Source organism: Micromonospora sp. LOL_014, from assembly GCF_048060245.1.
Taxonomy (GTDB): domain Bacteria; phylum Actinomycetota; class Actinomycetes; order Mycobacteriales; family Micromonosporaceae; genus Micromonospora_E.
In genome coordinates this window covers 1-55,852 of the sequence record NZ_JBHMIP010000022.1, presented here as the reverse complement: position 1 = coordinate 55,852, position 55,852 = coordinate 1, and the positions used below count along the sequence as shown (strand labels likewise).

Here is a 55,852-nt window from a genome sequence, read left to right as displayed (position 1 = left end):
GGAAGATCGGCTGGTACCAGCGGCGGACCTGCACCCCGCCGGCCGGATCTGGCGCCGGACCGCCGGTCGTCGGGTCCAGCGCCGGGGGCGACCAGGTCAGACACTCCCCGGAGCCGATCCGGCTGATCCCGGAGTGCAGGGTGCGCGGCTCCGGCACGTACTGCAGGGTCAGGTAGTGCGACAGATTCGCGGTGTCCACCCCGGCGTCGCCGGCGCCCGCGGCGGCGGAGAACGGCAGCAGCGCCTTCTTCTCCGAGGCCAGGTAGATGCCGTCCGGGGTCTGCAGGTAGTGCAGCGGCTTGATGCCGAAGTAGTCCCGGGCACCGAACGCCCGACGCCGCTGCCGGTCCCAGATCACGAAGGCGAACATGCCGCGCAGCTTGTGCAGCACCTTCTCGCCCCAGTAGTGGTACCCGGCGACGATCACTTCACCGTCACCGGCGGTGACGAACTGCGCGCCGAACTCCCGGACCAGTTGGTCCCGCAGCTCGATGTAGTTGTAGATCTCGCCGTTGAAGGTGAGCAGGTAGCGGCCGTCGGCGTAGGCGAGCGGCTCCTGGCTGGACGCCACGTCGATGATGGCCAGCCGCTTGTGCGCGAACACCGCGTCCGCCCACCGGCCGGTCGGGTCGCCGATCACCTCCACGCCGGTCTCGTCCGGGCCACGGTGGTGCAGGCATTCCAACGCGTGGGCGATCGCGTCGCGGTGTGCGCCGGCGTCGCCGCGGGCGCTGAAAAAGGCCAGGAGTCCGCACATGGCAGACATCTTTTCACGTGCCGGTCACGCGGTACCGTCGAGTACGCCCAACCGTGGGGAGGACGCAATGACACAAGATCAGACCGAGGGCACGGCACCGGACCGGGCCGGAGCCACCGGCACCGAGACGACCGCCGAAGGCACCGGGACGACCGCCGAGGTCGTCGCCGAGCAGCCGCGCACCGAGTCGCACGACCCGGACTTCCCGGAGAAGCTCCTGGAGTTCATGCGCACCGGCTGGCGCGACGACACGTTGCCGCTCGCCCCGCGTACCGAGGCGCCGAACCACGCCCGCCGCCGCGCCGCCCTCGCCGACGCCTTCCCCAGCGAGACCCTGGTGGTGCCCACCGGCACCGAGAAGACCCGGGCCAACGACACCGACTACCCGTTCCGGCCGGGCAGCGACTTCGTCTACCTGACCGGTGACCACGATCCGGACAGCGTGCTGGTGCTGCACCCGACCGGGGACGGGCACGACGCGGTGCTCTACACCCGGCAGCGGTCGTCGCGGGACAACGACGAGTTCTTCCGCAGCCGCGACGGCGAGTTGTGGGTGGGCCGGCGGCGCACCCTGGCGGAGAAGTCGACCGAGCTGGGTCTGCGCACGGCACCGCTGAGTGAGCTGCCGCAGGCGTTGGCCGGGTGCGCGCCGGCCCGGACCCGGGTGCTGCGCGGCTTCGACCCCCGGGTGGACGCGGCGGTGCTGCCGTACGACAGCGGCGACGACGCCGGGGCCCGCGACCGTGAGCTGGCCACGGCGATCGCCGAGGCGAAGCTGGTCAAGGACGAGTGGGAGGTCGCCCAGCTGCAGGCGGCGATCGACGCGACGGTCCGCGGCTTCGAGGACGTGGCCCGGGTGCTGCCGGCCGACCGGCCGGTCGCCGAACGGCTGCTGGAGGGGATCTTCGCGCTGCGGGCCCGGCACGACGGCAACGACGTCGGTTACGGTTCGATCGTCGGCGCGGGCGCGCACGCGACGATCCTGCACTGGGTCCGCAACGACGGCGTCACCCGTCCGGGTGAACTGCTGCTGATGGACATGGGCGTGGAGGGGCACCATCTCTACACCGCCGACGTGACCCGGACCCTGCCGGTGTCCGGCCGGTTCACCGCCCTGCAGCGGCAGGTCTACGACATCGTGTACGCCGCGCAGCAGGCCGGCATGGACTACATCAAGCCGGGGGTGAAGTTCAGCGACGTGCACCAGACCTGCATGCGGGTGCTCGCCGAAGGCCTGGCCGAGCTGGGCGTGCTGCCGGTCAGCGTGGACGAGGCGCTGGAGAAGGAGTCGACCGTCTACCGTCGATGGACGCTGCACGGCTTCGGCCACATGCTCGGCATCGACGTGCACGACTGCTCGTACGCCCGTAAGAAACGCTACCGCGACGGCGAGCTCGGCGAGGGGTACGTGCTGACCGTCGAGCCCGGCCTGTACTTCCAGCCGGAGGACGAGCTGGTGCCCGAGGAGCTGCGCGGCGTCGGCATCCGGATCGAGGACGACGTGCTGGTCACCGCCGCCGGGGCGGTGAACCTGTCGGCCGGGCTGCCCCGGCAGGCCGACGAGGTCGAGGCATGGCTGGCGGCGCAGCGCGACGCCGGCCCCCGGCTGCCCTGACGACGCTCGACTGCACTGACGCTCGGCTGCCCCGTCCGTCGTCGGCCTGATCCGGTGCCGATCCCTGCACCGGTCGGTTGACGAAGACCGGGGCGAGCCAGATGGCGGTGGTGCCCAGGCCCTGGATGCAGTTCAGGTCGTCGATCACACCCGGTAGGTCGCCGCCCTGGTAGAAACCTTGTCGGTGGGGTCGTGACCGGTGACGAGCCGGTCGCCGGTCAGCCCGTGCCCGGCTCGCCGTTGGCGAACCGGTCGGGCAGCCGGCGCCGGGACGCCGGCCAAGGTGGCGGCGAGAGCGTACGGCGCCAGGCGGGACGCACGGGTGCGGCTTCCGTCGACAGCCTTGCGTTGACGATGAGCGCACGCTAACCCTTGCTGCAAGATTCTGCAGTATCTTGCAGGCGTGGCGACGGGCGGACCGCACCGGCCCGTCGACGGACGGCAGTTCAGGTGGCGCGGCGGTGGATCAGCGGCGGGTCGGCATTGCGGCGCGGTCAGTCCAGGTCGCAGGGCGCGCCGTTGGTTAGGCACCGCTGCGGGGTGGCGCCGCGGCCGTGGCGTTCGAAGTGGAACCGCAGCGGCACGGACGACCGGGCCCCGACCGGTACCGAGCTGGTGAAGACGTACTCCCGGCCGGACCGGCGCATGGTCGCCTGCGGCGCGCCTTCGACCCAGGCCGTGTGCAGCTGGCCGACGTTGTCCGGAAACCGGATGGTGACGGTCCAGTCACGATCGCGTCCCGAGGTGTTCACCACCAGCACCTCGGCGATGAAGCCGTCGCCGAACTGCTGTAGCACGCTGTAGCGGCCGACCACGTCGGGATCGACGGGCGGCGCCGGGGTGCGGGGCGGGGCGGATGTGGTGGCGTGCGACGGCTCGTGGATCGGGCCGGACGGCGACGGCGGCATGGCGGCCGGAGTGGATGGCGCCGGCGAGGAGGGAGCTGACGAGGAGGGTGCGGGTCGCAGGACCGCCTCGCCGGACGGCGGCGGGGCGGCGGCGACAAGCTGGCCGCCGGTGTTCACCGCCGGCGGGCTCGCGGCGACCCGCGGTTCAGGCTCGGGGACCACGGTCGGCGGTGGCTCACCGATCGCCCGGGTCTGCATGGGTACGCAACCGGCGGCCACCAGCAAGATGACCACCATGACAGCGAGTCCACTCAGGACAACTACCCACGGCGCCAGGGCGATCACGGTGGAGGGGGTCCAGGCGATGCGCGCGGCGTGCCTGCCGTCCACGTTGGCCCCCTTTTCGCACCGGTGTCCCGCGGAAGAGTAGCGATTCCGACCCGCAGTGCAAAAGGCCCAGTTACTGACTAGTTAGTCGAGTGGGGTAACAGTACAGATACGCACCGCGTTGCGACCAAGCCACAACAGATAGTGGAATCGCTGACCGGGCACCGACCGACCGTCGGCGTCGAGGTACTCCCACTCCACCTCGACCGCCACCAACGTCATGCTCACCTGCTGGATCTGGTGGAAGCGGGCGTGCGACGCGACGATCCGCCGTTGGGCGTAGTCGGGCGCGGCGCCGACGAAGGACAGTGCCACTGCCGCTGGCGAGGAGAACGCGAAGCTGTAGGCATCGGCGACGACCATCGCCGGCGACGCGAAGCAGTCCGCGATACCGGGCACGTCGCCGGCGGTGATCGCCGCGCCGTACCGGTCGAAGAAGCCGGCGAGCGTGTCGAGGTCAGTCGAGGTGTCCACGAGACCGCAGTGCCCGGTGGGCCCGGTCGACAAACCGTCCCGGGAGCTGACACCGGGTTGCGACAATAGCAAGACGGACGTACGGTTTTGTTGCGAGCCGCGCTCCGGGTAAGTGTTACCTCACCCCAACGCCGCGGTAATCCGTACGAAAGACTGCCAGGACGACCAGGGACACAGCGGTAAGGAGTCCGACGTGGCGAGCCTCGACACCTTCGGTGCGAAGAGCCAGCTGCGCGTCGCCGACGCGAGCTACGAGATTTTCAAGATCAACACAGTGGCGGGTCACGAACGCCTGCCGTACAGCCTGAAGATCCTGCTGGAGAACCTGCTCCGCACCGAGGACGGGGCCAACGTCACCGCCGAGCAGATCCGGGCACTCGGCTCCTGGGACCCGACCGCCGAGCCGAGCGTCGAGATTCAGTTCACCCCGGCCCGGGTCCTCATGCAGGACTTCACCGGTGTGCCGTGCGTGGTCGACCTGGCCACCATGCGGGAGGCCGTCCGCGAACTCGGCGGCGACCCGACCAAGGTCAACCCGCTCGCGCCGGCCGAACTGGTCATCGACCACTCGGTCATCGCCGACCTGTTCGGCCGCGAGGACGCCTTCGCCCGCAACGTCGAGCTGGAGTACGGCCGCAACAAGGAGCGCTACCAGTTCCTGCGCTGGGGGCAGACCGCGTTCAACGAGTTCAAGGTCGTCCCGCCCGGCACCGGCATTGTGCACCAGGTCAACATCGAGTACCTGGCCCGGACGATCATGGAACGCAACGGGCAGGCCTACCCGGACACCGTCGTCGGCACCGACTCGCACACCACGATGGTCAACGGGCTGGGCGTCGTGGGCTGGGGCGTCGGCGGCATCGAGGCGGAAGCCGCCATGCTCGGCCAACCGGTCAGCATGCTGATCCCCCGGGTCGTCGGGTTCAAGCTGTCCGGCGAGGCACCCGCCGGCACCACCGCCACCGACCTGGTGCTCACCATCACCGAGATGCTGCGCCAGCACGGCGTGGTCGGTAAGTTCGTCGAGTTCTACGGACCTGGTGTCAGCGCCGTACCGTTGGCCAACCGGGCCACCATCGGCAACATGTCGCCCGAGTACGGCTCCACCGTCGCGATCTTCCCGATCGACGCGGAGACCATCAACTACCTGCGGCTCACCGGTCGCGACGACGCCCAGGTCGCGCTGGTCGAGGCGTACGCCAAGGAACAGGGCCTGTGGCACGACCCGGCCGCCGAACCGCACTACTCGGAGCGGCTCGAGCTCGACCTGTCGACCATCGAGCCGTCGCTGGCCGGGCCGAAGCGCCCGCAGGACCGGGTGCCGCTGGGCAGCGCCAAGACCATGTTCCGCTCGGCGCTGACCGACTACGTCGCCGACGACCACACTCCGTCCGTGGCCGGCCCGGCCGACGAGGCCAGCGTCGAGTCCTTCCCGGCCAGCGACCCGCCGGCCAGCGACGGCGCCGACGACCCGGCCGACAAGCCGCACGAGCTGCTCAGCGCCTCGGTCGGTGCCGGTGGGCGGGCCAGCAAGCCGGTTCAGGTGACCGGCGCTGACGGCGCCCGGTTCGAACTGGACCACGGGGCCGTGGTGATCGCGGCGATCACCTCCTGCACCAACACCTCCAACCCTCAGGTGATGCTCGGTGCCGCGCTGCTGGCCCGCAACGCCGTCGACCGAGGCCTGACCCGCAAGCCGTGGGTGAAGACCACCCTGGCACCGGGCTCCAAGGTCGTCATGGACTACTACGAGCGGGCCGGCCTCACACCGTACCTGGAGAAGCTCGGCTTCCACCTGGTCGGCTACGGCTGCACCACCTGCATCGGCAACTCCGGCCCGCTGCCCGAGGAGATCTCCGCCGCTGTCAACGAACACGACCTGACCGTGGTGTCGGTGCTGTCCGGCAACCGCAACTTCGAGGGCCGGATCAACCCGGACGTCAAGATGAACTACCTGGCCTCACCGCCGCTGGTGGTCGCGTACGCCCTCGCCGGCACGATGGACATCGACCTGGCCAACGAGCCGCTGGGCACCGGGTCCGACGGCCAGCCGGTGTTCCTGCGCGACATCTGGCCCAGCAACGCCGAGATCGAACAGGTACGGGCCAGTGCGATCGGTGCCGCCGGCTTCGGTGCGGCGTACGCCGACGTGTTCGCTGGCGACGAGCGGTGGCAGTCACTGCCCACCCCGACCGGCGACACGTTCACCTGGGCAGACGAGTCGACCTACGTCCGTAAGCCCCCGTACTTCGAGGGCATGGCGCCGACGCCGCGGCCGGTGACCGACATCGCCGGCGCCCGGGTGCTGGCCAAGCTCGGCGACTCGGTGACCACCGACCACATCTCGCCGGCCGGGGCGATCAAGCCGGACTCCCCCGCCGGGCGCTATCTCAGCGGACACGGCGTCCCCCGGCACGAGTTCAACTCGTACGGGTCCCGGCGCGGCAACCACGAGGTGATGATCCGTGGCACCTTCGCCAACATCCGGCTGCGCAACCAGTTGGTGCCGGGCGTCGAGGGCGGGTTCACCGTGAACCATCTGACCGGTGAGCAGACCAGCATCTACGACGCTTCGGTGGGGTATGCGCAGGCCGGCGTACCGCTGGTGGTGCTGGCCGGCAAGGAGTACGGCTCCGGTTCGTCGCGGGACTGGGCGGCCAAGGGCACCATGCTGCTCGGCGTACGGGCCGTCATCGCCGAGTCCTACGAGCGGATCCACCGCTCCAACCTGATCGGCATGGGGGTGCTGCCGTTGCAGTACCCGGCCGGGCAGGACGCCGCCTCCCTCGGGCTCACCGGCACCGAGACGATCGACATCGTCGGGGTGACCGCGCTCAACGACGGCACCACTCCGCGTACGGTGACCGTGCGCACCGACACCGGTGTCGAGTTCGAGGCCGTGGTCCGGATCGACACCCCGGGCGAGGCCGACTACTACCGGCACGGCGGCATCCTGCAGTTCGTGCTACGCAAGATGCTGGCCGGCTGACCCGGTCACGGATGAACGGCGGCGGTGGGTGGTGACCGGTCCGGTCACCGCCCACCGCCGTGTTGTGCCAAGCTCGGAGCCATGGACGACAGGACCTTGCTGGCCCGAATTCAGGAACTGGTCGACGAGGAGCACGAGCTGCGTGGCAGGTTCGCCGCCGGGCAGCTCTCCGCGGACGAGGAGCACGCCCGACTGGGTGCGCTGGAAGAGGCGCTCGACCAGTGCTGGGACCTGCTGCGTCGCCGCCGGGCTGCCCGGGACGTCGGCGGCGATCCAGACGCCGTCCAGCCACGGCCCACCGGCGAGGTGGAGGGCTACCTGCAGTAGTGGCGGGATCCTCGGTCAGCCGGCCAGCACCGCAGCCACGGCCGGGATCACGCCGGACGCCTCCCGGGTCGGCGCGTACCGATCGTCCAGCCAGTTGCGGCCCCGGTGCAGCCAGACGCTGGGCAGGCCGGTCGCGGCGGCCCCGCCGATGTCGGCCTCCGGGCTGTCACCCACCATCCAGGCGCCGCGTAGCCGCATCCGGACGCTCTGCGCAGCGAGTGCGAAGATCCTCGGGTTGGGTTTGCTGACCCCGGCGGCCTCCGATATCACCCAGTCGGCCACGTACCGGTCCAGGCCGGTCCGGCGGATCTTCGCCTCCTGCTGGCGGGCCGCCCCGTTGGTGACTATCACCGGCACCCAGCCGGCGTCCCGGGCGATCGCCAACGAACAGGCGACCAGCGGATCCAGCCGGGTGTGCCGCACGACGCCGTCATGCAACTCCTCGACCAGGTCGACCGACGACGACCGGAGTCGATACCGTTCCCGGAGCGCGTCGGCCAGATCCCACCGGTCGGTCAGCCCGTCGGCATCGACGGAGACCAACCAGTCGATGTCGTCCCGTGGGGCACCGACCGAGTCCAGGAATTCCTGACCCCACACGCGAAACGCCCCGGCCCGGTCGAGCAGGGTGTTGTCCAGATCCAGGAGCAGGAGTGGCACGGGCGCACCTTACGCGACACCGTATGGCGGGGAACAGTCCCAGAATGTAAACGAGCACCGGTAGCAAGCCGTACGTACGGCTTGCTACCGGTCTGCCCACCTGACACGATCACATCATGCCCCGGGTGAGCCAGATCCAGCTCGACGCACGCCGCCAGGAGATTCTCGCCGCCGCCCGGGTCTGCTTCGCCCGGCATGGGTACGAAGGTGCCACCGTCCGCCGGCTGGAGGAGGCCACCGGGCTGTCCCGAGGAGCGATTTTCCACCACTTCCGGGACAAGGACTCACTGTTCCTGGCGGTCGCCGAGGACGACGCGGCCGCGATGGTCGAGACGGTGGCCCGCAACGGCCTGGTCCAGGTGATGCGCGACCTGCTCACCCGGACCGACTCCCCGGACACCGCCGGCTGGCTGGGCAGCCAGCTCGAAGTGTCCCGGCGGCTGCGCACCGACCCGGACTTCGCCCGGCGCTGGGCCGCCCGGTCGGCGGCGATCGCCGAGGCGACCCGGGAGCGGCTCGGCCGCCAACGCGACGCCGGCGTGCTGCGCGACGACGTACCGATTGACGTCCTGGCGCGGTTCCTGGAGCTGGCCTACGACGGGCTGGTGCTGCAGCTCGCGATGGGACGGCCGGGCAGCGACCTCGGCGCCGTGCTCGACATCGTAGAGGAGGCGGTACGACGCCCGACGCCGCGCTGACGGGTGGCACGCCCGTCCCACAATAGGGACCACCGTCAGCGCGGGAGCGTCGGCGACCCGACGCCCGCCCGGCAAGCCAGGAGACCTTATGACGCCCGGTGAAACCTGGGGTATCCCCGGACCCACCTTCCTCGCCGTCTTCGGACTGACCGCACTGGTGCTCCTCCTCGCCAACCTCGGCTACCGGCGGATCGCGCTCGCCGGGCAGGACGGCCGCACCGGATCGCTCGGCGGCACCGAGGTCGCGTATCTCAACGGCGGGGGCCGGTTGGCTGTGTACGCCAGCCTGGCGGCGTTGCGCTCGGCGGGCAGCGTCGACGTCGGCGCCCGAGGCACGTTGCGGGCCGCCGGTCCGCTGCCGACCGGGACCGGGCAACTCGACCAAGCGGTGCACCACGCCGCGCAGCGCCAGGGACGCGTCCGCGACCTGCAGACCGACCAGTGGGTCGTCGACGCGCTGCACCGGATGCGCGACGGGCTAGTCGCCGCCGGGCTGGCAATCAGCGACGGCCAACGCCGTACCGCCCGGCTGCTCGCCGGCACGGTCGGGATCCTCGCCGCCGTCGGTGTGCTGCGGGTGTTCGCCGGCACCGCGAACAACCGGCCGGTCGGCTACCTGGTGCTGATGCTCGCGGTCACCGTACCGGTGGCGATGGTGCTGTTCTTCTCGGTGCCGCGCCGCACCCGGGCCGCGAACCGCCTCCTCACCAGACTGCGCAGCCAGTACCGTCACCTCTCGCCGACTCTGCGGCCGGCCCCCGCGACGTACGGTGTCGCCGGCGCGGCGATGGGGGTCGGCGTTTTCGGGGCGGCGTCGTTGTGGGCCATGGACCCGGCGTTCGCGGGGACCGCGGAGATCCACCGAGTGAGCGCCAGCACCGGGTCCTCCAGCTGGGGCGGTGACAGCGGCGGGGGTGGCGGTGACGGAGGAGGCGGCGGCTGCGGTGGTGGCGGCTGCGGCGGATGAGGCCGATGTCCGTCACCGCCTGGCCGCCCAGCCCCGACACCGGGCTCGGGGTCGGCATCGGCTGGCGCCCGGAGATCTCCGGCTTCCTCGATGAACTGCCCGGCATGCGCTTCTGCGAGGTGATCGCCGAGTCCGTCGACCCCGGCCGGCCGCTGGACGACGAGCTACTCCGGCTCCGTGAGCGGGGGGTGACCGTCGTGCCGCACGGCGTACGGCTGTCCCTCGGCGGCGCCGAGCCGGTCGAACAGCACCGAGTCGACCGGCTCGCGGGCGTCGCCGAGCTGCTCGGCGCGCCCCTGGTCAGCGAGCACATCGCCTTCGTCCGGGCCGGCGGGGTCGAGGCCGGGCATCTACTGCCGTTGCCCCGCACCTGGGCGGCGGTCGACACGGTCGTCGGCAACGTCCGGCGGGTGGCCGCCGAGCTGCCGGTGCCGGTCGCGCTCGAACCGATCGCCGCGGTGTTCGACTGGCCCGACGACCAACTCGACGAGGCCGACTTCGTCAGCGAGATCGTCGAGCGCTCAGACGCGCTGCTGCTGTTGGACGTCGCAAACGTCTATGCCAACGCCCGCAACCGGGGCGACGACCCGGTCGCTCTGCTCGACCGGCTGCCGCTGGAACGCATCGCGTACGTGCACGTCGCCGGCGGTGCCGCCGACCGGGACGGGATCTACCACGACACGCACACCGACCCGGTCCCGGCCGAGGTGCTGCGCCTGCTCGGCGAGTTGTGTGCCCGGCGACGGGGGCCAGCGGTGCTGCTGGAGCGGGACGGGCACTATCCGCCGGGCGAGGTGCTGCGCGCCGAGCTGGACGTAATCGCGGCGACCGCCGGGCTGGGCCGGATCACGTGACCGCCCGGGTGGCACCCGGCGACGGTTCCGACCCCCGTGCCGGACTCGCCGCCGCCCAGCGTGCGCTGGTCGCGTCCCTCGTCGAGGGTGCCGATCCGCCACCCGGCTTCGACCCGCACCGGCTGTCGGTCGCCCGTGCCGCGTTGGCCCGCAAGCGGGCCGGCGAGGCGGCCCGGCACTGGCCGCAGGTGGCCGCCTCACTCGGTGCTGCCTGGCCGGCCGCGTTCGTCCGCTGGGCAACGGGCCGACGGCCGGCGGGCGGGCTGCGCGACGGCTGGGACTTCGCCCGGGCGCTGGCCGCCGATGACCGTCTGCCGGATCTGGCCGTGGCGGAGCTGGCTGGCTGGGAGGTCGGCTGGTGCTACGACGGGTCGTCGGTTCCCCGCCGACGCCGTCTCCCGGCGGTACGACGGCTGCCCGGCGGGTGGACGGTCCAGGTCGCCGGTCGGGTGCGGACGTACGGCGGGCGCCGCCGGTAGCTGGTGGGGGTCATCACCGGCGACCCCACGGCATGCGGCAGGATCGGGGGCATGGACCTCGGCCTCGAAAACCGGGTGTACGTGCTCACCGGCGCGTCCCGTGGACTCGGCTACGCCACCGCTGCCTGTCTGGTCGCCGACGGGGCGCGGGTGGTGCTCGCCGCCCGGGACACCGCCGGTCTGACGGCGGCGGCGCACCGCCTCGGCGGCCCGCAGCACGCGATCGCGGTCAGCGCCGACCTGGGCGAGCCGGACTGCGCGGCACGCCTGGTCGCGACGGCCAAGGAGCACTTCGGCCGGCTCGACGGGGCGTTGATCTCGGTCGGCGGGCCGAAACCCGGTCCCAGCCACGCGGTCAGCGACGAACAGTGGCGGGCGGCGTTCGACACCGTCTTCGTCGGCGCGGTTCGGGCGGTGCGGACCGTCGCCGACGCGCTACCCGCCGGCGGGGCGGTCGCCGTGGTGCTGTCGACGTCGGCCCGGATGCCGCTGCCCGGGCTGGGCATCTCCAACGGCCTGCGGCCCGGGCTCGCGGCGGTCGCCAAGGAGCTCGCCGACGGCTACGCCGGCCGGGGCGTCCGAGTGGTCAGTCTGCTGCCCGGCCGGATCATGACCGACCGCAACGTGGAACTCTTCGCCGCGACCGACGATCCGCAGCAGGCCCGGGCCGAGGCCGAGGCCGACATCCCGCTCGGCCGGCTGGGCGAGCCGGCGGAGTTCGGCCGAGTGGCGGCGTTCGTCCTGTCCCCGGCGGCAAGCTATCTGACCGGCATCACGCTGCCCGTCGACGGCGGCGCGCTGCCCTGCCCCTGACCGGCTTCCCGGCGTGCACACCGACCGGGTCACGATGGCGCAGCTGCTGGCCGGCGCTGTCGGCCGTACCCTGCCCGACATCGTCGGACCCGACCTCGACGTACTGTTCTGTGGGATCAACCCGAGCCGGTACTCCGCTGCCGCCGGCCACCACTTCGCCCGGCCGGGCAACCGGTTCTGGCCGACACTGCACCGGTCCGGCTTCACGCCCCGGCGGCTCGACCCCAGCGAGGACCATCTGCTGCCCGGGTTCGGGCTGGGCGTAACGAACCTGGTCGCCAGGGCGACGGCGCGGGCCGACGAACTCACGCCGCCGGAGCTGGTCGCCGGAGGCGCGCGGCTCGTCCGGTTGGCCGCCGCGTGCCGACCCCGGTGGATCGCCGTGGTCGGGGTGACCGCGTACCGGCTGGCGTTCGACCAGCGACGGGCGCTCGTCGGACCCCGACCCGAGAGCCTCGGTGGTGCGAGGCTCTGGGTGCTGCCCAACCCGAGCGGGGCTCAATGCCCACTACCAGCTCGACCGGCTCGTCGCCGAGTTCGACCGGCTGCGGCAGGCGGTGGCGGCCGAACCGCCACGGTAGGCGACTACTGGTGGCGGGCCATCCGCTCGCGGATCAGCTGACCGAACAGGCCGGCCGGTTGTCCGCAGTCGAGACACTGAAGGCCTTCGTCGAGACGTGGCCCTCCGCACTGGGCGCACCGGCCCCGGTCGCGGGGATCGTGGTACGACCGCAGGGCGGCGCAGAGCGCCGCAGCCACCGACTCGGTCAGTACGACAGGGTCGGCGTCGCCGACGCGAACCGCCACGCCAGCCGACCGGACCGGTGCCGGATCGAGCGGGGCCAGCCGCTGCGCGAACTCGTGCAGTGCCGCCGCGACCTCAACCTCCAGCTCCACCGGCCCAGCATAGTGGACGGCGGACCGCTATCCGGCGGCACCGCCCGGCGGCGGGGGCAGGTCCTGGTCGGTCGGGAAGGCGCGACCCGACCCGGCCGTCACCGGATCCAACCCGGTGTCGTCGAGGTACGGAGTCGGTGAGTCGGCCACCGCGAACTGGGTGCGGTACAGCTCGGCGTACAGCCCGCCGGCGGCGATCAGCTCGGCGTGCCGGCCGCGCTCGACAATCCGGCCCTCGTCGAGGACGAGGATCTGGTCCGCGTCGCGCACCGTCGACAGCCGGTGCGCGATGACCAGGGCGGTACGGCCGGTCAGCGCGACCGACAGGGCGCGCTGCACCGCCGCCTCGGACTCCGAGTCGAGGTGGGCGGTGGCCTCGTCGAGGATGACGATCGACGGCGCCTTGAGCAGCAGCCGGGCGATGGCAATCCGCTGTTTCTCACCACCGGAGAAGCGGTAGCCGCGCTCCCCGACCACCGTGTCCAGCCCGTCCGGCAGGGCCCGGACCAGCTCCTCGACCTGCGCGCCGCGCAGCGCCGCCCACAGCTCGTCGTCGGTGGCGTCCGGCCGGGCGTACCGCAGGTTCTCCGCGATCGTCTCGTGGAACAGGTGGGAGTCCTGGGTGACCACCCCGATGGTGTCGCGCAGCGAGTCGAGTGTCGCGTCGCGCACGTCCACCCCGCCGACCCGGATCTCGCCGTCGGTCACGTCGTACACCCGGGAGACCAGCATTGCGGTGGTGCTCTTGCCGGCGCCGGACGGGCCGACCAGGGCGACCAGCTGCCCCGGCTCGACGCTGAACGACACCCCGCGCAGCACCGGCTCGGAGACGGTCCGGTCGAGCGTCGCGACATCCTCCAGCGAGGCCAGCGAGATCTCGGCGGCGCTGGGGTACCGAAACCGGACGTCGCGGAACTCCAGCCGGCTGGATCCGGGCGGCACGACGACGGCGTCCGGACGCTCGGCGATCGACGGGGCGAGGTCGAGCACCTCGAACACCCGGTCGAAGGAGACCAACGCGCTCATCACGTCGACCCGCACGTTGCTCAACGCGGTCAGCGGCCCGTAGAGGCGGGTGAGCAGCAGAGCCAGGGTCACCACGGTGCCGGCGCTGACCGCGCCGGTGACCGCCAGCCAACCGCCGAGTCCGTAGGTGAGCGCCTGGGCGAGCGAGGCGACCAGCAGCATCGCCACGAAGAAGGTACGCGAGTACATCGCCGACTGGATGCCGATCTCCCGGACCCGGTCGGCCCGCTCGGCGAACCGGCGTGCCTCGACCTCGGGCTGGCCGAAGAGCTTGACCAGTAGCGCGCCGGCGACCCCGAACCGCTCGGTCATCGTGGCGTTCATCTTGGCGTCGAGATCGTACGATTCCCGGGTGATCTCCGCGAGCCGCTTGCCGACCCGGCGGGCCGGCACGATGAAGATCGGCAGCAGCACCAGGGACAGCGCGGTGATCTGCCAGGACAGGGTGAACATCACCGCGGCGGTGAGCACCAGTTGGATGACGTTGCTGACCACACCGGACAACGTCGAGGTGAAGGCACGCTGGGCGCCGATCACGTCGTTGTTGAGCCGGCTGACCAGCGCGCCGGTCTGGGTCCGGGTGAAGAACTGCAACGGCATCCGCTGCACATGGTCGAAGACCCGGGTCCGCAGGTCCAGGATGATGCCCTCACCGATCCGGGCGGCGTACCAGCGTTGGGCCAGGGAGAGCAGGGCGTCCACCACGGCGAGCGCGGCGATCAGCAGGGCCAGCCGGACCACGGTCGCGCCGGCGTCGGCGCGACCGGCGGTGATCGTGTTCACCACGTCGCCGGCGAGGACCGGGGTGGCGACCCCGATGCCGGCCGCCAGCACGACGGTGACCAGGAAGACGGTGATGTCCCGCCGGTACGGGCGGGCGAAGGCGACGATCCGCCGGGTGGTTCCCCTGCTGACCCGGTGGGAACGCAGCTGGTCGCCGTCGCGCATCGAGCGCAGCATGCCCCAGCCGGCCCCCATGCCACCCATCCCACCGGATCCAGCCATCGGCACCCGCCACCTTCGTCTCGCCACCGTCGCGGGTACCAGTGTCCCGGACACCTACGACAACAGTTCAGGTAACTGGCGTCTTCCCGTTGGAGCCTTACTGTCCGACCCGGCGGCTACCGGAAGGCGGGTTAGTGCTCCGGCCTGCAGGCCGGGGGTGAAGGACCGCGCCGGGAGGGCCGCCATGGCCCGAGCAGTGCCCTAACCCGGCCGGTTCTGCCGCTGGCTCCACCACTCGTAGGGCACCAGCACGGCGCGCGGCTCCCCGGACTTGGTGATGATCGTGTGCTGGCCTACGTAGTGGGCGGCGTCGACCAGTTTCCCTAGTTCGGGCCGGGCGGCGCGGGCACCGATGGTCTGCGGCCCTCCCCGACCACGCGATGGTCGCGGCGGTCACGACAGCGAGGCCGCCACCTGAACGACCTGCCAGTTCCCCACCCATAAGCGGTGGGAAGAGCGCCGACAAGGCCGTTTCCAGCAGGGTCAGGCCACAAAGGCCGACAACGTGGTCGCTCTCCCCAACAGCAAACCAGCTTGCCGCATCCCGGCCACAAGCGGCAAGCCCATCACCATGCCCGTCAACCACGTGTCCCGGCTCCGCCGGGACGCTGCCGCACACGTGGTCAAGGTCCGAGTTTCGTCTCAGCGGTGTACGTCGAGGACCTCGCTGTTGCTGGATCGGGTCGTACAAGGCTGGCCAAGTCGGTGCACGACGCCGGCTGGGCGCAGTTCACGACCGGGACGTCAACGCCGCACGCAACATCAAGGCCGCCGGACGGCGGACTTCAACGACCGTGGAGCGCAGGTAAGACCGGCACCCGTGCCGGCACCGCGCCGAGAAGCGGTAACCCACCGGAGTTCACCCCTTCGGGGTGTAGCAGACCGGAATCCCTCTTTCTTCAGGAAGAGGAGGACGTCAATCGCCGGCTCCGGTCAGGTCCCGGATCCGTCGGGTCTGTGCCTCCCGCTCGGCGCGTAGCTGGGCGGCGGGGGTGCGGTCGGTGGCTCCGGCGAGCAGGGCCTTGATCTCGACGACCGCGTCGCGGGGCCCGGCCAGCACGGCCGCGACCAGGTCGGCGACTGCCGGGGCCAGTTCCGTCGCGGGCACCACCAGGTTGGCCAGCCCGAGCCGATCGGCCTCGGCCGCGTCGAGCCAGCGACCGGTGACACAGATCTCCAGGGCGCGGGCGTAGCCGACCAGGTCGACGAGTCGCCGGGTGCCGCCGAGGTCCGGCACCAGGCCGAGGGTCACCTCTGCCATCCGCAACCGGGCGTCGTCGGCCAGGACGCGCAGGTCGCAGCCGAGGGCAAGCTGGAATCCGGCGCCGACGGCCGGCCCCTGCACGGCGGCGACGCTGATCACGTCGGGGCGTGCCAGCCAGGTGAAGGCCTCCTGGTACTCGGCGATCCGGGCAGCGCACTCGTCCGGCGGCAGGGCAGCCAACGGCGGCGGGGCCGGATCGTCACCGGGCGGACGGTCGCCAGGCGAGTCGGCTCGCGAATGGTCGGTCGCGGCGAGATCCGCATCGGTGCTACCCGCAACGCTGGGATCGAGCAGTGCCTGGATCGCGCCCCGGTCGAGGCCGGCGGAGAAGGCCCGACCGGCGCCGCGGACCACCACGACGCGAACGTCGCCACGCAACTCCCGGCCGATGCCGCGCAGCGCCCGCCACATCTGTGGGGTTTGAGCGTTGAGCACGTCGGGCCGGTCCAACGTCACCGTCGCGACCGGCCCGTCGTAGTCGAGTCGTACGCCACCGGACACGGTCAACGAGGGCCCTTACCGTGACAGCGGGGTACGGGTCGCAACTGGATCGTCACCCCTTCTTGCGACGCCGAGCGCCGCCACGCTGGCGTAGTTGCACGCCGGACTCGGTGAGCACCCGGTGGACGAACCCGTACGAGCGGCCGGTGGAGGCCGCAAGGGCGCGGATGCTCTCGCCGGATGTATACCGCTTGACCAGGTCCTTGGCCAGGGTCTGACGCTCGGCTCCGACGATCCGGCGACCCTTCTCGGTGGTGGCGGCTGTGCCGGTGGCTGCCATGTTGATTCCTCACGTCCCAGACTGTGCGGTTCGATGCGGTCCCACCTATTAGACCGCCTCCAACGATCATGCGCCAGATATCAACTGTTCGCCAACCGACACGCACGACCCTGTCAGTTACCCGATACGGTGCCGCCGAGCAATCCCACCGGCATGCTGGCAGCCCTTCGCCGACCCTCACCCGGCGCACCTGTTCATACAATTCACGCTATCCGATAATGACGTTCACCGATGCGGCATCGCCCGGGCCGGGCTGCCGGACGGACCGCGCCCTCATGCAAGTTCCACGAGTTCGAGCAGGTCGTCGCTCCACGCATCCTCGTCTCCGTCGGGCAGGAGAATCGCCCGGTCCGGTTTGAGAGCCAGCACCGCACCCGGATCATGGGTCACCAGGACGATGGCTCCGGGATACCGGGCGATGGCATCGAGAACCTGTTCACGGCTGACCGGATCCAGGTTGTTGGTCGGCTCGTCGAGCAGCAATACGTTCGCCCCCGAACAGACCAGCGTGGCCAACGCGAGCCGGGTTTTCTCCCCGCCCGAGAGCACCCCGGCCGGTTTGTTCACGTCCTCACCGCTGAACAGGAACGCACCGAGAATCTTTCGCAGGTCGGTGTCCGCCTGGTCGATCGCCGCACTGCGCATGTGGTCGAGCACCGAACGCTCCACGTCCAAGGTCTCATGCTCCTGCGCGTAGTAGCCGATCCGCAGCCCGTGCCCGGGCCGCACCGCCCCGGAATCCGGCTCGACCAGACCACCGAGAATCCGCAGCAACGTCGTCTTACCGGCACCGTTCAGCCCGAGGATCGCCACCCGGGAGCCACGGTCGACCGCCACGTCGACCCCGGAGAAGATCTCCAACGATCCGTACGACTTCGACAGCCCCGCCGCCGTCAACGGCGTCTTGCCGCACGGGGCCGGGCTGGGCAACCGGACCTTGGCCACCTTGTCAGCGACCCGCTCGTCCTCCAGACCGGCGAGCAGTTTCTCCGCCCGCCGGGCCATGTTCTGCGCGGCCACCGTCTTGGTGGCCTTGGCCCGCATCTTGTCGGCCTGGGCGAGTAGCGCCCCGGCCTTTTTCTCCGCGTTCGCCCGTTCCCGGCGGCGGCGCCGCTCGTCGGTCTCCCGCTGCTGCTGGTACGCCGCCCAGCCGACGTTGTAGACGTCCACAACCGAGCGGGTGGCGTCGAGAAACCAGACCTTGTTGACCACCGCGCCCAGCAGGTCCACATCGTGACTGATCACCACCAGCCCGCCCTTGTGCCCGGCTAGGAAGCCACGCAGCCAGGTGATCGAGTCGGCGTCCAGGTGGTTGGTCGGCTCGTCGAGCAGCAGGATGCCGCCGCCGTTCTCGGCCGCGTCCCGGAACAGGATCCTGGCCAGCTCGATACGGCGACGCTGACCGCCGGAGAGCGTCCCGATCGGCTGGCTCAGCACCCGGTCCGGCAGACCCAGGTTGGCGCAGATCCGGGCCGCCTCCGCCTCCGCGGCGTACCCGCCGAGGGAGGCGAACTGGTCCTCCAGGGTGCCGTAGCGGCGAACCAGACGCTCGTCGGTGCCGCCCTGTGCCAACTGCTGCTCGAGTTCGTTCATTTGCGACATCAGCCGGTCCAGGCCGCGGGCCGACAGCACCCGGTCGCGGGCGGTCACATTCAGGTCGCCGGTTCGCGGGTCCTGCGGGAGATAACCGACCGCGCTGCGCCGGTCGAGCTGTCCCGCGTACGGTAGGCCCTCGCCGGCCAGCACCTTCAGCGTGGTGGTCTTGCCGGCACCGTTGCGGCCGACCAGACCGATCCGGTCGCCGGGCTGCACCCGTAGGGTGGTGTCGGACAGCAGGATCCGCGAGCCCGCGCGCAGTTCCAGGCCGGTAGCGGTGATCATTGATAGCTCACTCCTGAGATCGGAAGCTGACTCGCGGACACGACAAGACGCCGACCGGACCTTCTGTCCGTCGGCGTGGGGCGGTTCAGCCTTCGCAGAGCAGCACGGCCCTATCCTACCGGCGGTCAGTACCGGCACCCCAGTCGGTTTCGCAGCGAGATCATCGACGGCGACGTGGATCGAAGGCATCCGGCGATCCATCCCCGACGGTCTCGCGGAACATCAGCTGACCAAGCGGTACGCGGCGCACCGCCAGCCTGGTGGACCGGCCTGACCGAATCGGGGAACTTGTCCGCCAACGGGGTGATGCACCACGCCGACAGGGATGTTAGGCACATCAGGCGCGCGTAACGATCATTTGACTCCCTGGAGACGACACTCATGCTGCCCGGTGGGATGATGCCCATAACCCAGCTGATCGCGATGATCCGCAGCACTCCGCCGCGACAGGCCGTCGGGTTGCTGGCAGCCATGCCGGCCGACCGGATCCCGGTGGCAGTCGCCGAGCTGACGACCTCTGACCTGGTCCGGCTGCTCCCAGCTGCCAGCGACGACCTACAGTCGCGGTTGATGGGTCTGCTCAGCACCGATCAGCTGGCCGACCTGGCCCGAGCCATGCCGATCCCCGACGCGGTGGCGATGCTCAATCAGCTTCCGGCCGAGCAGGTGCACACGGTGGCCGACCGACTGCCGCAGCCCACCGTCGCTGCCCTGCTCACCGCGATGCCCGCGGACCGACAAACCGATATGCTGTCGGTGATGCGTCCGCAACAGGCGCAGGCGGCCTGGGCCGGCACCTACCAACGGGAGGTGGCCCAGGCGCTCGCCCGGGCCAACGCCGAGGTGAGCATCCCGGCGAACGCCCCGCCGGGAATCGTGCTGGTTCAGATCTTCGGCTGGCAGATCACCGTGGCCGCCCGCCGCGACGACGACGGGCGGGTGGCGGTACGCGACGCCGAGGACGCGGCGTACCGCATGCGCGCCAACGCGGCGCTCGCGGTGACCGACTACCAGCCGGCCGCCGACGTACTTAATTACTGCGACGAGGCCCGCCGGCAGGGGCGCCCGATCAGCGCGGTCAGCTGGGTCGACGACCGGCACGACGGTTTCCTCAAACGGGCCCTGGTCAGCCTGGTGCACTGACGGGCCGCGCCGCCGCCGGCCGAACGTGACGGTCGGCGGCGACGCGGGTACCGTCAGACGTTGAAGCCGAGCGCCCGCAACTGGTCCCGGCCCTCGTCAGTAATCTTGTCGGGCCCCCACGGTGGCATCCACACCCAGTTGATCCGGATGTCGGACACCAGTCCGCCACCGGGTCCAGTGGTCAACGCGGTACGGGCCTGCTCCTCGATCACGTCGGTCAGCGGGCAGGCCGCGCTGGTCAACGTCATGTCCAGGGTGGCGACGTTGTCATCGTCGACGTGTACGCCGTACACCAAGCCGAGATCGACCACGTTGATGCCCAGCTCCGGGTCGACGACGTCCTTCATCGCCTCCTCGATGTCAGCGATCGCCGGCTGGCCGACGCTCGCCGCCGCGGCCGTACCGCCGTCGGCGGGCTCCGTCGCCTGCGTCGCCCCGGTCATGGTCTCTTCGGCACTCACTGCTTCACCTCCGGGCTCGCACCCACACCGGCGCGCGCCGCGGCGTCCTTGAAGGCCATCCACGGCAGCAACGCACACTTCACCCGGGCCGGATAGCGCGCCACACCAGCGAACGCCACCCCGTCACCCAGCACATCCTCATCCGGCTCGACCTCGCCGCGGCCGGACACCAGCGCCACGAAGGCGCCGTGCACCGCCAACGCCTCGCCCACCGGCCGACCGTCGACCAGCTCGTACAGCACACTCGCCGAGGCCTGGCTGATCGAGCAGCCCTGACCGTCGTGCGACACCCCGACCCGGGTGTCGCCACCCAGACTCACCCGTACGGTGATCTCGTCGCCGCAGGTCGGGTTGACGTGGTGTGCCTCCGCCGCGTACGGCTCGCGCAGACCACGCCCCTGCGGACGCTTGTAGTGGTCCAGGATGATCTCCTGGTACAGCTGGTCGAGCTCCATCAGTCGAAGACCTTCCGCGCCTTCTCCAGACCGCGCACCAGCGCGTCGACCTCGCCGGTCGTGGTGTAGAGGTAGAACGAGGCCCGAGTGGTCGCCGGGACGCCGTAGCGCACGCAGACCGGCCGGGCGCAGTGATGCCCGACCCGCACCTGCACCCCCTGGGCATCGAGAATCTGGCCCACGTCGTGTGGATGGATCCCGTCCACCGCGAACGAGACCGTGCCACCCCGCCCGTGTGGCCCGGGCGGGCCGACGATCCGCAGCCCCGGCACGGTGGCCAGAGCTTCCAGGGCGTACGCGGTCATCCGCTGCTCGTGCGCGGCGACCGCCGGCATGCCCAACCCGGAGAGGTAGTCGACGGCGGCACCGAGGCCGACTGCCTGGGCGATCGGCGGGGTGCCGGCCTCGAACCGGGCCGGTGGAGCGGCGAACGTGGACCCGCTCATCGCCACCGTCTCGATCATCGAGCCGCCGCCGAGCACCGGTGGCATCGCGGCGAGCAGCGCGGCGCGGCCCCACAGCACCCCGATCCCGGTCGGACCGCACATCTTGTGCCCGGTGAAGACGATGAAGTCGGCGTCCAGCGCGGCGACGTCGACCGGGCGGTGCGGAACCGACTGCGAGCAGTCCAGCAGCAGCAGCGCACCGACCTCGCGGACCCGCCGGGTGATCGCAGTGAGGTCGTTGACCGTGCCGAGGATGTTCGACATGTGTACCAGCGAGACCAGTTTGGTCCGCTCGGTGACCAGTTCGTCCAGCTGCGACTCGTCCAGCCGACCGTCCTCGGTCAGCCCGAACCAGCGCAGCGTCGCGCCGGTGCGTTCGCAGAGCAGCTGCCACGGCACGATGTTCGAGTGGTGCTCCATCTCAGAGATCACCACCTCGTCGCCGGGGCCGAGCCGGAAACGGGGGTCGGCCCCGATCGCGGCGCCCGTCGAGGCGTTGGAGAACGCGTACGCGACCAAGTTGATCGCCTCGGTGGAGTTCTTGGTGAAGACCACCTCGTCCGGGCTGCCCGCGTTGACGAACGCGGCCAGCTTGGCTCGGGCGCTCTCGTACGCCTCGGTTGACTCGGTGCCGAGAGTGTGCACCGAGCGGGCGACGTTGGCATTGTGCGACTGGTAATAGTCGGTCAGCGCGTCGAGCACCTGGCGCGGCTTGTGCGAGGTGTTGGCGCTGTCCAGGTAGACCAGCGGATGCCCGTTGACCTCCCGACCGAGGATCGGGAAGTCGGCCCGGACGGCGTCAACGTCCAGAGCGGACGGACCGTCCGGCGTCGGCGTGTCCCGGGGGATGGCTATGGTGCTCATCGGCTCGACGCCGCCCTTCTGCACGCGGGGTGATAGTGAGTCTCAGGCCGAGGCCGCGCCGGCACCCGCGACGTACCGCTCGTAGCCTTCGGCTTCCAGCTTCTCAGCCAGCTCCGGGCCGCCCTCCTCGACGATGCGTCCGCCGACGAAGACATGCACGAAGTCGGGCTTGATGTAGCGCAGGATCCGGGTGTAGTGGGTGATCAGCAGCAGGCCGGTCTCCCCGGTGGAGCGGACCCGGTTGACCCCTTCGCTGACCACCCGCAGGGCGTCGATGTCGAGCCCGGAGTCGGTCTCGTCAAGAATGGCCATCTTCGGCTTGAGCAGCTCCAGCTGCACGATTTCGTGCCGCTTCTTCTCCCCACCGGAGAAACCCTCGTTGACGTTGCGCTGCGCGAACGCCGGGTCCATCTGCAGCCGCTCCATGGCCCCGCGCAGCTCACCGGCCCAGGTACGCAGCTTCGGCGCGGCGCCGTCGACAGCGGTCTTGGCAGTACGCAGGAAATTCGCCACCGAGACGCCGGGCACCTCCACCGGGTACTGCATGGCGAGGAACAACCCGGCGCGGGCCCGCTCATCGACCGACATGGCCAGCACATCCGCACCGTCGAGCAGCACCTCCCCGCCGGTGATCTCGTACTTGGGGTGCCCGGCGATCGAGTACGCCAGCGTCGACTTGCCGGAGCCGTTCGGGCCCATGATGGCGTGTGTCTCCCCCGACCGGATGGTCAGCGTCACCCCGGCCAGGATCGGCTTGAGCTCGCCTTCCGGCAGCTTGACCGAAACCTGCAGGTCACGGATATCCAGAACGCTCATGGTGCGGTCACTCCATTGCTCGGCGTCAGACTGACGTAGATGTCGCCGTCGCGGATCTCGACGGGGAAGACGGGTACGGGTTCGGTGGCGGGCAGCCCGGTCGGCTCACCGGTGCGCAGATCAAAGCGCGAACCGTGCAGCCAGCACTCCAACGTGCAGCCGTCCACCTCGCCTTCGGAGAGGGCGACCGCGGCGTGCGAGCACTCGTCGTACACCGCGTGGAAGGAGTCCTCGTCGGTGTGCACCAGGGCGATCTGCGTACCGTCGATGTCGGCGCTGACCGCCGTCCCCTTCGGGATCTCGGCGGTGGCGCAGACCCGGATCAGGTCGGACATGCTCAGCGGGTCCCCTCGGTGACCGCACCGGGCTGGCCGGGCTGGCCGGGCACGGTCGGTGGTGCCGCCACGTCGGCGGTGCGCGGCGCGACCGCGCCGGCCTCGACACGCCGCAGCCGCTGCTCGATCGCGTCGCCGAGCCGGTCGCGCAGCTCGGCCACCGGGATCTTGTCGACCAGCTCGGCGAAGAACCCGCGGACCACCAGCTTGCGCGCCTCGGCCTCCGGGATGCCCCGGGCCATCAGGTAGAACAGTTGCTCGTCGTCGAACCGGCCGGTGGCGCTGGCGTGCCCGGCCCCGGCCACCTCGCCGGTCTCAATCTCCAGGTTGGGCACCGAGTCGGCCCGGGCGCCGTCGGTCAGCACCAGGTTCCGATTGATCTCGTACGTGTCGGTGCCGGTGGCCTCGGCGCGGATCAGTACGTCGCCGACCCAGACGGTGTGCGCGCCGTCGCCCTGCAGCGCCCCCCGGTAGCCGACGTTGCTGCGGCAGTCCGGCACGGTGTGGTCCACCAGCTGCCGGTGCTCCAGGTGCTGGCCGGCGTCGGCGAAGTAGAGCCCGAACAGCTCGGCGTCGCCGCCCCGGCCGGTGTACTCGACGCTGGTGAACTGGCGTACCAGGTCACCGCCGAGGGTGACCTGGATGTGCGTGACCCGGGCGTCGCGGCCGAGCCGGAACTTCAGATGCTGCGCCTGCACCGCGTCGGATGCCCAGTCGGCGATGGTGACCAGGGTCAGCGTCGCACCGTCACCGACGAGCACTTCGACGTTGTCGGCCAGGGTGGTCGAGCCGACCTGGTCGAACACCAGGGTCACCTCGGCGAACCGGCCGACGTCGACCAGGGTGTGCCCGTACGCGATCTGGTCCGTCCCGGTGCCGAGCACCCGGACCACGGCCGGCTCGGCCGGGGTGGCCTCCGGTGCGACCTCCACCAGCAGGACCTCGGAGCACCCGGTGTAGGCCAGAGCGCTGATTCGGTCGAACGGGGTCAGTACACCGCCCATCCGTCGGTCGGTGCGGTCGACCTGACCCGCTGTCACCCCGGCGGGCAGATCGGCGTACTCGTACCGGACCGAGCCGCTGGCCGCCGGAGTCCCGGTGGCCAGTCCCCGCATCCGCTTGAGCGGGGTGAAGCGCCACTCCTCCTCCAGGCCGGTGAGGGCCGGGAAGTCGGCGACATCGTACGAGCGCAACGCCTGCGACTTGGTCTTGGGCGGCGCGGAGGCCTGAATAGTCATCTCTTCCTGTTCTCGGCGGTGTCGGTGGGGCGGTGTCTCGGGCGGGTCAGCCGACCGCGCCCTCCATCTGCAGCTCGATCAGCCGGTTCAGCTCGAGGGCGTACTCCATCGGGAGTTCCTTGGCGATCGGCTCGATGAAGCCCCGGACGATCATGGCCATCGCCTCGTCCTCGCTCAGACCCCGGCTCATCAGGTAGAACAGCTGGTCGTCACTGACCTTGGAGACGGTCGCCTCGTGCCCCATGGCGACGTCGTCCTCGCGGATGTCGACGTAGGGGTAGGTGTCCGACCGGGAGATCGCGTCAACCAGCAGCGCGTCGCACTTCACCGTCGACCGGCTGTGCTGCGAGCCCTCCAGCACCTGGACCAGCCCACGGTAGGAGGTGCGCCCGCCGCCGCGGGCGATCGACTTGGAGACGATCGTCGAGGAGGTGTGCGGTGCCGCGTGCACCATCTTCGCGCCGGCGTCCTGGTGCTGCCCCTCGCCAGCCATCGCCACCGAGAGCACCTCGCCCTTGGCGTGCTCACCGGTCATGAACACGGCCGGGTACTTCATGGTGACCTTGGAACCGATGTTGCCGTCGATCCACTCCATGGTGGCGCCGGCGTGGCAGACGGCCCGCTTGGTGACCAGGTTGTAGACGTTGTTCGACCAGTTCTGGATGGTCGTGTAGCGGCAGCGGGCGTTCTTTTTCACCACGATCTCGACCACCGCGCTGTGCAGCGAGTCGGAGGAGTAGATCGGCGCGGTGCAGCCCTCGACGTAGTGCACGTAGGCACCCTCGTCGACGATGATCAGGGTCCGCTCGAACTGGCCCATGTTCTCCGTGTTGATCCGGAAGTAGGCCTGCAGCGGGATCTCCACGTGCACGCCCTTCGGCACGTAGATGAACGATCCACCGGACCAAACCGCCGTGTTCAGCGCGGCGAACTTGTTGTCGCCGACCGGGATCACGGTGCCGAAGTACTCCTTGAAGATGTCCTCGTGCTCCCGCAGCGCGGTGTCGGTGTCGAGGAACACCACGCCCTGCTCCTCCAGGTCCTCACGGATCTTGTGGTAGACCACCTCGGACTCGTACTGGGCCGCGACGCCAGCGATCAGCCGCTGCTTCTCCGCCTCCGGGATGCCCAGCTTGTCGTAGGTGTTCTTGATCTCCTCGGGCAGGTCCTCCCAGCTGGCGGCCTGCTGCTCGGTGGAGCGGACGAAGTACTTGATGTTGTCGAAGTCAATTCCGGTGAGGTCGGCACCCCAGGCCGGCATGGGCTTGCGGCCGAACAGCCGCAGCCCTTTGAGCCGCAGGTCGAGCATCCACTGCGGCTCGTTCTTCTTGGCGGAGATGTCACGCACCACCGCCTCGTTGAGCCCGCGCTGGGCGGCGGCGCCGGCCACGTCGCGGTCGGCCCAGCCGTACTCGTACCGGCCGAGGGCCGCGAGGTGCTCCTCCTGGGAGATGGGCGCGACGGTCTGCTCGGTCATCTATCTGTCCTCACAGTGCTGGTGACGTGGTCGGTGGAAACATTGATGGCAACGGTCGGGGTGCCGCCGGCCCGTCTCGGGTCTGGAATGTGCGTGGTGCACACCCCGTCGCCGTGAGCGATGGTGGCCAGCCGCTGCACGTGGGTGCCGATCAGGCGGGAGATCACCGCAGTCTCAGCCTCGCACAGCTGCGGAAACTCGGCAGCCACATGGGCCACGGGACAGTGGTGCTGGCACAACTGCCCCCCGGAGGCGATCGTGGATGCGTTGGCAGCGTAGCCCTCGGCGCTGAGTGCGGCGGCGAGAGCTTCGGCGCGGGCGATCGGGTCCGCACCGGCATCGTCGATCGCCGCCCGGCACCGCGCCTCCAGCCCGGCGACCTGAGCCGCCGCGAACGCCTCGAGCTCCGCCTCGCCGCCGTGACCGGCAATCCAGCGCAGCGCGGCGGCGGCCATACTGTCGTAGCGGTAACGCCCGTGCCGGGACCGGGCGTCGTCGCTGAGCCGGAAGACCTTGGCCGGCCGACCGCGTCGTCGACGGGCCCGGGTGACCGCGTCCCGGGTCACCACGTCGCCGTCGGCGAGCATCGCGTCCAGGTGTCGGCGGATCGCGGCCGGGCTCAGCCCGAGCTCGTCACCGAGCTGAGCGGCGGTCGCCGCCCCCCGCTCCAGCAGCAGCGCGACCAGGCGGTCCCGGGTACGCCCGTCCGGGCCGGCAGCGACCGCACCGGTCGCCGACCCGCCCTCTGGAAGGCCCACCCTGTTTTTCACTACGCCAACGTTACGTATTTCAGCGGTCGGCCGCAAACGCGCCCCCGGGTGATCCACCGCACCGAGCCTGACCGCCACCGCGACCAGCACGGCGAAGCCTTGCCGCAGTCGGCCGGCGGCACCGCAGGGCTGTGGTACCGGCGGCACCGCACAGTTGTGGTATCCGCCATATCGGTACGATTGCCGCCGTGCCCGTCTCCCCGTCCGGTCGACTGTCCGCCGGCCCCGCCCTGCTCCGGCGGCTCGCGCTCGCCTCACTGGTGGCCAACGTCGCGATCGTGCTGACCGGGGGCGGCGTGCGGCTCACCGGGTCCGGGCTCGGCTGCCCGACCTGGCCGCGCTGCACCGACGACTCCTACGTCACCACGCCGGAGATGGGCGTGCTCGGCATCATCGAGTTCGGCAACCGGGTCCTCGGCATCCTGGTCGGCATGATCGCGCTCGCCACCCTGCTGGCGGTGCTGCGGTCCCGGCCACGCCGGTTGGACCTGCGCGGACCGGCCCTCGGCGTTCTAGGTCTGGTGATCCTGCAGGGCCTGATCGGCGGGGTCAGCGTCCGGGTGCAGCTCAACCCCTGGGTGGTGGCGCTGCATTTCATGCTGTCGATGGTCGCCGTAGCGGTGGCGTACGGATTGTGGCGACGGGTACGCGCCGGCGGCCGCACCACCCGCGACGTGGTGGCCCGGCCGCTGCGCCAGTTGGCCCTCGTGATCACCGCCGTGAGCTTCGGGGTGCTGGTGCTCGGCACCGTGGTGACCGGCAGCGGCCCGCACGCCGGTGACCCGGACGCCGGGCGCACCGGGCTGGATCCGCAGGCCATGTCCCAGCTGCACGCCGACTCGGTCACCCTGCTGATCGGGTTGTCGGTCGCCTGGTGGTTCGCGTTGCGCGCGGTCGGCGCACCCCGACCGGCGGTCCGCGCGGCCGCCGTGCTCGTCGTCGTGGAGATCGCCCAGGGACTGATCGGCGTGGTGCAATACCTCACCGACCTGCCGGTCGCGCTGGTCAGCGCGCACATGCTCGGCGCGTGTCTGGTGTGGCTGGCCACCCTCGGCGTGCTCTGGTCGACCCGGACCCGGGAGCCGACCGGGCCGGATTCAGCCGCTACCAGGGTGGTTTCTGACGACGGCAACGAGCGCCCCCTGGCCAGAGCGCAACCTTAAGATCACCAACCGTTGAAGACGGTTGAAGACGGCAGACCTATCCCCATAGCGGAGAGTACCGGTGAGGCTACGCCTGTGCCGGGGCACAACCACCGGCACGACGAACCGGGCGCGGCAGTGACGGTCCCCCCGTGCCGTGGCTGCCGCGCCCCTGGTCGGTTCCCTGCCTGGACCAGACCCGCGTAGCGGTACCCCGGACGATCCTCCGTCACCGCACGCGCACTCCCGCGTTTTCCTGACTGACCCACTTTCGGAGTTCCCGCGTGTCTACCTCCCGAACGAGCCGGTCCGGCACCGTCGCCGCGACGTTGGCCCGGTCCCGCCTGGGCGTACCCCAGGTGTTGTTCTTCGTTCTCGCCGCCGCCGCGCCCCTGACCGTGGTGGCCGGCGGCGCCAGCACCGGCTATGCCGTCACCGGCACCACCGCGGTGCCGGTCGCCTACCTGCTCATCGCGGTGGTGATGGCGGTCTTCGCCGTCGGCTACGTGGCGATGAGCCGGCACGTCGTCAACGCCGGCGCGATGTACAGCTACGTAGCGCACGGTCTCGGCCGGATCCCCGGCATCGCGGCGGCGTTCGTCGCCGTCGTCGCGTACAACGCGATGCAGATCGGGCTGTACGGCGCCTTCGGCGTGGTTGCCGCCGAGGTACTCGCCGTCGCCGGTGCCACCGTGCCGTGGTGGCTCTGCGCGCTGGCCGGCTGGGCCCTGGTGACCGCGCTCGGCCTGGCCCGCGTCGACCTCAACGGCCGGATCCTGGCCGGCCTGCTGCTGGCCGAGCTCGCGGTCATCATCGGCTACAGCATCGTCATGGTCGGCCACCCCGCCGACGGTGCCGCCGCGGCGGGTCTCGACCCCCGCCAGCTGCTCACCCCGGGGGTGGCGGCGATGCTGGTCGGCGGCATAGCCGGTTTCGTCGGTGTCGAGGCCGGCACGGTGTTCGCCGAGGAGACCCGGGATCCGCGTCGTACGGTCGCCCGGGCCACCTACCTGGCGGTGACGATCGCCGGAGTCTGCTACGCGGGTTCCGCCTGGACGATGGCGGTGGCGGCCGGCCCGAACGACGTCGTCGCCCAGGCCCGCGAGCACGGCACCGAATTGATGTTCGTGCTGGTCGACCCGCACATCGGCACGACGCTCGTGGACGCCGGCCGGTTGTTGTTCCTGACCAGCCTGTTCGCCGCGCTGCTCGCGTTCCACAACACCGTTGCCCGGTACCTGTTCGCCCTCGGGCGGGAACGGGTGCTGCCGGCGGCGCTCGGCCGGACGAACCGGCGGACCGGCGCGCCGAAGCTTGGCTCGCTGGTGCAGAGCGGGCTGGCCGTCGCGGTGATCGTGGCGTACGCGGCGACCGGCCTGGATCCCATCACCCACCTGTTCTTCTGGGTGACCGTCACCGGTGGGCTCGGCGTGCTGATCCTGATGACCGTGACCTCGCTCGCGGTGATCGGCTACTTCCGCCGCGACCCGCGTGGCGAGTCGGCCTGGCGGCGACTGGTCGCGCCGGGCGCGGCCACCGGCGCGCTCGGGCTGATCCTCATCGGCACCGTCACCAGCTTCGGTGACCTGCTCGGCATCGGCGCGTCCCCGCTGCGCTGGTGGTTCCCGGCCGGGTACGCCCTGGCCGCGCTGGCTGGCGTCGGCTGGGCGCTCTGGCTGCGCGCCAGGTGCCCGCAGACGTACCGGACGATCGGCTGGGGCGCCGACAGCGGCACCGCGCTACCGGTGCCACCGGCACCCGTCCGGCCGCCGGCCCACGTCTAGTCGCGTCTAGCCGCCGACCAGCCGGACGTCCAGCCGCAGGTTGCCGCGGCGGACAACGAGCGAGACCCGGGCGTAACCGCCCGGGTCTCGCTCGGCTCTGATTCTCCAGCTGACGGACCGCTCGTCCAGTCACGCAACTGGTCGTCGTTCGTTGTGCAGGACGGGAACGGGCTGGTCAGCGCGCCAGACTGCGACGCGACATCGACCGCCACAGGTCGTTGCTGGGTCGCATCTGATCCATCAGCTCCCGCTCCCACTCGTTCTCAATCTCGACCCCCGCCTTGAGGCAGGCGGCGCGGGCCACGTCGGTGCCGTCAGCGAACTGGTCGCCCCAGGCGCCGTCCTCCCCCACCAGGACGATCCGTGCGCCACGCTTGCCGACATACTCGATGACCGCCTTCGCACCGCCGTGGCCAGCGGCGAAGGACCGGATGCCGGCGACCAGACCAGAGGGGGCGTCCCCCGGGACGGATTCGGTCGCCAGCGTCGTATCGGAACCATCTGCCATACGCGAAGCGTAAGCAGAGCGACGACGTTTCGCCGATCGGATGTCGGCTTTTTGTGACTCCAATCATCCGTGGGCTTAAGAAGTTCCACAGATGATTGATCGTGATTTCTACTATGAAAAGGGACAAATTTCAGCACGAAGAACGGCAAACACGACAGAAGTTAGGGACCCGGACGGGCGAGACCCAGCGTCAGGTCAGAGCGACCCAGCGTCAGATCAGCGCGTCCATCGCCACGGCGACGAAGAGCACCGTGAGGTAGGTCGTCGACCAGTGGAACAGCCGCATCGGCTGGACCGGCAGACCACGCCCGGACCGGCGCTGCAGCCGGTGGGCCTCCAGCAGGAAGACGACCCCGACCACGACCGCCGGCACCGCGTAGATCGGCGACATGCCCAACGGCCAGACCAGCACCGACGACCCGACCGTCAACCAGCTGAACAGCACGATCTCCACGCCCACCCGACGTTCGGAGGCCACCACCGGCAGCATCGGGATCCCGGCCCGCGCGTAGTCCACCTTGTACTTGATCGCCAACGCGTAGAAGTGCGGCAGCTGCCAGAAGAACACCACGGCGAACAGCGCCCAGGCCACCGGGGCCAGGCCACCGGTCACCGCCGCCCAGCCGATCAGCACCGGAGCGGCGCCGCAGATGCCACCCCAGAACGTGTTCTGCGGCGTCGTGCGCTTCAACCACAGCGTGTAGACGAGGTCGTAGTAGGCGATCGCCGCGAGGGTCAGCCCGGTGGCGATCCAGTTGGTGAAGACCGCCATCAGGGCCACCGAGCCCACCGCGAGCACCAATCCGAAGATCAGTGCGTGCCTGGGGCCGACCACGTGGTTCGGCAGCGGCCGGCGCTTCGTCCGGCGCATCAACTGGTCGATGTCCCGGTCGATGAAGCAGTTCAACGCGTTCGCCGCACCGGCGGCCAAGGTACCGCCGACCAGCACCACCGCCACCAGCCCCAGCGACGGCAGCCCACCGGCCGCGACCATCATCGTCGGTACGGTCGTGACCAGCAGCAGCTCGATGATCCGCGGCTTGGTGAGCGACACGTACGCCCGGACCACGGCCAGCCCGGGGGCGGCCACCGGTCCCGGATCCACCACCGCTGTGCCGGGCACCCGGTCCGCTTCGACGACGGACCTGACCCGCGCCCGGTCATGGGCGGGGCGCTCGGTGACCATGCTCACGGGCTGCACCTTCCGGCGTCGGCGGCGGGTGACCTTCAACTGGCGGCGCGACCTGCGGGCCGACGCGCCTCCGACAGCGTACGCGCAGGTATTTCGCCTGCCCGGCCGACCCGTCACCGGTGCTCGTCGTCACACCCGGCAGGCTTTCCACCGGCCACGATGCGTATCCCCCGGTGGTCGGTCGGAGGTTCCGACGACCGACCACGCCCTGGACGACCATCCGGTTGTCGAGATCGGCGGGCGCGCGTTCAACCCTGCTCGATAGGGTCGTGACGAGGGTTCCGCCTACCTGCTGGACGAGGAGCACATCCACCGTGGCTGCAACACCAACCGATGCCCCCCTGAACTGGTCCGACCTCGACCGCCGCGCGGTCGACACCGCACGCGTGCTGGCCGCCGACGCCGTGGAGAAATCCGGCAACGGCCATCCGGGCACCGCGATGAGCCTCGCTCCCGCGGCGTACCTGCTGTTCAACCGGGTCATGCGGCACGACCCGAGCGACCCGGACTGGGCCGGCCGGGACCGGTTCGTCCTCTCCGCCGGCCACTCCAGTCTCACCCTGTACATCCAGCTCTTCTTCTCCGGTTACGGCCTGAGCCTGGACGACCTCAAGGCGTTGCGGCAGTGGGGATCGCTGACCCCCGGACACCCGGAGCACGGCCACACCCGGGGTGTGGAAACCACCACCGGGCCGCTCGGCCAAGGGCTGGCCAACGGGGTCGGGATGGCGATCGCCGCCCGCCGGGAGCGCGGCCTGCTCGACCCGGACGCCGCACCCGGCGAGTCAGTCTTCGACCACAACATCTGGGTGATCGCCTCCGACGGTGACATCGAAGAGGGCATCACCCACGAAGCCAGCGCCCTGGCCGGGCACCAGAAGCTCGGCAACCTGACCGTCGTCTACGACGACAACCAGATCTCCATCGAGGACGACACCCGGATCGCGCTCAGCGAGGACGTCGCCGCCCGTTACGCAGCGTACGGCTGGCACGTGCAGACCGTCGACTGGCGGGCCGGCGCGGCCGGCGACGGCGAGTACCACGAGGACGTCGAGGCGTTGTACGCGGCGCTGACCGCCGCCCGCGCCGAGACCGACCGCCCGTCGTTCATCGCGCTGCGCACCATCATCGGCTGGCCAGCGCCGAAGAAGCAGAACACCGGCAAGATCCACGGCTCGGCGCTCGGCGCCGACGAGGTCGCCGCCACCAAGGAGGTCCTCGGCTTCGACCCCAACCAGCACTTCGCGGTCGACGACAAGGTCTTCGCCCACATCCGCGAGGTACTCGACCGGGGCCGGCAGGCACACGCGAAGTGGACCGAGAAGTACGACGCCTGGGCGCAGGCCAACCCGGAGCGCAAGGCGCTGCACGACCGGCTCGCCACCCGTACCCTGCCGACCGGCTGGACCGACGCGCTGCCGGACTGGCCGGCGGACCCCAAGGGGGTCGCCACCCGGGCCGCCTCCGGCAAGGTGCTGACCGCGCTCGCCGCCGAGCTGCCGGAGCTGTGGGGCGGCTCGGCCGACCTGGCGGAGAGCAACAACACCACGATGAAGGGCGAGCCGTCGTTCGTCCCGGCCGAGTACGCCACCAAGGAGTTCCCCGGCCACGAGTACGGCCGCACCCTGCACTTCGGCATCCGCGAGCACGCCATGGGCGCGATCCTCAACGGCATCGCGTTGCACGGCGGCACCCGCCCGTACGGTGGCACGTTCCTGGTGTTCAGCGACTACATGCGCCCGGCGGTGCGGCTGGCCGCGCTGATGAAACTCCCGGTGATCTACGTCTGGACGCACGACTCGATCGGGCTCGGCGAGGACGGCCCCACCCACCAGCCGATCGAGCACCTGTCGGCGCTGCGGGCCATCCCCGGCCTGGACGTGGTCCGCCCGGCCGACGCCAACGAGACCGCCTGGGCGTGGCGGGTCGCCCTGGAGCACACCGACCGGCCGACCGCGCTGGCGCTGACCCGCCAGGCGGTGCCGGTCATCGACCGGGACGTCTACGCCTCGGCCGAAGGAGTCCGCAAGGGCGGCTACGTGCTGGCCGACGCCGGCAACGCCCAGCCGCAGGTGATCCTGATGGGCTCCGGTTCCGAGGTGCAGCTGCTGCTCACCGCCCGGGAGCGCCTCGAAGCCGAGGGCGTCGCCACCCGGGTGGTCTCGATGCCGTGCCAGGAATGGTTCACCGAGCAGGACGAGGCGTACCGCGAATCGGTGCTGCCGCGCGGGGTCAAGGCCCGGGTCAGCGTCGAGGCCGGCATCGGCATGTCCTGGCGCGGCCTGGTCGGCGACTGCGGCGAATCGGTCAGCATTGAACACTACGGGGCCAGCGCCCCGTACCAGGTGCTGTTCGAGCAGTTCGGCTTCACCGCCGACGCCGTGGTCGCGGCGGCGCACGCGTCGCTGACCCGGGTCGGCGCCATCACCGGCACCACCACCGGAAACTGAGGAGGCACCAGATGACAGACCGATTGGGTGAGCTCACCGCCGCAGGCGTGGCGGTCTGGCTCGACGACCTGTCCCGGCAACGGCTCAGCACCGGCAACCTGGACCAGCTGCGCCGCGAGAAGCACGTCGCCGGCGTGACCACCAACCCGACCATCTTCGCCGCCGCGCTCGCCGACGCCGACGAGTACAACTGGCAGCTGCGTGACCTGGCCGCCCGGGGCGTCAGCGTGGACGAGGCGGTGCGGATGCTCACCACCTACGACGTGCGATGGGGCTGCGACGTGATGCGCCCGGCGTACGAGACCAGCGGTGGCGTCGACGGCCGGGTGTCGATCGAGGTCGACCCGCGGCTGGCGTACCGCACCGCGGAGACCGTCGCCGAGGCGAAGGCGCTGTGGTGGCTGGTCGACCGGCCGAACCTGTTCATCAAGATCCCGGCGACCGAGGCCGGGCTGCCGGCGATCACCGCCACCCTGGCCGAAGGGATCAGCGTCAACGTGACCCTGATCTTCTCGCTGGACCGCTACAGCGCGGTGATGGACGCCTTCCTCGCCGGCCTGGAGCAGGCGAAGGCCAACGGCCACGACCTGACCACCATCGGCTCGGTCGCGTCGTTCTTCGTCTCCCGGGTGGACACCGAGATCGACAAGCGCCTCGACAAGATCGGCAGCGACCAGGCCAAGGCACTCAAGGGCAAGGCCGCCGTGGCGAACGCGCAGCTGGCGTACGAGCGGTACGCGGAGACCTTCTCCTCGGACCGCTGGCAGGCACTGGCCGACGCCGGCGCCCACCCGCAACGCCCGCTGTGGGCCTCCACCTCGACGAAGAACCCGGCCTACCGGGACGTCATCTACGTCGAGGAGCTGATCGCCCCCGGCACGGTCAACACCATGCCGGAGTCGGTGGTGCACGCCTACGCCGACCACGGCGAGACCCGGGGCGACACGGTCACCGGCTCCTACCCGGCCGCCCGGCAGGTGCTCGACGACCTGATCGCCGTCGGCGTCGACCTCGACGACGTGGTCAAGACCCTGGAGTCGGAGGGGGTGAGCAAGTTCGAGGCCAGCTGGCAGGAGCTGCTCGACGGGGTCCGCTCGTCGCTGGACGCGGCGGCGGCCGGTGCCGGTGAGCCGAACGCGGCGGCCGGTGGGCACGCCGCCGCGGCCAAGCAGGCCGGAGGTAACGCATGAGCGACTTCTTCGACGGCGGGGTCGAGGCTGCGGCCGGGCTGAGCGTGTACGGGGCCGACGCGGTCGACGCCTCAGCCGCCTCGTCGACCCGGGGCGCGCTGGTCGGCGACGGGGTGCCCGGCTCACTCGCCCGCAAGGACCCGACGCTGTGGGGCCCGGACGCCGAGGCCGAGGCGAAGATCCGGCTCGGCTGGCTGGACACCTTCACCCGCAGCCGGGACCTGCTGCCGCAGCTCGCCGAACTGCAGGCCGAGCTGGGCGACCTGGACCACGTGGTGCTGGCCGGAATGGGTGGCTCGTCGCTGGCGCCCGAGGTCATCTCGCTCACCGTCGGCAAGCCGGTAACCGTGCTGGACACCACCGACCCGCACCAGGTGCGGGCGGCGCTCGGCGACCGACTGGACCGGACCGTCGTGGTGGTGGCCAGCAAGTCCGGCGGCACCGTGGAGACCGACAGCCACCGTCGCGCGTACTGGCAGGCGTTCCTCGACTCGGGGCTGAGCGAGGCCGAGGCCGGGCGGCGGTTCGTCATCGTCACCGATCCCGGCTCGCCGCTGGCCACCACCGCCGAGGAGATGGGCGCCACCGTGGTGCTCGCCGACCCGGAGGTCGGCGGACGGTACTCGGCGCTGACCGCGTTCGGTCTGGTCCCGTCGGCGCTGGCCGGCGCGGACGTGGTCGAGCTGCTCGACCAGGCCGAGCAGCTGTCCGCCGCGCTCGGCGGCGACCGGGACAACCCGGGGCTGGCGCTCGGCGCGGCGCTCGGCGCGGCGGCCACCACCGGCCGGGACAAGGTAGCGCTGGTCTCCGACGGCACCGGCATCGAAGGGCTCGGCGACTGGATCGAGCAGCTGATCGCCGAGTCAACCGGCAAGGACGGCATCGGCATCCTGCCGGTGGTCGTCGAGGCACCGGACGCCCCCGGCGCCGCCGGCCCGGACGTGCTAACCGTCACCTACGGCGGTGCCGGCCAACCGGGCGGGGTGCCCGGCGGCGGGGTCCGCCCCGACCTGGCGGTCAACGGACCGCTCGGCGCGCAGTTCCTGGTCTGGGAGTACGCGACGGCGGTCGCCGGCCGGGTGCTCGGCATCGACCCGTTCAACCAGCCCAACGTCACCGAGTCGAAGGAGAACACCAACCGGATCCTGGCGTCCGGGCCGCCGACCGAGGCACCGTCGTTCGTCGACGGATCCATCGAGGTGTACGGGCCGGACGGCGTACCGGGTGAGCTGGTCGGCGCGCTGCGCTGGCTGATCGACGGCGTCGGCACCGACGGATACCTCGCGGTGATGGCCTACCTGGACCGGTTCGGCGACGCCGATGCGGCCGGGATTCGCCCACTGCTGGCGGCCGCCGCCGGCCGGCCGGTCACCTTCGGCTGGGGGCCGCGGTTCCTGCACTCCACCGGGCAGTACCACAAGGGCGGGCCGCAGGTCGGCGCGTTCCTGCAGATCACTGGTGCGGTCACCGACGACCTGCCGGTGCCCGGTCGCCCGTACAGCTTCGGTGAGCTGCAGGCGGCGCAGGCCGCCGGTGACCGTGAGGCGCTCGCCGGGCGGGGCCGGCCGCTGCTGCGGCTGCACCTGACCGATCGGGCCGCCGGCGTCGCCCAACTCCTGGACACGATTCGAAACCTGCCCAGCTGACAATTGGTCCGGAGGAAAACGGACTGAGGAGGCGACGTGAACCCCCTGCGCGACCCGCAGGACCGGCGGCTGCCGCGCATCCCGGAGCCCTGCGCTCTGGTGATTTTCGGTGTCACCGGTGATCTGGCTCGCAAGAAACTACTCCCCGGCATCTACGACCTGGCCAACCGAGGGCTGCTGCCACCCGGCTTCGTGGTGCTCGGCTTCGCCCGGCGGGACTGGACCGACGGCGACTTCGAGTCGCTGGCCCACGACTCGGCCAAGGAGTACGCGCGTACCCCGTGGCGCGAGGAGGTCTGGTCCCGCCTGGCCGGCAACATCAAGTTCGTCGGCGGCTCGTTCGACGACGACGCCGCGTTCGACAAGCTGTCGGCCTGCCTGGACGGGCTGCGCGAATCGCACGGCATCCACGGCAACGCCGCGTTCTACTTCTCCATCCCGCCGTCGGCGTTCCCGCAGGTGCTCAAGCAGCTGGCCCGCACCGGCATGGCCGACAACGAGCGGTGCGGCGGCTGGCGTCGGGTGGTGGTGGAGAAGCCGTTCGGCTACGACCTGCCGTCGGCGAAGTCGCTCAACGACCTGGTGGACGACGTGTTCACCCGCGACGACGTGTTCCGCATCGACCACTATCTGGGCAAGGAGACCGTCCAGAACATCATGGCGCTGCGGTTCGCCAACAACCTGTTCGAGCCGCTGTGGAACTCCAAGTACGTCGACTCGGTGCAGATCACCATGGCCGAGGACGTCGGCATCGGCAGCCGGGCCGGCTTCTACGACGCCACCGGCGCCGCCCGTGACGTGGTGCAGAACCATCTGCTGCAGCTGCTGGCCCTGGTCACCATGGAGGAGCCGACCAGCTTCGACGCCGCCGAGATCCGGGCGGAGAAGCTGAAGGTGCTGCGGGCGATCAGCCTGCCCGACGACGTGGCCGCCGGCACCGTCCGCGGTCAGTACCTGAAGGGCTGGGTGGCCGGGCAGCGGGCCGTCGGCTACCTGGAGGAGCCGAATGTGCCGGCCGACTCGACCACCGAGACGTACGTGGCGATGCGGCTGGGCATCCAGAACCGCCGGTGGGCCGGGGTGCCGTTCTACCTGCGCGCTGGAAAGCGGTTGCCGCGGCGGGTGACCGAGGTGGCGGTGATGTTCAAGGCCGCACCGCACCTGCCGTTCAACGGCACCGATGTTGAGATGCTCAGCAACAACCAGCTGGTCATCCGGGTGCAGCCCGACGAGGGTGTGGTACTCAAGTTCGGCGCCAAGGTGCCGGGCACCACCATGGAGGTCCGCGACATCGCGATGGACTTCCAGTACGGCGAGGCGTTCACCGAGGCCAGCCCGGAGGCGTACGAGCGGTTGGTACTCGACGTGCTGATCGGCGACCGCACCCTGTTCCCGGACGCCGCCGAGGTGGAGCAGAGCTGGCGGGTGATCGACCCTCTCGAAGAGGCATGGGAGGGCACCCGGCCGGAGCCGTACCGGTCCGGCGAGTGGGGTCCGCGGGCCGCCGACGAGATGCTGGCCCGCGAGGGCCGGTCCTGGAGGAGAGCATGATCAGCCTGTGGGACACCACCGGCAACGAGGTGGTCAAGGCCCTGGCCGCCGAGCGGCGCAGCGCCGGCGGCGTGGCCAGCGGGATGGCGCTGACCCTGATCGTGGTGGTCGACGAGAAGCGGGTACGCGAGGCGGAGGCGGCGGCCACCATCGCCGCCGCCGCCCACCCGTGCCGGCTGCTCGTGGTGGTCCGCTCCGACATCGACCGCAAGGTCAGCCGGCTCGACGCCGAGGTGGTCGTCGGCGGCCGGCTCGGGCCGTGCGAGGCGGTGGTCATGCGCACCTCCGGTCGGCTGGCGCTGCACGCCGAGTCGGTGGTGATGCCGCTGCTGGTGCCGGACGTACCCGTGGTGACCTGGTGGCACGGTGAGCCGCCGGAGCAGATCGCCAACGACTACCTGGGGGTCGTCGCCGACCGGCGGATCACCGACTCGGCGCAGGCCCCCAACCCGGTGCAGGCGCTGCTGCAGCGGGCGGTCGACTACGCGTCCGGTGACACCGACCTGGCATGGACCCGGATCACCCCGTGGCGCACCCTGGTCGCCGGGGCGTTCGACACCACCGACGCGCAGATCACCGGCGCCACGGTGACCGCGCCCCGGGCCGACCCGACCGCCGCCTTGATGATCAGCTGGCTGGCGGCCCGGCTCGGCATAACCCCGCGCTGGGAGGAGACCAGCGCGTTCCCCCGGATGCGGTCGGTGGAGCTGCGCTGCGCCAACGGTGACGGGCTGAGCCTGGTCCGCGAGGACAGTTCGGCGATGTTCACCCGGACCGGGCAGCCGGAGCGGCAGATGCCGCTGGTGCGTCGACCGCTCGGCGAAGAGCTCGCCGAGGAGCTGCGGCGGCTCGACGCCGACCAGGTCTACTCGGAGGCGCTGGGCACCCTGGCCGGGCTGCCGGATCTGTCGGCCCGGCCCGCCAAGCGGGTGCACATCTGGAAGGACCCGGCGAAGGCCACGGGGCCGGCAGCCGGCACGGACCCGGCGGTCGTCGCGGCCGGTCCGGCGCGGAGCGGCTCGTGAGCGGCCCCGGCATGCTCGTCGTGCATCCGGATGCCACCGTGCTGGCCAGCGCGGTGGCATCCCGGCTCGTCGTCCGGCTGATCGACGCCCAGGCCGAGCGGGGCGAAGCGTCGGTGGTGCTGACCGGCGGCCGGGTCGCGGCGGCTGTGCTGCGCGCGGTCGGTGAGTTGCCGGCCCGGCACGCGGTCGACTGGTCCCTGGTGGACGTCTGGTGGGGTGACGAGCGGTTCCTGCCCACCGGCGACCCGGACCGCAACGAGACCCAGGCCCGCGAGGCGCTGCTCGACGTACTGCCGCTGAGTCCGCAGCGGGTGCACGCGATGCCCGCGTCGGACGGGCCGGACGGCGACGACCCGGAGGCGGCCGCCGCACGGTACGCCGCCGCCCTCGACCGGGTCGCCGGTCCCGGTACGGCCCCGCTGCCCCGGTTCGACGTGCTGATGCTCGGCGTCGGCGAGGACGGACACGTGGCGTCGGTGTTCCCGGGGCATCCGGTGACCGGCGAGACCCGCCCGGTGGCGGCGGTACGGGACAGCCCGAAACCGCCGCCGACCCGGATCACGCTGACCCTGTCCACCATCAACACCGCCGACGAGGTGTGGCTGGTCGCCGCCGGGGCGGACAAGGCGGCGGCGGTCGGCAGGGCGTACGGCGGCAGCGACCCGGTCGCCGTGCCGGCAGCCGGCGTACGCGGCGTGCGCCGCACCTGGTGGCTGCTCGACCAAGCAGCGGCCGCCGAGCTGGTCACCGCGCCGACCTCGGCTGGCTAGCATCGGAAAACCCCTGACGTGGTGGCCGCCGGACGTTCCCGTCCGGCGGCCACCGTCTGTTCAGTGCGGGCCGACGGAGGCGAGTAGCTGGTCGAGCGGCTGCGGCAGCACGTCCCTGGCGATAGCCGCCTCGACGAGCAGCCGAGCGTAGCGTGACTTGCGACGCGAGCCGCTGCCCATGAACCGGCGCAGCTGCGCCTCTGGTGGCCGCCCGCGCCAGGCAAGCTGACCTTGCATGGTGCGAAACGACCCGAGGTCGCCCTGCGCCGCCAGGACTGCCTCGACCCCGTCGACTCCGATCGCCCGGATCAGTTCGTCCTCCAGGTCGTCAACGCAGACGAAGAACCCGAGCGCGGCGAGGTCGCCGTGCGTTCGGGAGGCACCGATCCCGGCGGCGGCCAGTCCCCGCGCGACGATGTCCGCCTCGGCCAGGTCACACAGCCCGACGAGCCGTACCCGCGTGAGCAGCGGGCCGACGCCGGCCAGGAACCGGCCGATGGCATAGCCGTCGAGCACCCGGCGGGCAAGCTCGCGGCGACGAGCGGCGTCCATCGGCCGATCACCCGTCGCCATGACGGTCATCGTCGGGGACACCCGACCCCACCGGCAACCGGATAACGGACGTCGACCCCCCCCCCGGATCACTACATCGCCGTACATCTATTGACAACCAGTGTTAACAATAAGACTCTTCTCGGAGAGCGCTCTCTCGCCCGTCCGACCGCCACCGATCCCGCCCGAGGAGTCCCTCATGGCTGTCCGAAGAAAGCTGCTGGCTCTCGCCGCCGTCCTGATCACCGCTGCCTCGACCGGCCTCGTCGCCGCCGCACCCGCCCAGGCCGTCGGCCCGGCGCTGCTGCCGGTCACCGTCACCAACAACACCGGCCGGGCCGGATCCGTCCACCTGTACGTGATCGGCGTACAGCTCTCCTCCGGCCGACTCGGCTACGTCAACCAGGCCGGCACGTTCATCCCCTGGTCCGGCGGACAAATCCCGCCGTCACCGGCCCCCGACGCCTCGATCCCCGGACCGACCAACGGCGCCAGCGCGGCGATCCGCTTCCCGCGCGGCTTCTCCGGCCGGGTCTACTTCTCCCTCGGCGCCAAGCTGAAGTTCTTCCTCACCCCGACCGGCCTGGTGCAGCCCGCTCCGTGGGCCGGCGGCGACCCCAACCGCGACATCCTGTTCGACTGGAGCGAGTTCACCTACAACGACGCCGGCCTGTGGCTCAACAGCTCCCAGGTGGACATGTTCGCGGTGCCGCACGCGGTCACCGTGACCGGCGCCAACGGTGTCACCAGGCGCACCGGCGACGTCGTCGCGGGCGGCCGCAACGCGATCATCAACGGAGTCCGCGCCCAGTCCGGCTGGGCCAACACGGTCCAGACCCGGGGCGACGGCACCGTGCTGCGGGTGCTCGCACCCGGCAAGGCCACCGGCGCCGGCCTGTTCAGCCCCACCTACCTGGACTCGTACATCGCCTCGGCGTGGAACACATACACCAGCCGGACGCTGACCGTCGTACCGTTCGGCGACCGCCCCGACATCCGCTACTACGGGCGGACCTCCGGCCGGGTGATGACCTTCACCAACGGTGCCGGTCAGGTCGTCGCCTCGTTCAACCGACCCTCGTCGGCGAGCGTGTGGGGCTGCGACGGCGACCTGCCCGCCCCCAACGACCAGGTGGTCGGCCCGATCTCCCGTACGCTGTGCGCCGCACTGAACCGGGGCACCCTCGGCACCATCCACACTCAGCCCAGCACCAACGCCGCCGAGTTCTACCGCAACAACCCGACCAACCAGTACGCCCGGATCATCCACGCCATCATGCGCGACGGAAAGGCGTACGCGTTCGCCTTCGACGACGTCGGCGCGTTCGAGTCGCTCGTGCACGACGGCGACCCCCGCTCCGCCGGAGTCGTACTCAGCCCGTTCTGACCGGGCCCTCCCCTACCTCGGTCCGGGTGCGCCGACACGCCACCGGCGCACCCGTCCCCGGGTCGGACGCCTCTGGTGGGTCGACGGTTACCGTGGAAGCCAGCGGCACGATGTCGGCCGCAGCGGATGAAGTGGAGGCTGCGTTGACCGACACCGCAGAGCGGTCCCCAAAGGTGTTGGCGATCTCGTGGGGTCGGATGGATGTCGAAGGACTTGGGACCGGCAAGGACTTCATGCTCCACCCGGGCGGCGGCCGAGCCTGGGACTGGTCCGAGACCGGGACCAGGCACAGCCCGGGGATTCAACCCGAGGACGTCGAGGAACTGCTGCGGCACGGCGCGACCGCGATCGTCCTGTCACGCGGCATGCAGCTCCAGCTTCAGATCGACCCACGCACCCTTGAACTTCTCGACCGGCACGGCATAACGCCGCACGTCGCCGAGACGACGCAAGCTGTGCAGCACTACACCGAACTGGCCGCGACGCAGCCGGTCGGTGGTCTGTTCCACTCGACCTGCTGACCAACGACATGGCGAGAACACCGCGCCCAGCATGATCCACTGCGCGCCACCGACACGACATGCCGACACCATGTCAGACCACGCGCATACGATCGGCCACCGGCAGGAGCAGCGGGCTACCACCTCACCCGGCTGACCACAGCTGTTCGAGCACCTTGTTGACCGCGTCGGGCTGCTCGCGGTGGGGCTCGTGCGCGGCACCGGGCACTCGCACCAGACGAGCACCGATCCGGTCAGCGACCGTCGCCGCAACCCTCTCCATCACCTGCGCCATGCCGGGCCGGTAGCCGCCAGGGACCGTACCCCAGTTGCCGACGACCACCAGTTTCGCGAAAGCGGCATCCGTCAATGGTTGGGTCGCCAGGTCCGCGAGCCAACACGGACGTTCATTCAGGGCGGTCCGGGCCGCCCGATCCAGCCAATCCGCCGGCTCCGGACGCGGCTGCCCAGCCGGGTAGACCAGGTCGAGATACTGCTGTGCGGTCCACCGGCGGGCACCAGACATGAATTCACGCGCGTCCTGGACCGCTGCGGCGACCACCGGATCGTCCGAGGCGACCTGATGGGCGCACGGCTCGATGAGCGTCAACGACCGGACCAGGTTGGGCCGCGCCGCTGCGGCGATCATCGCCACCGTCCCGCCGTAGGAATGCCCGACCAGATGGACGCCGCCGGTCATCAGAGCGACCACGTCCCGCGCGTCAACGGCGTAGTCACTGGTTCCCTGACCGTCGTCGAGGTCCGGACTGCGGCCGTAACCCCGTCGGTCCGGCAGCAGCACCCGCCGACGCCGGGCCAACGGCCGTTGCCGTTCGAACGCCGATGCCGCCCAGCTGAGCGTGCCGTGGATCAGAATCGCAGGTGCCGGTCCGTCGGGGCCGTCCCAGATCGTCACGTTCACCGGCGTACGCACGTGGAAAACGTACAGCGACGATAGCTTTCTGCGCTCGCAGCCCTTTGTGAAGGGTGACCGCCAAGGCGACCCGTCGTGATACCTCACGGCCGTGCACGATGTACCGATGAGGCCCTACACACGGATCCGCGTCGCTGGATACGTCGTCCGGACCACCGGCAGCGGTGCGCAACTCCTGGTCTTCGACCACATCGACTTCCCCGACGCCGGCACTCAGGTGCCCGCTGGCGGTGTGCAGCCCGGCGAGGAGCTACACGACGCGGTGCTGCGCGAAGTCACCGAGGAGACCGGCCTGGCCGACATAACCGTGGTCCGAGAGATCGGAAGCGAGGACAAACCGCATCCCGAGACCGGTCAACCTCGCCACACCACCTACTTCCACCTGCAGGCCCCGGACTACACCCCCGATGCCTGGCAGCACACGGTGACCGGCATGGGGACGGACCGCAGGCTGCAGTTCACCTGCCGATTCGTCCCGCTGCCCCTGCGAGCCCACCTCGCCGATCACCAGGACGCGCTACTCGGCAGCATCGACCGTCGATGGACCGCACGGACCGAACCCCCGCCCGCGTCAAGCCGGGCGACCGAACTTATGCCGCCGATGACGTAGGGGTAGTGGTGTTCCGTGCGGCGATCTGCGAAATACGTTGGGGTGACAGTCCGAGAAGCGCGCCTGCATCCCGGACGGTATAGCCGTCACGTAGAAGCGCCAGCACCGCTGTCGCGGTCGCGCGTTCGGCCTTCTCGCTGGCGTCCTGGGCCGCCCGCCTGGCGTCCAGAGCCACCGATACCGTACCGGGAAGCTCGGGACGCACATCGACTTCCACCATGACCGGGTCGATGTCCAACAGCAACGCGATCGCCTCTCGAGCCACCACAGCGACCTGGTCGAGTCGCCGCGCCTGGGTGTGCACACCCTTGAGTTCAGGCACGCTGATGGCCCACCAGTTGCCGACCCGTCGGCAGACCACGGAGTAGGTCGTCACTTCCACCAGTCCTCCCCGAGTTGATCGTCGAGATCGCCCATGATGCCCCGTGCCGTGTATTCGTTGATTTCCCGGTGTCGGGGTATCACAACCTTCTGGCCGCCACACCGAAAGATGGAGTGACTCCGCCTTCACGAAGCAGCTCGAACTCCTTGCCGGCCTCAGCTGCCGCCGTGCCGATCTTCTTAATTAGGTCAACCCGCTTCACCGCAGCCTAGCCAAGCCCGATAGACAGATCAAGTAAATCACACTAGACACCAACTCGGACCACCGGCGCGACTACTGTTACTCCCCGTGGACCGCGTTGAGGTCGAGATCACCGCAGAGCTGGTTCGGGGTCTGCTCCGCGATCAGTGTCCCGACCTCGCCGATCGGCCGGTCCGGCTGGGTGCGCGGGGCTGGGATAACCAGATGTGGCGCCTCGGTGACGATCTCGCCGTCCGGCTGCCCTGGGCGACCGGGTCGGCGGACGCACTGCTGTACAAGGAGTACGCCTGGCTACCCGCGCTGGCGCCGTACCTGCCGCTGCCGGTTCCCGTACCGCAGCGGCTCGGCGAGCCATCTGAGCGTTTCCCTCGGCCCTGGCTCGTCACCACCTGGGTCCCGGGGACACCCGCCGACCACGCCCCGGTCACCCGTGCCCGCGCGGCAGCTGAGTCCCTGGCAGCGTTCCTGACCGCACTGCACCGGCCCGCTCCCGACAGCGCACCCACGGGCAGCGGCAGCGGCCGGGGCGGGCCGTTGACCGACCACACCGAGCAGTTCACTCGCGGACTCGCCGAGGTCGCCGAGCGCGGGCTGGTCGACGATCCGGAAAAGGTAAACGCTGTCTGGGGAGACGCGGTCGCCGCACCCGGATGGACAGGCCCGGCTCTGTGGCTGCACGCCGACCTGCATCCGGCCAATGTCCTCACCTCCGACGGCACCATCTGCGGTGTCATCGACTTCGGGGACCTCTGCGTGGGCGACCCGGCGTACGACCTCGCCGCCGGATGGATTCTGCTCCCGGACGACAGCATCGACCACTTCTACGCGGCGTACCAGCCGATTCTGGACGCCGCGACGAAGCGCCGCGCTCGTGGCTGGGCGATGGCCCGCGCCCTCGGCGGCATCCTGATCGGCGACGCCGGGGCCCATGGCCGCCCCGGTGGCAAGCAGACGTGGGGTCCGCCCGCCCACGCCGCACTACGCCGTCTCGTCGCCACGATCGACTGACCGCCAGTCAACCGTCGCGCAGGAGGGCGTGGGCGATGGCTCGGTCGGGCGTGCTGTGCCACGCCGGGCCGCCGGCTCCGGACTCCCAGAGCAGGTTCTGCAGTACGCGGCCGAGCGTCCAACCGACCGCCCGTTGCCGGTCGACACCCAGCATCTCGGTCATCAGGTCGAAGCGTCTGCGGACCGCACGGGGCACGTCGCCAGTGACGACCACGTCGTTCCACCGGTTGTGCAGGGCGGGAAGCAGCTCGAACGCAGGGTCTCCGGCGAGTGGTTTCGGGTCGATCGCAAGCCACGGCTCCCGAGCGCCGGACGCGGCCGGGGCGGACCCGGCCGACTCGGTCCGGGACGCGAGGACGTTGTCGTAGTGCAGATCCCAGTGCAGCAGCCGGTCACCGGCCTCCGGCAGCAGCTCCTCGACAGCCGCCGCGCACCGCCGGACCAGCGGATGGTCTGCGGCGGGTAGCCGTACCAGCGCCTGCGGCACCCGGTCGAGCATCCCGGCGGCGACATCGGCGAGGCGGCGTATGTCGGGCGGGGCGACCACCGAGGTCAGCCGGGCGAGCAGCTGGCTGAGGATCCGTAACGCGGCCAGGTCGTCGGGGACGACTGCCAGGGTACGGTCGGCATCGAGTCGTTCCAGCAGCATCGTGCCGGAGCTCGCGTCGTGCCGCAGGAGGCGTACCGCGCCGTCGCCGCCCCAGGCCCGCAGCGCCGCCGGCTCACCGACGGTCTCCTCGTCGATCGGCTGCAGCTTCAGCATCGCCGGTGACCCGTCGGCCTGCACGACGGGCAGCACCAGGGCGATCGCGCCGCAGCTCGATGGCCCGTCGCGACGCAGCCCCCAGCTGTCCATGATGGCCGTGGTCAGCTGCGGCAGCGCCGCGATCCAGGCCCGTCCTGCCTCGCCGAAGTACGTGGCGTGGGATACCGCCAGCTGCGCCGGAACCGCAAGGCCCGATCCGCTGGTGGCCGCGCTCACCGCAGTTCAGTGAGGGTCGGTGGCCTTGATGGTGGTGAGGAAGCCGGTCCAGGCGGCCGGGTCGAAGGCGAGCGCTGGGCCGCCGCGGTCCTTGGAGTCGCGTACGCCGATGGTGTCGGCACCGAGGCGGACCTCGACGCAGGCGGCGTTGTTCGCGCTGCGGGAGGACGTGTACCAGCCGCGTGCGGGGGTGTGCTCGGTCATGTCATCTCCTGGGCGACCTGGCGAATCAGGGCGAGGGACTCCTCGAAGCTTAACGCCCGCTCCAGGGTCTCCCCGAAGGTGATCGTGTAGTCGGCGACCCGGCTGGACTGGTCGATGATGTCGCTGGAGGTCAGCACCTCCTGCCAGACCAGGTCCGGCACCCGGGTCGACGGGAACGACAGGATCTGGAACGGCGCTCCGAGCGCCGGGTAGGCGCCGGCCGAGTACGGGATGATGTGCACCCGGATCTGCTCCGGATGGCGGGTCATCAGGTCGGCCAGGTGATCCAGCTGGGCGCGCATCACTTCAGGGCCGCCGACCTGCTGGCGGATCGCACCCTCACCGAAGATCGCGGTGATCCGCAACGGCGGGTCCTCGGCGAGCCGGCGCTGCCGGGCCATCCGTACCTCGATGCGTTGCTCGGTCTCGGTGAGCCGGACGTAGGTGTTGCCACCGCGCAGGATCGCGCGGGCGTACGCCTCGGTCTGCAACAGGCCGTCGATCAGTTCGCTCTGGTAGGTGCGGACGTGGTCGGCACCGGCCTCGTAGCCGAGGAAGCGCAGGAACTCGGCCGGGAAGAGCTGCTTGTACGTGTGCCACCAGGCGCGGGCCATCGCGCCGACCCGCAGCGCCTCCAGCTCGGCGGCCTCCTGGTCGTCGATCTCGTAGATCTTGACGAGCTGGGCGAGCCGGTCGGCGGGGAGTTTGACCTTGCCGATCTCCACTCCGGAGACGTACGCCTGGGTGATGCCGCTGCTGCGGCCGACGCCGACGGCGGTCATGCCGAGCTCCTCTCGGCGCTCGCGTAGCCGGATGCCGAGCTCCATGGCCTGCACGGTCGGCGACATGGCGGGGTTGGCGGGTGCCTTACGGGTCCTCGGTGCACGTGCCATCGGTGACCTCCCTCGCGATTGGATGGTGACCACGACATCACACCAGGTGATCATGAACAACACAATGGGTTGATATAAGCGAGTTTTAGCGCGATGCTTCGTTCACCTCAGCATCCGAACAATGATCAAGGAGGACACTGTGGCCGGACAACTGGCATGGGTGGACGGTGAGCAGCGTGAACGGTACGGATTCTCGCTGTGCCGGGTGGTTGACCCCGGTGGCACCGACGAACGCTACGACCTGCTCGGCGTCATCGAGGTCCCGTTCGACCAGCGCCACCCGGAGCGCGTCGCCGACCAGCTCCACCCGTGGGCGGTCGCCACCCTGCGGGCCGGCGGGTACGGCTTCGGCCACTACCTCGCCGAACTGACCGGCCTCGACGAGGACGGCGAACCGTGGCACCACATCCGCAACGAGAACATCAACTGGTCAGGCACAACAGTGCTGGTACCCGCCGCCGACTGACCCCATGCTGCGGTGGCGACGCAACCCTCGCCTGACGGACGGCAGCGGGATACTGGTGTCCGACGAAGGGATTCGCTCGGTCGAGGCCGATCCCGGGCGTAATGAGCCGGGTCAGCCTCCGGTGCGTCGGGAGTGGGGGTAGGCAGCCGGTCAGGACTCGCCGCGTCGGGCGCGGACCGCCGCGAGCGCCTCGGCGAGGATCGCCTCGGCGTCGGCGTCGCTGCGGCGCTCCTTCACGTACGCCAGGTGCGACTTGAACGGCTCGGTCCGTGGCCGGGCCGGCGGATTGTGCCGGTCCTGCCCGGCGGGCAGCCCGCAGCGCGGGCACTCCCAGGTTTCCGGGGCCGCCGCGTCCACGGCGAGACTGATCTCCACCGCGTGCGCGTTGGCGCACCAGTAGGTGGCCTGTCGGCGGGGTGCGGGTTCGGCCCGCTCGGTGGGCCGGGCCGGGCTGGCACCGACCCGGCTGCCCCGGATCGTGTTTGCACTCGCCATGTTTGTCGCTCCTGTCGTCGGGGAGGGGATGTCACCACCGGCACGAGGCGGTGGTGCGACGCCGGTGAAGCGGGCGTACCGAAAAGAAATGCGCGACCCGTATCAACAGGCCGCGCAAAATCTTACGACGAGATGCGACGGATCACACACCCGTACTCATCGCGACCTTCAGCCACAGGCCGAAGCCGACGATGCAGGCGAACCACACGATGCCGGTCAGCACGGTGTAGCGGTCGAGGTTCTTCTCGGCCACCGAGGATCCGGCCAGGCTGGTGCTCACGCCACCACCGAACATGCTGGACATGCCGCCGCCCTTGCCCTTGTGCAGCAGGATCAGCATGGTGAGTATGACGCTCGTAATCACCAGCAAAACGATCAATACGTAGGCGAACTCGATCGGCATGGCAGTGGTCAGTCCTCTCATCACGGTCGCCGGCTCGCGAAGCGGGGCGAACCGGACAAACCCGAGTGGGCCGACACCCGGGCCACCCCAGGATAGCGGGCCGGCTCGATCCATGCCGACCGGCTCCGACCCGTCTCCGCAGCCATCCACCCGTGTGGTCCGCCGCGAGAAGGGTAGCCGACCGGATGAGACGACAGGGACAGCCCGCCGAGCGGATTCGGGGCCGACCCACCGGCGTCGGCCGGACGCCGGACCGGGCAGCCGAGCGGATCAGCGACGACCTACGCCTGGCCGACACGCCGACGCTGCGGCGACGGCGGTGGTCGGCCGGGCTGACCCTGCTCGCGGCCGGCGCCTACGCGGTGGTCGCCACCTACCAGTACGGCCTGGTGCGGCACCTGCCGGAGCCGGCGCTGCCCTGGCTGGACGCCGACCGGGTGGACGCCAGCGGCGAGGCGTACGCCGCCGGACACACCCCGGATACCGCCCTCGCGCTGGCCAACGCCGGCGTCACCCTCGCCCTGATCGGGACGGGCGACGCCGAGCGGGCGACCCGCCAGCCGTGGCGGCCGCTGCTCGCTGCCGGCAAGGCGGCCGGTGACGCGGCCGCCGGGGCCTGGCTGTTCGCCGAACAGCTCAGCCGGCACCGCCGAATCTGCAGCTGGTGCACCCTGGCCGCCGCCGCGACGACTGCGGCGGCGGTGCTCACCGTGCCGGAAGCCACCCGGGCGTGGCGGCACCTCCGCGGCCGCTCGGCATGAGGGTCCGGCAGCGGCGCGCCCGCCGGGTCGTCGTGGTCGGCGGCGGCCACAACGGTTTGGTCGCCGCCTGCTACCTGGCCCGCAGCGGCTGGCGGACGCAGGTGCTGGAGCAGTCCGACAAGCTGGGCGGCGGTGCCCGGACCGAAGAACTGCTGCCGGGTCACCATTTCAACACCCACTCCGCGGCGCACAACATCATCAACGCCACCGGCATCGTCGAGGATTTGCGGCTGCGTGACGCCGGGCTGGTATACCGCGAGATGGACCCGTTCTCCGTCGCGGCGTTCCGCGACGGCACGATCGTCCGGTTCCACCGCAGCGTCGCGGCCACCGTCGAGTCGATCGCCGAGGTCGACCGGCGGGCCGCGCGGCGGTACGCGGCCTGGATGCGCCAGGCTTGGCCGATCGTCTCCGCGATGCGGACCATGCTGGACCCCGGCACCGGCGTGACGCAGCGACTACGGCGGATGCCGAGCCTGCTCGCAGCGGGTGGCCTGGCGGTCGCCCGCAACGGCGGGCCGGTCGGGCTGGCCCGTACCCTGCTGGCACCGTACGGGCGGGTGCTGCGGGAACAGTTCGACACCGAGCTGGTCCGGGCACCGGTGGCGGCGTTCGCCGCGCACGCCTCCGCGTCGCCACAGCAGATCGGCGGGGCCACCTTCGCGTTCTGGCAGGCGTTCTACCACCAGGTCGGTCAGTGGCATCCGGTCGGCGGGTCGCAGGCGTTGACCGACGCGCTCGCCACCCGGCTGGCCAGCTACGGCGGCAGTTGGCGGGTGCACTCGCCGGTGGCCCGGATTCTGCGCACCGGGCCCGGCACCGACCGGGTCGCCGGGGTCGAGCTGGCCGACGGTACGCGGATCACCGCCGACGCGGTGCTCACCGCCATCGACCCGCGCACCGCCCTGCTCGACCTGCTGGATCCACCGCTGACCGGCCCGGTCGCCGACCGGCTGCGGGCCGCCGGGCGCGGGAACGCCGTACAGGGCCTGGTCCTGCTGGCCACGACCGGGCTGCCCGGCTACCCGCAGGCCCGGCCCGGCGACTGGAACGGACTGCAGTCCTACGTCGACAGCCTCGACTCGCTGTCCGCCGGATTCGCCCAGGCCGAGGCCGGTCATCTGCCGGACGACCCGGTGCCGACATACGCGTTCACGCCGTCGGCGCTGGACGACAGCCTCACCCCGCCCGGCCGGCACACTGTCTACCTGGCCTGCCCATGCGCCCCGTACGAGGTGCGGGGCGGTTGGGACGCCGCCCGGGAGGAGTTCGCCGACCGGATGATCGCCGCCGTCGAGGCGCGGGCACCCGGGTTCGCCGCCAGCGTCGTCGACCGGGTGACGCACACCCCGGCCGACATGGCCCGGCAACTGCGCTGGCCGGGCGCGCACCCGATGCATCTGGACATCAGCCTGGACCAGCTGGCGATACTGCGTCCGACCCCGGACCTTGCCGGCCACCGCACCCCGCTGCCCGGGCTGGTGGTGTCCGGGGCGGGCACCGCACCGGTCGGTGGCATCGCCGGCCTGCCCGGCCGCGACGCGGCGTACGCGCTGATCACCCGGCCGCCCGCGCGGGGCGGGCCCGCCGGCCGCCGATGGCCGTGACGAACTGGGCGGCGGCCAGCTGAATCCCGTACGACCAGGTGGGGTAGGCGTGGGTGGCCTGGGCGAGGCGACCGGCGAACATGCCGGTGGCCATCGCCAGCGCCGGTTCGTGGATCATCTCGCCGGCCCGCCCGGCGACGACGGTCGCCCCGAGGATCCGGCCGCCGCCGAGATTGCCCAGCAGCCGGCGCGGCCCGGCGACCAGGGTGACGAACCCGTCGGTCGCGTCGGCGGTGACCGCCCGGTCCATCTCCGTCATCGGCAGGTACGCCACCCGGCCGCCCCGGCCGACCGACTGTGCCTCGGTCAGCCCGACCCGGGCCACCTCGGGGTCGGTGAAGACCACCCACGGCGTGGCGGACGGATCGTAGCGCTGCCGCCGACGCGACAGCGCGTTGCCGGCGGCGATCCGCCCCATGGCGAACGCGGCGTGGGTGACCGGCATCCGGCCGGTGACGTCCCCTGCGGCGTACCCACCGGGCGCGGTCGTGGCGAGGCGGTCGTCGGTGACCACGTGCCCCCGGTCGTCGACGGCGATCCCGGCGGACGGCAGGTCGAGCCCGTCGGTGGTCGGCCGGCGGCCCGTCGCGACCAACAGCCGGTCGCCATGGACCTGGTTGCCGCCGGCCAGCCGCAGCGCCACGCCGCCGACGTGTTCGCCCGCTTCGACGACCTGCGCGCCCAGGCACAGCGTGATCCCTTCGCGGGCGAACACGTCGGCGATCACCGTCGAGACCGCCGGCTCGTGGCCGGGCAGCAGCCGGTCGGCGACCTCGACGACGGTCACCCGGGTGCCGAACCGGGCGTACGCCTGGGCGAGTTCGCAGCCGACCGGGCCGCCGCCGAGCACGATCAGCGACCCGGGTGCCGCGGCGAGGTCGAAGACCGTCTCGGTGGTCAGGTACGGGACCTCGGTCAGCCCGGGCACCGACGGGACCGCCGGGGCGGCCCCGGTGGCGACGATGTAGCGGCGGGCGGTCAGCACGGTGCCGTCGACGTCGAGCCGCCCCGGCGCGACGAACCGGGCCCGACCCCGGCGGACCTCGATGCCCTCGGCGTGCAGCGCGGCGGCGTCCTCGGTGGCGGCGATCCGCGCGATCACCGATCGCATCCGTCGTACGGCGTCGTCGAACGGCAGTCCCCGACCGGCCGCCTCGATCAGCGTCTTCGACGGGACGCAGCCGGTGAACGTGCAGTCGCCGCCGGGCGGCCCGTCGGTGACCAGCAGCACCCGGGCACCGGCGCCGGCGGCGGCGCGGGCCGCACCGAGACCGGCCGCACCGCCGCCGATCACCACCAGGTCGTGTCCGCCGGTCACGGTCTGACCGCCACCAGCAGGCCGTACCCGATGATCTGCTCGGCGATCGCCGCCCGGGCGGCGGCCAGCACCGCCGGGGCCCGGGTGAAGTCCAGCCCGGCCGCCTCGGCCCGGTCGCGGGCGGTCATCCGGACCAGCGTCAGCCGGGCCTCGATCTGCTCCAGCATGGCGGCGACCGCGGCGTCGTGGCGTTGCGTGTACGTCACCCGCAGCCCGGCGGCGGCCAGCAGGTCGGCGTACTCGGCCAGCGGGCGGGCGTCGGCGACGCAGGCGATCCAGCCGCCGAGCCCGGCGAGTTCGGCCGGCAGCCGGGCCTGGTCGACGGTGACGTCGGTGAGGCCGAGCCGCCCACCGGGCCGCAGCACCCGGGCGAACTCGACGGCGGCGGTGACCTTGTCGGGGAAGGTGCAGAAGGCGCATTCGCAGACCACCGCATCGAAGGCCGCGTCCGGCACCGGCAGCCGCTCGGCGTCGCCGAGCCGAAACCGCACCGATCCGCGGGCACCGGCCGTCACGGTCGCGGCAGCCGCCTGCGTCGCGGCGGAGACGTTGGCCGCCGACAGGTCGACGCCGGTGACATCGGCTTTGTACGACTGGGCCAGCAGCAACGCGGTGGCGCCGCGCCCGCTGGCCACGTCGAGCACCGCCGCGCCGGGACGCAGCGCGAGCCGGTCGGCGAGCCGCCGGGTCAACGCCAGACCGCCCGGGTGGTACGACTCGCCGAGCAGCAACGCGACGACGTCGGAGCCGTACGCGGCGGCGCAGCACGCCTTCGCCTCGGTCCTCGCCTCAGCGGCCACAGCGGGGCCGTCCACCGGACCGGTGGGGCCGGTCACCGGACCCGCCGGCCGACGTTGGTGGTGTCCGGGGCGATTCGGCCGGTGCCGGTGCGTCCACCGGGCCGGGCCACCTTCGATCCGTACGGCGAATCGGTGAGCACCGGCTGCAGCGGCAGCGCGTTGGGCACCACGTCGGCCACCGCGACCCCGGACAGCTGCTCGCGGACCTGTTCCCGGTAGCCGACCGAGTTGTACGCGCAAAACGGGATCATCCGTCCGTCCGGGGTGATTTCTTCGACGCAGCATTTCATCAGCTGTTTGACGTTGAGCGTGTACGGGTCCTGGAAGTCCTGAATGACGATCATGAAGGCCCGGTCGGTGATGTCGGCGATCGCTGCCGGCAGGTTGATTCCGCAGGCGTCGGCGCAGTCCAGCGCCGTCGCGGCGGCCGCCAGCTGCTCGCTGGTGGTCTCGGTGCCCATGAACGCCGACGCCGACCACAGCTTCTCCAACGCCTCGCGGATCGCCAGGTCCGGCAGCACCCGGTTGGCGACGTAGTCGAGGTAGTCGGCGACGTTGAGCAGCCGTGGGATCGGCACCACCCCGAAGTCGGGCTCGCCGGGGGTGCCCTCACTGAGCAGGTAGGTGATGGACCGGCAGGTCGGGAAGCAGCACGGCACCGGGAAGAAGTCCGACGCGGTGAACCAGTCAGGGCGCTGCGCCACGATGCCGTGGATGATGTCGGAGTTGGTCAGCCGGTGCAACGGGTCGAACTCGACGTGCCGTCCAGCGTGGGTGACCGGCTGGAACGACACCGACCGTACGGCGGGATGCGCCAGCCCGTACTCGATGATCGCGCCGAGTTCGTGGTCGTTGAGCCCGCGCTCGACTGCGGCGACCAGGGTGACGGTCAGCCCGGCGTCGGCGCAGTTGTCCAGCGCCCGCCGCTTGATCTCGCGCAGGTCACGGCCGCGGATCGCCTGGTGGGTGCGCTCGTCGAAGCCGTCGAACTGCAGGTAGATGTTGATTGCCCGGTCCGGGCTGTGCCGCCGGCCGAGTTCGGCGACGAACCGCTTGTCGGAAGCGAGCCGGATGCCGTTGGTGTTGAGGTTGACCGCCTTGATCGGCCGGGCCTGGGCGGCGTCCACGAACTCCAGAATCTGCTTGTGGATGGTGGGTTCCCCGCCGGAGAACATCACCACTTCGGGTTCGCCTTCGGCGGCGACGAACGTGTCGAGCATCCGTTCGCACTGGTCGAGGGTGATCGAGTAGCCGTCGGGCTGGTGGCCGGAGTCGGCGAAGCAGATCGGGCAGTCCAGGTTGCAGCCGGTGTTGACCTCAATGATGCCGAGGCAGGCGTGCTGTTTGTGCTCGGGGCAGAGCCCGCAGTCGCTGGGGCAGCCGTCAACCACGTCGGTCTGGAACGTCAGCGGGATCGTGCCGGGCTTGTTGAACCGGGCCGAGTCGAGGTACATCTGCGCGTCGCCGTAGACCAACGCCTCGAACTGCCCGTGCTCACGGCAGCGTTTCCGCAGGTAGACCTTATCGTCGCGGATGTTGACCTGGGCGTCGACGACGACCTTGCACACCGGGCAGATCGACTTGGTGTACTCGATGAAGATCTCGTCGCGGTCCTGTTTGTCGGTCATCGGGCTCCCTCGCGGCACGATGGATCCTCGGGCGACCAGTCCACCATCACCGACCGCAGGTCGGCAAGCACCCACCGCCGCAGGGCTGGCAGCCGGCCAGGCCAAGCGAGACGAGCGCCTCGCCCGGTTCCAGCTCTCCGCCCAACTCGGCCCCTACTCTTGAGGGTCCATGGACAGGATCGCCATCATCGGCTGTGGCGGCAGCGGCAAGTCGACGATCGCCCGGCAACTCGCCCAGGTCCTCGACGCGCCGCTGACTCACCTCGACGCGATCTACTACGACGAACAGTGGAACCCACTCCCGCAACACGAGTTCGCCGCCAAGCAGGAAAAACTCGTCACCGGCGAACGCTGGATAATCGAAGGCAACTACGCCGGCACCCTGCCGATCCGGCTCGCCGCCGCCGACACCGTGATCTTCCTCGACCTCCCCGCCGCCACCTGCCTCTGGGGCATCGCCCAGCGACGCCGCCGCTACCAGGGCGGCCAACATCAGACCGACGGCGTATACGACCGGATCACCTGGAACTTTGTCCGCTACATCCTCGGCTACCGACGCGCTATGCGGCCCCGCGTCCAGAACCTCATTCGAGAACACGGGCCGCACGTCCGGCTCATCTCACTCACCAGCCGCCGACAAGCCAACCAACTGGTCGACCGGCTCCGACGACAAGCCCAACCGTTGACTTCGTCCCCGCCCTGAAGGAACGGGGATTCCCTTGGTCGCGCTCGGGGG

56 protein-coding genes and 2 pseudogenes (1 of these 58 cut by a window edge) are annotated in these 55,852 nt (G+C 70.9%); 26 read left to right on the top strand and 32 right to left on the bottom strand.

The features are described from left to right. Positions 1-757: the 5' end (the start) of an asparagine synthase (glutamine-hydrolyzing) gene (gene asnB, locus ACFHW1_RS19530; protein ID WP_416554889.1), read on the bottom strand. The gene continues 1,247 nt to the left of window position 1, outside the view; the window shows 757 of its 2,004 coding nt (coding positions 1-757); the start codon lies at positions 755-757; its stop codon lies beyond the left edge, outside the window. Positions 758-824: 67 nt separating this feature from the next. On the opposite strand from asnB, the gene ACFHW1_RS19525 reads away from it, so the two are divergent. Further along, entirely contained in the window at positions 825-2,372 is a 1,548-nt protein-coding gene (locus tag ACFHW1_RS19525; RefSeq protein WP_416554887.1) for an aminopeptidase P family protein, read from the top strand. A 49-nt stretch (positions 2,373-2,421) separates the two neighbouring features. On the opposite strand, the pseudogene ACFHW1_RS19520 reads toward ACFHW1_RS19525, so the two are convergent. The 3 genes and pseudogenes from ACFHW1_RS19520 to ACFHW1_RS19510 form a co-directional block, all read right to left on the bottom strand. Then, positions 2,422-2,632, bottom strand: a pseudogene (locus ACFHW1_RS19520) (alpha-amylase family glycosyl hydrolase); the annotation flags it as partial. Between the two features lie 234 nt (positions 2,633-2,866). After that, a complete protein-coding gene (locus ACFHW1_RS19515; RefSeq protein WP_416554885.1) occupies positions 2,867-3,517 on the bottom strand; it encodes a cellulose binding domain-containing protein in 651 nt (216 codons plus the stop codon). A 174-nt stretch (positions 3,518-3,691) separates the two neighbouring features. Then, positions 3,692-4,081: a hypothetical protein gene (locus tag ACFHW1_RS19510; RefSeq protein ID WP_416554883.1), complete on the bottom strand. Its 390-nt coding sequence runs from the start codon at positions 4,079-4,081 to the stop codon at positions 3,692-3,694. A 193-nt stretch (positions 4,082-4,274) separates the two neighbouring features. On the opposite strand from ACFHW1_RS19510, the gene ACFHW1_RS19505 reads away from it, so the two are divergent. Together ACFHW1_RS19505 and ACFHW1_RS19500 are read left to right on the top strand one after the other, a co-directional pair. Next, positions 4,275-7,070 carry an aconitate hydratase gene (locus tag ACFHW1_RS19505; protein WP_416554881.1) on the top strand — a complete coding sequence of 932 codons (2,796 nt, stop codon included), beginning with the start codon at positions 4,275-4,277 and terminating at the stop codon, positions 7,068-7,070. Positions 7,071-7,151: 81 nt separating this feature from the next. Then, positions 7,152-7,397: a DUF2630 family protein gene (locus ACFHW1_RS19500; RefSeq protein ID WP_123604777.1), complete on the top strand. Its 246-nt coding sequence runs from the start codon at positions 7,152-7,154 to the stop codon at positions 7,395-7,397. Positions 7,398-7,412: 15 nt separating this feature from the next. On the opposite strand, the gene ACFHW1_RS19495 is transcribed toward ACFHW1_RS19500, so the two are convergent. Continuing rightward, on the bottom strand, positions 7,413-8,057 hold the full coding sequence (locus ACFHW1_RS19495; RefSeq protein WP_416554879.1) for an HAD family hydrolase: 645 nt from the start codon (positions 8,055-8,057) through the stop codon (positions 7,413-7,415). Between the two features lie 116 nt (positions 8,058-8,173). Here ACFHW1_RS19495 and ACFHW1_RS19490 point away from each other — a divergent pair, with 116 nt between their 5' ends. The 6 genes from ACFHW1_RS19490 (at position 8,174) to mug (ending at position 12,490) form a co-directional block, all read left to right on the top strand. Continuing rightward, entirely contained in the window at positions 8,174-8,755 is a 582-nt protein-coding gene (locus ACFHW1_RS19490; RefSeq protein WP_416554877.1) for a TetR/AcrR family transcriptional regulator, read from the top strand. Between the two features lie 88 nt (positions 8,756-8,843). Then, positions 8,844-9,722 (top strand): TIGR04222 domain-containing membrane protein, encoded by an 879-nt coding sequence (locus ACFHW1_RS19485; RefSeq protein WP_416554875.1) that lies wholly within the window; start codon positions 8,844-8,846, stop codon positions 9,720-9,722. A gap of 5 nt (positions 9,723-9,727) precedes the next feature. Next, complete coding sequence (locus tag ACFHW1_RS19480) at positions 9,728-10,576, top strand: DUF692 domain-containing protein (protein WP_416554873.1); 849 nt, start codon at positions 9,728-9,730, stop codon at positions 10,574-10,576. Beyond that, a complete protein-coding gene (locus ACFHW1_RS19475; RefSeq protein WP_416554871.1) occupies positions 10,573-11,055 on the top strand; it encodes a hypothetical protein in 483 nt (160 codons plus the stop codon). The genes ACFHW1_RS19480 and ACFHW1_RS19475 overlap by 4 nt, the downstream gene beginning before the upstream one ends. Before the next feature lie 51 nt (positions 11,056-11,106). Beyond that, the gene (locus ACFHW1_RS19470; protein ID WP_416554869.1) at positions 11,107-11,868 is read left to right on the top strand and encodes an SDR family oxidoreductase; all 762 of its coding nucleotides are present in this window, start codon (positions 11,107-11,109) and stop codon (positions 11,866-11,868) included. Positions 11,869-11,881: 13 nt separating this feature from the next. Continuing rightward, positions 11,882-12,490 (top strand): G/U mismatch-specific DNA glycosylase, encoded by a 609-nt coding sequence (mug, locus tag ACFHW1_RS19465; RefSeq protein ID WP_416554867.1) that lies wholly within the window; start codon positions 11,882-11,884, stop codon positions 12,488-12,490. Here mug and ACFHW1_RS19460 read toward each other — a convergent pair. From ACFHW1_RS19460 to ACFHW1_RS19435, 6 genes are all read right to left on the bottom strand, one after another. Then, positions 12,454-12,765: a hypothetical protein gene (locus tag ACFHW1_RS19460; RefSeq protein WP_416590741.1), complete on the bottom strand. Its 312-nt coding sequence runs from the start codon at positions 12,763-12,765 to the stop codon at positions 12,454-12,456. The genes mug and ACFHW1_RS19460 overlap by 37 nt on opposite strands. 27 nt (positions 12,766-12,792) lie before the next feature. Next, on the bottom strand, positions 12,793-14,796 hold the full coding sequence (locus ACFHW1_RS19455; RefSeq protein WP_416568363.1) for an ABC transporter ATP-binding protein: 2,004 nt from the start codon (positions 14,794-14,796) through the stop codon (positions 12,793-12,795). A 201-nt stretch (positions 14,797-14,997) separates the two neighbouring features. Beyond that, positions 14,998-15,150, bottom strand: a complete 153-nt coding sequence (locus ACFHW1_RS19450) for a type II toxin-antitoxin system Phd/YefM family antitoxin (protein WP_416615902.1) — start codon at positions 15,148-15,150, stop codon at positions 14,998-15,000. A gap of 562 nt (positions 15,151-15,712) precedes the next feature. Continuing rightward, on the bottom strand, positions 15,713-16,567 hold the full coding sequence (locus tag ACFHW1_RS19445) for an enoyl-CoA hydratase/isomerase family protein (protein WP_416554862.1): 855 nt from the start codon (positions 16,565-16,567) through the stop codon (positions 15,713-15,715). Between the two features lie 46 nt (positions 16,568-16,613). Beyond that, on the bottom strand, positions 16,614-16,841 hold the full coding sequence (locus ACFHW1_RS19440; protein WP_123602399.1) for a helix-turn-helix domain-containing protein: 228 nt from the start codon (positions 16,839-16,841) through the stop codon (positions 16,614-16,616). A 273-nt stretch (positions 16,842-17,114) separates the two neighbouring features. Then, on the bottom strand, positions 17,115-18,722 hold the full coding sequence (locus tag ACFHW1_RS19435) for an ABC-F family ATP-binding cassette domain-containing protein (protein WP_416568364.1): 1,608 nt from the start codon (positions 18,720-18,722) through the stop codon (positions 17,115-17,117). Positions 18,723-19,121: 399 nt separating this feature from the next. Here ACFHW1_RS19435 and ACFHW1_RS19430 point away from each other — a divergent pair, with 399 nt between their 5' ends. Further along, complete coding sequence (locus tag ACFHW1_RS19430) at positions 19,122-19,865, top strand: magnesium transporter MgtE N-terminal domain-containing protein (protein WP_416615887.1); 744 nt, start codon at positions 19,122-19,124, stop codon at positions 19,863-19,865. Positions 19,866-19,918: 53 nt separating this feature from the next. Here ACFHW1_RS19430 and ACFHW1_RS19425 read toward each other — a convergent pair whose 3' ends face one another. From ACFHW1_RS19425 to ACFHW1_RS19390, 8 genes are read right to left on the bottom strand one after another with little or no spacing between them, the layout of a single operon-like run. Continuing rightward, positions 19,919-20,308: a metal-sulfur cluster assembly factor gene (locus tag ACFHW1_RS19425; RefSeq protein WP_416555009.1), complete on the bottom strand. Its 390-nt coding sequence runs from the start codon at positions 20,306-20,308 to the stop codon at positions 19,919-19,921. A gap of 14 nt (positions 20,309-20,322) precedes the next feature. Continuing rightward, positions 20,323-20,781 (bottom strand): Fe-S cluster assembly sulfur transfer protein SufU, encoded by a 459-nt coding sequence (gene sufU / locus ACFHW1_RS19420; protein WP_416554856.1) that lies wholly within the window; start codon positions 20,779-20,781, stop codon positions 20,323-20,325. Next, entirely contained in the window at positions 20,781-22,091 is a 1,311-nt protein-coding gene (locus ACFHW1_RS19415) for a cysteine desulfurase (RefSeq protein WP_416554854.1), read from the bottom strand. The genes sufU and ACFHW1_RS19415 overlap by 1 nt, the downstream gene beginning before the upstream one ends. 42 nt (positions 22,092-22,133) lie before the next feature. Beyond that, positions 22,134-22,907, bottom strand: a complete 774-nt coding sequence (sufC, locus tag ACFHW1_RS19410; protein ID WP_281550395.1) for a Fe-S cluster assembly ATPase SufC — start codon at positions 22,905-22,907, stop codon at positions 22,134-22,136. Beyond that, positions 22,904-23,233, bottom strand: a complete 330-nt coding sequence (locus tag ACFHW1_RS19405; RefSeq protein ID WP_123604783.1) for a non-heme iron oxygenase ferredoxin subunit — start codon at positions 23,231-23,233, stop codon at positions 22,904-22,906. The genes sufC and ACFHW1_RS19405 overlap by 4 nt, the downstream gene beginning before the upstream one ends. Positions 23,234-23,244: 11 nt before the next feature. Next, positions 23,245-24,480, bottom strand: coding sequence for a Fe-S cluster assembly protein SufD (gene sufD / locus ACFHW1_RS19400; protein WP_416554852.1), 1,236 nt, complete (start codon positions 24,478-24,480; stop codon positions 23,245-23,247). 46 nt (positions 24,481-24,526) lie between these two features. After that, on the bottom strand, positions 24,527-25,957 hold the full coding sequence (gene sufB / locus ACFHW1_RS19395) for a Fe-S cluster assembly protein SufB (protein ID WP_416615886.1): 1,431 nt from the start codon (positions 25,955-25,957) through the stop codon (positions 24,527-24,529). Then, positions 25,954-26,727 carry a helix-turn-helix transcriptional regulator gene (locus ACFHW1_RS19390; RefSeq protein ID WP_416554850.1) on the bottom strand — a complete coding sequence of 258 codons (774 nt, stop codon included), beginning with the start codon at positions 26,725-26,727 and terminating at the stop codon, positions 25,954-25,956. The genes sufB and ACFHW1_RS19390 overlap by 4 nt, the downstream gene beginning before the upstream one ends. 188 nt (positions 26,728-26,915) lie before the next feature. Here ACFHW1_RS19390 and ACFHW1_RS19385 point away from each other — a divergent pair, with 188 nt between their 5' ends. Further along, positions 26,916-27,890, top strand: coding sequence for a COX15/CtaA family protein (locus ACFHW1_RS19385; RefSeq protein ID WP_416554848.1), 975 nt, complete (start codon positions 26,916-26,918; stop codon positions 27,888-27,890). Between the two features lie 263 nt (positions 27,891-28,153). Next, positions 28,154-29,653 carry an APC family permease gene (locus tag ACFHW1_RS19380; protein ID WP_416554846.1) on the top strand — a complete coding sequence of 500 codons (1,500 nt, stop codon included), beginning with the start codon at positions 28,154-28,156 and terminating at the stop codon, positions 29,651-29,653. A 175-nt stretch (positions 29,654-29,828) separates the two neighbouring features. Here the strand turns inward: ACFHW1_RS19380 and ACFHW1_RS19375 are convergent, their stop codons facing one another. Next, on the bottom strand, positions 29,829-30,161 hold the full coding sequence (locus ACFHW1_RS19375) for a hypothetical protein (protein ID WP_123602407.1): 333 nt from the start codon (positions 30,159-30,161) through the stop codon (positions 29,829-29,831). A gap of 211 nt (positions 30,162-30,372) precedes the next feature. Next, positions 30,373-31,233, bottom strand: a pseudogene (locus tag ACFHW1_RS19370) (heme o synthase); the annotation flags it as partial. 434 nt (positions 31,234-31,667) lie between these two features. Here ACFHW1_RS19370 and tkt point away from each other — a divergent pair. Genes tkt through pgl form a run of 6 tightly spaced genes read left to right on the top strand, consistent with a single transcriptional unit; the run spans position 31,668 to position 39,985 of the window. After that, positions 31,668-33,803, top strand: a complete 2,136-nt coding sequence (tkt, locus tag ACFHW1_RS19365; RefSeq protein WP_416568367.1) for a transketolase — start codon at positions 31,668-31,670, stop codon at positions 33,801-33,803. An 11-nt stretch (positions 33,804-33,814) separates the two neighbouring features. Further along, the gene (gene tal / locus ACFHW1_RS19360; protein ID WP_416554842.1) at positions 33,815-34,993 is read left to right on the top strand and encodes a transaldolase; all 1,179 of its coding nucleotides are present in this window, start codon (positions 33,815-33,817) and stop codon (positions 34,991-34,993) included. Then, positions 34,990-36,639 (top strand): glucose-6-phosphate isomerase, encoded by a 1,650-nt coding sequence (locus tag ACFHW1_RS19355; protein ID WP_416615883.1) that lies wholly within the window; start codon positions 34,990-34,992, stop codon positions 36,637-36,639. Before tal ends, ACFHW1_RS19355 begins: the two co-directional genes overlap by 4 nt. Before the next feature lie 36 nt (positions 36,640-36,675). Next, positions 36,676-38,190 carry a glucose-6-phosphate dehydrogenase gene (gene zwf, locus ACFHW1_RS19350; RefSeq protein ID WP_281550404.1) on the top strand — a complete coding sequence of 505 codons (1,515 nt, stop codon included), beginning with the start codon at positions 36,676-36,678 and terminating at the stop codon, positions 38,188-38,190. Then, positions 38,187-39,215, top strand: coding sequence for a glucose-6-phosphate dehydrogenase assembly protein OpcA (locus ACFHW1_RS19345; RefSeq protein ID WP_416554840.1), 1,029 nt, complete (start codon positions 38,187-38,189; stop codon positions 39,213-39,215). The genes zwf and ACFHW1_RS19345 overlap by 4 nt, the downstream gene beginning before the upstream one ends. A gap of 11 nt (positions 39,216-39,226) precedes the next feature. After that, a complete protein-coding gene (pgl, locus tag ACFHW1_RS19340) occupies positions 39,227-39,985 on the top strand; it encodes a 6-phosphogluconolactonase (RefSeq protein WP_416555007.1) in 759 nt (252 codons plus the stop codon). A 60-nt stretch (positions 39,986-40,045) separates the two neighbouring features. On the opposite strand, the gene ACFHW1_RS19335 is transcribed toward pgl, so the two are convergent. After that, positions 40,046-40,558 carry an ATP-dependent endonuclease gene (locus ACFHW1_RS19335; protein ID WP_416554838.1) on the bottom strand — a complete coding sequence of 171 codons (513 nt, stop codon included), beginning with the start codon at positions 40,556-40,558 and terminating at the stop codon, positions 40,046-40,048. 178 nt (positions 40,559-40,736) lie between these two features. Between ACFHW1_RS19335 and ACFHW1_RS19330 the strand changes: the two genes are divergently transcribed. Together ACFHW1_RS19330 and ACFHW1_RS19325 are read left to right on the top strand one after the other, a co-directional pair. Beyond that, entirely contained in the window at positions 40,737-41,924 is a 1,188-nt protein-coding gene (locus ACFHW1_RS19330) for a beta-1,3-glucanase family protein (protein WP_416615881.1), read from the top strand. 143 nt (positions 41,925-42,067) lie between these two features. Further along, positions 42,068-42,445: an Mth938-like domain-containing protein gene (locus ACFHW1_RS19325; protein WP_416554834.1), complete on the top strand. Its 378-nt coding sequence runs from the start codon at positions 42,068-42,070 to the stop codon at positions 42,443-42,445. Between the two features lie 124 nt (positions 42,446-42,569). Here ACFHW1_RS19325 and ACFHW1_RS19320 read toward each other — a convergent pair whose 3' ends face one another. Continuing rightward, positions 42,570-43,358, bottom strand: coding sequence for an alpha/beta fold hydrolase (locus ACFHW1_RS19320; protein WP_416554832.1), 789 nt, complete (start codon positions 43,356-43,358; stop codon positions 42,570-42,572). Between the two features lie 106 nt (positions 43,359-43,464). On the opposite strand from ACFHW1_RS19320, the gene ACFHW1_RS19315 reads away from it, so the two are divergent. Then, positions 43,465-43,968: an NUDIX hydrolase gene (locus ACFHW1_RS19315; RefSeq protein ID WP_416554830.1), complete on the top strand. Its 504-nt coding sequence runs from the start codon at positions 43,465-43,467 to the stop codon at positions 43,966-43,968. Here the strand turns inward: ACFHW1_RS19315 and ACFHW1_RS19310 are convergent. Further along, on the bottom strand, positions 43,949-44,350 hold the full coding sequence (locus tag ACFHW1_RS19310; protein ID WP_416554828.1) for a type II toxin-antitoxin system HicB family antitoxin: 402 nt from the start codon (positions 44,348-44,350) through the stop codon (positions 43,949-43,951). The two genes, ACFHW1_RS19315 and ACFHW1_RS19310, sit on opposite strands and share 20 nt — an antisense overlap. Positions 44,351-44,638: 288 nt before the next feature. Here ACFHW1_RS19310 and ACFHW1_RS19305 point away from each other — a divergent pair, with 288 nt between their 5' ends. Continuing rightward, positions 44,639-45,559, top strand: coding sequence for an aminoglycoside phosphotransferase family protein (locus tag ACFHW1_RS19305; RefSeq protein ID WP_416554826.1), 921 nt, complete (start codon positions 44,639-44,641; stop codon positions 45,557-45,559). 7 nt (positions 45,560-45,566) lie between these two features. Here the strand turns inward: ACFHW1_RS19305 and ACFHW1_RS19300 are convergent, their stop codons facing one another. From ACFHW1_RS19300 to ACFHW1_RS19290, 3 genes are read right to left on the bottom strand one after another with little or no spacing between them, the layout of a single operon-like run. Beyond that, positions 45,567-46,541 carry an aminoglycoside phosphotransferase family protein gene (locus ACFHW1_RS19300; protein WP_416554824.1) on the bottom strand — a complete coding sequence of 325 codons (975 nt, stop codon included), beginning with the start codon at positions 46,539-46,541 and terminating at the stop codon, positions 45,567-45,569. 6 nt (positions 46,542-46,547) lie between these two features. After that, positions 46,548-46,745, bottom strand: coding sequence for a DUF397 domain-containing protein (locus ACFHW1_RS19295; protein WP_416554821.1), 198 nt, complete (start codon positions 46,743-46,745; stop codon positions 46,548-46,550). Beyond that, complete coding sequence (locus ACFHW1_RS19290) at positions 46,742-47,638, bottom strand: helix-turn-helix domain-containing protein (RefSeq protein ID WP_416554819.1); 897 nt, start codon at positions 47,636-47,638, stop codon at positions 46,742-46,744. Before ACFHW1_RS19290 ends, ACFHW1_RS19295 begins: the two co-directional genes overlap by 4 nt. A 121-nt stretch (positions 47,639-47,759) precedes the next feature. Here ACFHW1_RS19290 and ACFHW1_RS19285 point away from each other — a divergent pair, with 121 nt between their 5' ends. Further along, positions 47,760-48,104: a hypothetical protein gene (locus ACFHW1_RS19285; RefSeq protein ID WP_416554817.1), complete on the top strand. Its 345-nt coding sequence runs from the start codon at positions 47,760-47,762 to the stop codon at positions 48,102-48,104. Positions 48,105-48,254: 150 nt separating this feature from the next. On the opposite strand, the gene ACFHW1_RS19280 is transcribed toward ACFHW1_RS19285, so the two are convergent. Both ACFHW1_RS19280 and secG read right to left on the bottom strand, forming a co-directional pair. Beyond that, positions 48,255-48,599, bottom strand: a complete 345-nt coding sequence (locus ACFHW1_RS19280) for an RNA polymerase-binding protein RbpA (RefSeq protein WP_416554815.1) — start codon at positions 48,597-48,599, stop codon at positions 48,255-48,257. 142 nt (positions 48,600-48,741) lie between these two features. After that, on the bottom strand, positions 48,742-49,002 hold the full coding sequence (gene secG / locus ACFHW1_RS19275; RefSeq protein WP_416554813.1) for a preprotein translocase subunit SecG: 261 nt from the start codon (positions 49,000-49,002) through the stop codon (positions 48,742-48,744). Between the two features lie 185 nt (positions 49,003-49,187). Here secG and ACFHW1_RS19270 point away from each other — a divergent pair, with 185 nt between their 5' ends. Together ACFHW1_RS19270 and ACFHW1_RS19265 are read left to right on the top strand one after the other, a co-directional pair. Beyond that, a complete protein-coding gene (locus ACFHW1_RS19270) occupies positions 49,188-49,763 on the top strand; it encodes a vitamin K epoxide reductase family protein (RefSeq protein WP_416569514.1) in 576 nt (191 codons plus the stop codon). Continuing rightward, complete coding sequence (locus ACFHW1_RS19265; protein ID WP_416569513.1) at positions 49,760-51,370, top strand: phytoene desaturase family protein; 1,611 nt, start codon at positions 49,760-49,762, stop codon at positions 51,368-51,370. The genes ACFHW1_RS19270 and ACFHW1_RS19265 overlap by 4 nt, the downstream gene beginning before the upstream one ends. On the opposite strand, the gene ACFHW1_RS19260 is transcribed toward ACFHW1_RS19265, so the two are convergent. Genes ACFHW1_RS19260 through ACFHW1_RS19250 form a run of 3 tightly spaced genes read right to left on the bottom strand, consistent with a single transcriptional unit; the run spans position 51,321 to position 55,116 of the window. Further along, a complete protein-coding gene (locus tag ACFHW1_RS19260; protein ID WP_416615879.1) occupies positions 51,321-52,688 on the bottom strand; it encodes a dihydrolipoyl dehydrogenase family protein in 1,368 nt (455 codons plus the stop codon). The two genes, ACFHW1_RS19265 and ACFHW1_RS19260, sit on opposite strands and share 50 nt — an antisense overlap. Beyond that, on the bottom strand, positions 52,685-53,488 hold the full coding sequence (locus ACFHW1_RS19255) for a class I SAM-dependent methyltransferase (RefSeq protein WP_416555005.1): 804 nt from the start codon (positions 53,486-53,488) through the stop codon (positions 52,685-52,687). Before ACFHW1_RS19255 ends, ACFHW1_RS19260 begins: the two co-directional genes overlap by 4 nt. Before the next feature lie 32 nt (positions 53,489-53,520). Next, complete coding sequence (locus tag ACFHW1_RS19250; RefSeq protein WP_416554805.1) at positions 53,521-55,116, bottom strand: radical SAM protein; 1,596 nt, start codon at positions 55,114-55,116, stop codon at positions 53,521-53,523. A gap of 169 nt (positions 55,117-55,285) precedes the next feature. Between ACFHW1_RS19250 and ACFHW1_RS19245 the strand changes: the two genes are divergently transcribed. Continuing rightward, complete coding sequence (locus ACFHW1_RS19245; protein WP_416554803.1) at positions 55,286-55,819, top strand: topology modulation protein; 534 nt, start codon at positions 55,286-55,288, stop codon at positions 55,817-55,819. Positions 55,820-55,852: the final 33 nt, after the last annotated feature.

What these genes read in the sequence shown, in the direction of transcription:
- ACFHW1_RS19525 (WP_416554887.1), top strand. Translation starts at nt 825, where the DNA reads ATGACACAAGATCAGACCGAGGGCACGGCACCGGACCGGGCCGGAGCC.
- ACFHW1_RS19515 (WP_416554885.1), bottom strand. Translation starts at nt 3,517, where the DNA reads ATGGTGGTCATCTTGCTGGTGGCCGCCGGTTGCGTACCCATGCAGACC.
- ACFHW1_RS19500 (WP_123604777.1), top strand. Translation starts at nt 7,152, where the DNA reads ATGGACGACAGGACCTTGCTGGCCCGAATTCAGGAACTGGTCGACGAG.
- ACFHW1_RS19490 (WP_416554877.1), top strand. Translation starts at nt 8,174, where the DNA reads ATGCCCCGGGTGAGCCAGATCCAGCTCGACGCACGCCGCCAGGAGATT.
- ACFHW1_RS19485 (WP_416554875.1), top strand. Translation starts at nt 8,844, where the DNA reads ATGACGCCCGGTGAAACCTGGGGTATCCCCGGACCCACCTTCCTCGCC.
- ACFHW1_RS19480 (WP_416554873.1), top strand. Translation starts at nt 9,728, where the DNA reads ATGTCCGTCACCGCCTGGCCGCCCAGCCCCGACACCGGGCTCGGGGTC.
- ACFHW1_RS19470 (WP_416554869.1), top strand. Translation starts at nt 11,107, where the DNA reads ATGGACCTCGGCCTCGAAAACCGGGTGTACGTGCTCACCGGCGCGTCC.
- ACFHW1_RS19455 (WP_416568363.1), bottom strand. Translation starts at nt 14,796, where the DNA reads ATGGCTGGATCCGGTGGGATGGGTGGCATGGGGGCCGGCTGGGGCATG.
- ACFHW1_RS19440 (WP_123602399.1), bottom strand. Translation starts at nt 16,841, where the DNA reads ATGGCAGCCACCGGCACAGCCGCCACCACCGAGAAGGGTCGCCGGATC.
- ACFHW1_RS19435 (WP_416568364.1), bottom strand. Translation starts at nt 18,722, where the DNA reads ATGATCACCGCTACCGGCCTGGAACTGCGCGCGGGCTCGCGGATCCTG.
- ACFHW1_RS19430 (WP_416615887.1), top strand. Translation starts at nt 19,122, where the DNA reads ATGCCCATAACCCAGCTGATCGCGATGATCCGCAGCACTCCGCCGCGA.
- ACFHW1_RS19425 (WP_416555009.1), bottom strand. Translation starts at nt 20,308, where the DNA reads ATGACCGGGGCGACGCAGGCGACGGAGCCCGCCGACGGCGGTACGGCC.
- sufU (WP_416554856.1), bottom strand. Translation starts at nt 20,781, where the DNA reads ATGGAGCTCGACCAGCTGTACCAGGAGATCATCCTGGACCACTACAAG.
- ACFHW1_RS19415 (WP_416554854.1), bottom strand. Translation starts at nt 22,091, where the DNA reads ATGAGCACCATAGCCATCCCCCGGGACACGCCGACGCCGGACGGTCCG.
- sufC (WP_281550395.1), bottom strand. Translation starts at nt 22,907, where the DNA reads ATGAGCGTTCTGGATATCCGTGACCTGCAGGTTTCGGTCAAGCTGCCG.
- sufD (WP_416554852.1), bottom strand. Translation starts at nt 24,480, where the DNA reads ATGACTATTCAGGCCTCCGCGCCGCCCAAGACCAAGTCGCAGGCGTTG.
- sufB (WP_416615886.1), bottom strand. Translation starts at nt 25,957, where the DNA reads ATGACCGAGCAGACCGTCGCGCCCATCTCCCAGGAGGAGCACCTCGCG.
- ACFHW1_RS19375 (WP_123602407.1), bottom strand. Translation starts at nt 30,161, where the DNA reads ATGGCAGATGGTTCCGATACGACGCTGGCGACCGAATCCGTCCCGGGG.
- tal (WP_416554842.1), top strand. Translation starts at nt 33,815, where the DNA reads ATGACAGACCGATTGGGTGAGCTCACCGCCGCAGGCGTGGCGGTCTGG.
- ACFHW1_RS19355 (WP_416615883.1), top strand. Translation starts at nt 34,990, where the DNA reads ATGAGCGACTTCTTCGACGGCGGGGTCGAGGCTGCGGCCGGGCTGAGC.
- ACFHW1_RS19345 (WP_416554840.1), top strand. Translation starts at nt 38,187, where the DNA reads ATGATCAGCCTGTGGGACACCACCGGCAACGAGGTGGTCAAGGCCCTG.
- pgl (WP_416555007.1), top strand. Translation starts at nt 39,227, where the DNA reads ATGCTCGTCGTGCATCCGGATGCCACCGTGCTGGCCAGCGCGGTGGCA.
- ACFHW1_RS19335 (WP_416554838.1), bottom strand. Translation starts at nt 40,558, where the DNA reads ATGGCGACGGGTGATCGGCCGATGGACGCCGCTCGTCGCCGCGAGCTT.
- ACFHW1_RS19330 (WP_416615881.1), top strand. Translation starts at nt 40,737, where the DNA reads ATGGCTGTCCGAAGAAAGCTGCTGGCTCTCGCCGCCGTCCTGATCACC.
- ACFHW1_RS19315 (WP_416554830.1), top strand. Translation starts at nt 43,465, where the DNA reads ATGAGGCCCTACACACGGATCCGCGTCGCTGGATACGTCGTCCGGACC.
- ACFHW1_RS19295 (WP_416554821.1), bottom strand. Translation starts at nt 46,745, where the DNA reads ATGACCGAGCACACCCCCGCACGCGGCTGGTACACGTCCTCCCGCAGC.
- ACFHW1_RS19290 (WP_416554819.1), bottom strand. Translation starts at nt 47,638, where the DNA reads ATGGCACGTGCACCGAGGACCCGTAAGGCACCCGCCAACCCCGCCATG.
- ACFHW1_RS19285 (WP_416554817.1), top strand. Translation starts at nt 47,760, where the DNA reads ATGATCAAGGAGGACACTGTGGCCGGACAACTGGCATGGGTGGACGGT.
- ACFHW1_RS19280 (WP_416554815.1), bottom strand. Translation starts at nt 48,599, where the DNA reads ATGGCGAGTGCAAACACGATCCGGGGCAGCCGGGTCGGTGCCAGCCCG.
- secG (WP_416554813.1), bottom strand. Translation starts at nt 49,002, where the DNA reads ATGCCGATCGAGTTCGCCTACGTATTGATCGTTTTGCTGGTGATTACG.
- ACFHW1_RS19270 (WP_416569514.1), top strand. Translation starts at nt 49,188, where the DNA reads ATGAGACGACAGGGACAGCCCGCCGAGCGGATTCGGGGCCGACCCACC.
- ACFHW1_RS19265 (WP_416569513.1), top strand. Translation starts at nt 49,760, where the DNA reads ATGAGGGTCCGGCAGCGGCGCGCCCGCCGGGTCGTCGTGGTCGGCGGC.
- ACFHW1_RS19250 (WP_416554805.1), bottom strand. Translation starts at nt 55,116, where the DNA reads ATGACCGACAAACAGGACCGCGACGAGATCTTCATCGAGTACACCAAG.
- ACFHW1_RS19245 (WP_416554803.1), top strand. Translation starts at nt 55,286, where the DNA reads ATGGACAGGATCGCCATCATCGGCTGTGGCGGCAGCGGCAAGTCGACG.